General features: G+C 50.1%; 52 protein-coding genes. 3 read left to right on the top strand and 49 right to left on the bottom strand.

The window, feature by feature from the left end; translation table 11 throughout:
- The 5 genes from M3G15_RS12520 to ftsE form a co-directional block, all read right to left on the bottom strand.
- On the bottom strand, positions 1–1,234 hold a 1,234-nt coding region (locus M3G15_RS12520), incomplete at its 3' end, for a PDZ domain-containing protein (RefSeq protein ID WP_260071107.1).
- A 140-nt stretch (positions 1,235–1,374) separates the two neighbouring features.
- A complete protein-coding gene (locus M3G15_RS12515) occupies positions 1,375–2,826 on the bottom strand; it encodes a S41 family peptidase (protein WP_009225390.1) in 1,452 nt (483 codons plus the stop codon).
- A gap of 345 nt (positions 2,827–3,171) precedes the next feature.
- Positions 3,172–4,389, bottom strand: a complete 1,218-nt coding sequence (locus M3G15_RS12510) for a murein hydrolase activator EnvC family protein (RefSeq protein WP_260071106.1) — start codon at positions 4,387–4,389, stop codon at positions 3,172–3,174.
- Positions 4,390–4,485: 96 nt separating this feature from the next.
- Complete coding sequence (gene ftsX / locus M3G15_RS12505; RefSeq protein ID WP_260071105.1) at positions 4,486–5,400, bottom strand: permease-like cell division protein FtsX; 915 nt, start codon at positions 5,398–5,400, stop codon at positions 4,486–4,488.
- Positions 5,390–6,076 carry a cell division ATP-binding protein FtsE gene (gene ftsE / locus M3G15_RS12500; protein ID WP_260071104.1) on the bottom strand — a complete coding sequence of 229 codons (687 nt, stop codon included), beginning with the start codon at positions 6,074–6,076 and terminating at the stop codon, positions 5,390–5,392. Before ftsE ends, ftsX begins: the two co-directional genes overlap by 11 nt.
- A gap of 231 nt (positions 6,077–6,307) precedes the next feature.
- On the opposite strand from ftsE, the gene M3G15_RS12495 reads away from it, so the two are divergent.
- Positions 6,308–7,915 (top strand): VanW family protein, encoded by a 1,608-nt coding sequence (locus M3G15_RS12495; protein WP_260071103.1) that lies wholly within the window; start codon positions 6,308–6,310, stop codon positions 7,913–7,915.
- A gap of 260 nt (positions 7,916–8,175) precedes the next feature.
- Here the strand turns inward: M3G15_RS12495 and M3G15_RS12490 are convergent, their stop codons facing one another.
- Positions 8,176–8,841, bottom strand: a complete 666-nt coding sequence (locus tag M3G15_RS12490; RefSeq protein ID WP_260071101.1) for an endonuclease domain-containing protein — start codon at positions 8,839–8,841, stop codon at positions 8,176–8,178.
- 370 nt (positions 8,842–9,211) lie between these two features.
- Between M3G15_RS12490 and M3G15_RS12485 the strand changes: the two genes are divergently transcribed.
- On the top strand, positions 9,212–10,513 hold the full coding sequence (locus M3G15_RS12485) for a CynX/NimT family MFS transporter (RefSeq protein ID WP_397376620.1): 1,302 nt from the start codon (positions 9,212–9,214) through the stop codon (positions 10,511–10,513).
- 90 nt (positions 10,514–10,603) lie between these two features.
- Here the strand turns inward: M3G15_RS12485 and M3G15_RS12480 are convergent, their stop codons facing one another.
- The 13 genes from M3G15_RS12480 to argC form a co-directional block, all read right to left on the bottom strand.
- On the bottom strand, positions 10,604–11,872 hold the full coding sequence (locus M3G15_RS12480) for an MFS transporter (RefSeq protein WP_260071100.1): 1,269 nt from the start codon (positions 11,870–11,872) through the stop codon (positions 10,604–10,606).
- 99 nt (positions 11,873–11,971) lie between these two features.
- Positions 11,972–13,522, bottom strand: a complete 1,551-nt coding sequence (locus M3G15_RS12475; protein ID WP_260071099.1) for an MDR family MFS transporter — start codon at positions 13,520–13,522, stop codon at positions 11,972–11,974.
- A gap of 2 nt (positions 13,523–13,524) precedes the next feature.
- The gene (locus M3G15_RS12470; RefSeq protein ID WP_260071098.1) at positions 13,525–14,271 is read right to left on the bottom strand and encodes a hypothetical protein; all 747 of its coding nucleotides are present in this window, start codon (positions 14,269–14,271) and stop codon (positions 13,525–13,527) included.
- Between the two features lie 29 nt (positions 14,272–14,300).
- On the bottom strand, positions 14,301–15,023 hold the full coding sequence (locus M3G15_RS12465; protein WP_260071097.1) for a bactofilin: 723 nt from the start codon (positions 15,021–15,023) through the stop codon (positions 14,301–14,303).
- A complete protein-coding gene (locus M3G15_RS12460) occupies positions 15,023–15,667 on the bottom strand; it encodes a YhbD family protein (protein ID WP_260071096.1) in 645 nt (214 codons plus the stop codon). The genes M3G15_RS12465 and M3G15_RS12460 overlap by 1 nt, the downstream gene beginning before the upstream one ends.
- A gap of 240 nt (positions 15,668–15,907) precedes the next feature.
- Complete coding sequence (locus M3G15_RS12455; protein ID WP_260071095.1) at positions 15,908–17,905, bottom strand: methyl-accepting chemotaxis protein; 1,998 nt, start codon at positions 17,903–17,905, stop codon at positions 15,908–15,910.
- A gap of 328 nt (positions 17,906–18,233) precedes the next feature.
- Complete coding sequence (gene argH, locus M3G15_RS12450) at positions 18,234–19,649, bottom strand: argininosuccinate lyase (RefSeq protein WP_260071094.1); 1,416 nt, start codon at positions 19,647–19,649, stop codon at positions 18,234–18,236.
- 258 nt (positions 19,650–19,907) lie between these two features.
- Positions 19,908–21,146: an argininosuccinate synthase gene (locus M3G15_RS12445; RefSeq protein WP_009225376.1), complete on the bottom strand. Its 1,239-nt coding sequence runs from the start codon at positions 21,144–21,146 to the stop codon at positions 19,908–19,910.
- Positions 21,147–21,170: 24 nt separating this feature from the next.
- A complete protein-coding gene (gene argF / locus M3G15_RS12440) occupies positions 21,171–22,133 on the bottom strand; it encodes an ornithine carbamoyltransferase (RefSeq protein ID WP_260071093.1) in 963 nt (320 codons plus the stop codon).
- Positions 22,134–22,136: 3 nt separating this feature from the next.
- Positions 22,137–23,399, bottom strand: a complete 1,263-nt coding sequence (locus M3G15_RS12435; protein ID WP_260071092.1) for an acetylornithine transaminase — start codon at positions 23,397–23,399, stop codon at positions 22,137–22,139.
- A gap of 57 nt (positions 23,400–23,456) precedes the next feature.
- The gene (gene argB / locus M3G15_RS12430; RefSeq protein WP_260071091.1) at positions 23,457–24,242 is read right to left on the bottom strand and encodes an acetylglutamate kinase; all 786 of its coding nucleotides are present in this window, start codon (positions 24,240–24,242) and stop codon (positions 23,457–23,459) included.
- A gap of 64 nt (positions 24,243–24,306) precedes the next feature.
- Positions 24,307–25,542, bottom strand: a complete 1,236-nt coding sequence (gene argJ, locus M3G15_RS12425; protein WP_260071090.1) for a bifunctional glutamate N-acetyltransferase/amino-acid acetyltransferase ArgJ — start codon at positions 25,540–25,542, stop codon at positions 24,307–24,309.
- Positions 25,543–25,582: 40 nt separating this feature from the next.
- Entirely contained in the window at positions 25,583–26,635 is a 1,053-nt protein-coding gene (gene argC / locus M3G15_RS12420) for an N-acetyl-gamma-glutamyl-phosphate reductase (RefSeq protein ID WP_397376619.1), read from the bottom strand.
- Positions 26,636–26,870: 235 nt separating this feature from the next.
- On the opposite strand from argC, the gene M3G15_RS12415 reads away from it, so the two are divergent.
- Positions 26,871–27,572, top strand: a complete 702-nt coding sequence (locus M3G15_RS12415; RefSeq protein ID WP_260071089.1) for a PIG-L deacetylase family protein — start codon at positions 26,871–26,873, stop codon at positions 27,570–27,572.
- A 68-nt stretch (positions 27,573–27,640) separates the two neighbouring features.
- Here the strand turns inward: M3G15_RS12415 and M3G15_RS12410 are convergent, their stop codons facing one another.
- The 30 genes from M3G15_RS12410 to M3G15_RS12265 all read right to left on the bottom strand — a co-directional run.
- Entirely contained in the window at positions 27,641–29,977 is a 2,337-nt protein-coding gene (locus M3G15_RS12410) for a fibronectin type III domain-containing protein (protein WP_260071088.1), read from the bottom strand.
- A gap of 224 nt (positions 29,978–30,201) precedes the next feature.
- Positions 30,202–31,086, bottom strand: coding sequence for a YitT family protein (locus M3G15_RS12405; protein WP_260071087.1), 885 nt, complete (start codon positions 31,084–31,086; stop codon positions 30,202–30,204).
- Between the two features lie 136 nt (positions 31,087–31,222).
- A protein-coding gene (gene prfB / locus M3G15_RS12400) for a peptide chain release factor 2 (protein WP_157273444.1) occupies positions 31,223–32,333 on the bottom strand; the annotation gives its coding sequence in 2 pieces (ribosomal slippage) (positions 31,223–32,260 and positions 32,262–32,333; 1,110 coding nt in all).
- 412 nt (positions 32,334–32,745) lie between these two features.
- Entirely contained in the window at positions 32,746–35,253 is a 2,508-nt protein-coding gene (gene secA / locus M3G15_RS12395; protein WP_260071086.1) for a preprotein translocase subunit SecA, read from the bottom strand.
- A gap of 224 nt (positions 35,254–35,477) precedes the next feature.
- Positions 35,478–36,029 carry a ribosome hibernation-promoting factor, HPF/YfiA family gene (gene hpf / locus M3G15_RS12390; RefSeq protein ID WP_016314123.1) on the bottom strand — a complete coding sequence of 184 codons (552 nt, stop codon included), beginning with the start codon at positions 36,027–36,029 and terminating at the stop codon, positions 35,478–35,480.
- A gap of 131 nt (positions 36,030–36,160) precedes the next feature.
- Positions 36,161–36,667 carry a VanZ family protein gene (locus tag M3G15_RS12385; RefSeq protein ID WP_016314124.1) on the bottom strand — a complete coding sequence of 169 codons (507 nt, stop codon included), beginning with the start codon at positions 36,665–36,667 and terminating at the stop codon, positions 36,161–36,163.
- A 155-nt stretch (positions 36,668–36,822) separates the two neighbouring features.
- A complete protein-coding gene (locus tag M3G15_RS12380) occupies positions 36,823–37,020 on the bottom strand; it encodes a cold-shock protein (RefSeq protein WP_009225364.1) in 198 nt (65 codons plus the stop codon).
- A 253-nt stretch (positions 37,021–37,273) separates the two neighbouring features.
- Entirely contained in the window at positions 37,274–38,416 is a 1,143-nt protein-coding gene (locus M3G15_RS12375) for a DegT/DnrJ/EryC1/StrS family aminotransferase (RefSeq protein ID WP_085170115.1), read from the bottom strand.
- The gene (locus M3G15_RS12370) at positions 38,409–39,050 is read right to left on the bottom strand and encodes an acetyltransferase (protein WP_085170116.1); all 642 of its coding nucleotides are present in this window, start codon (positions 39,048–39,050) and stop codon (positions 38,409–38,411) included. Before M3G15_RS12370 ends, M3G15_RS12375 begins: the two co-directional genes overlap by 8 nt.
- 16 nt (positions 39,051–39,066) lie before the next feature.
- The gene (gene neuC / locus M3G15_RS12365) at positions 39,067–40,206 is read right to left on the bottom strand and encodes a UDP-N-acetylglucosamine 2-epimerase (protein ID WP_260071085.1); all 1,140 of its coding nucleotides are present in this window, start codon (positions 40,204–40,206) and stop codon (positions 39,067–39,069) included.
- Positions 40,203–41,234 (bottom strand): N-acetylneuraminate synthase, encoded by a 1,032-nt coding sequence (gene neuB / locus M3G15_RS12360; RefSeq protein ID WP_085170118.1) that lies wholly within the window; start codon positions 41,232–41,234, stop codon positions 40,203–40,205. Before neuB ends, neuC begins: the two co-directional genes overlap by 4 nt.
- Positions 41,235–41,248: 14 nt before the next feature.
- Positions 41,249–41,968, bottom strand: a complete 720-nt coding sequence (locus M3G15_RS12355) for an acylneuraminate cytidylyltransferase family protein (RefSeq protein WP_260071084.1) — start codon at positions 41,966–41,968, stop codon at positions 41,249–41,251.
- Positions 41,968–42,987, bottom strand: a complete 1,020-nt coding sequence (locus M3G15_RS12350; protein WP_260071083.1) for a UDP-N-acetylglucosamine 4,6-dehydratase family protein — start codon at positions 42,985–42,987, stop codon at positions 41,968–41,970. Before M3G15_RS12350 ends, M3G15_RS12355 begins: the two co-directional genes overlap by 1 nt.
- A gap of 18 nt (positions 42,988–43,005) precedes the next feature.
- Positions 43,006–44,874, bottom strand: coding sequence for a motility associated factor glycosyltransferase family protein (locus M3G15_RS12345; protein WP_260071082.1), 1,869 nt, complete (start codon positions 44,872–44,874; stop codon positions 43,006–43,008).
- Positions 44,871–45,452 carry a hypothetical protein gene (locus M3G15_RS12340; protein ID WP_260071081.1) on the bottom strand — a complete coding sequence of 194 codons (582 nt, stop codon included), beginning with the start codon at positions 45,450–45,452 and terminating at the stop codon, positions 44,871–44,873. Before M3G15_RS12340 ends, M3G15_RS12345 begins: the two co-directional genes overlap by 4 nt.
- A gap of 147 nt (positions 45,453–45,599) precedes the next feature.
- Positions 45,600–46,415, bottom strand: coding sequence for a flagellin N-terminal helical domain-containing protein (locus tag M3G15_RS12335; RefSeq protein ID WP_311202279.1), 816 nt, complete (start codon positions 46,413–46,415; stop codon positions 45,600–45,602).
- Between the two features lie 118 nt (positions 46,416–46,533).
- Positions 46,534–46,953 (bottom strand): hypothetical protein, encoded by a 420-nt coding sequence (locus M3G15_RS12330; protein ID WP_260071080.1) that lies wholly within the window; start codon positions 46,951–46,953, stop codon positions 46,534–46,536.
- Positions 46,943–47,335, bottom strand: coding sequence for a flagellar export chaperone FliS (fliS, locus tag M3G15_RS12325; RefSeq protein ID WP_260071079.1), 393 nt, complete (start codon positions 47,333–47,335; stop codon positions 46,943–46,945). The genes M3G15_RS12330 and fliS overlap by 11 nt, the downstream gene beginning before the upstream one ends.
- Positions 47,336–47,350: 15 nt before the next feature.
- Positions 47,351–48,817, bottom strand: a complete 1,467-nt coding sequence (fliD, locus tag M3G15_RS12320; protein WP_260071078.1) for a flagellar filament capping protein FliD — start codon at positions 48,815–48,817, stop codon at positions 47,351–47,353.
- Between the two features lie 24 nt (positions 48,818–48,841).
- Complete coding sequence (locus tag M3G15_RS12315; RefSeq protein ID WP_260071077.1) at positions 48,842–49,207, bottom strand: flagellar protein FlaG; 366 nt, start codon at positions 49,205–49,207, stop codon at positions 48,842–48,844.
- An 18-nt stretch (positions 49,208–49,225) separates the two neighbouring features.
- Complete coding sequence (gene csrA / locus M3G15_RS12310) at positions 49,226–49,465, bottom strand: carbon storage regulator CsrA (protein ID WP_260071076.1); 240 nt, start codon at positions 49,463–49,465, stop codon at positions 49,226–49,228.
- Entirely contained in the window at positions 49,466–49,891 is a 426-nt protein-coding gene (gene fliW / locus M3G15_RS12305) for a flagellar assembly protein FliW (RefSeq protein ID WP_260071075.1), read from the bottom strand.
- Positions 49,888–50,286, bottom strand: coding sequence for a DUF6470 family protein (locus M3G15_RS12300; RefSeq protein ID WP_260071073.1), 399 nt, complete (start codon positions 50,284–50,286; stop codon positions 49,888–49,890). The genes fliW and M3G15_RS12300 overlap by 4 nt, the downstream gene beginning before the upstream one ends.
- A 30-nt stretch (positions 50,287–50,316) precedes the next feature.
- Positions 50,317–51,204 (bottom strand): flagellar hook-associated protein FlgL, encoded by an 888-nt coding sequence (gene flgL / locus M3G15_RS12295; protein ID WP_260071072.1) that lies wholly within the window; start codon positions 51,202–51,204, stop codon positions 50,317–50,319.
- Positions 51,205–51,245: 41 nt separating this feature from the next.
- Positions 51,246–52,817 (bottom strand): flagellar hook-associated protein FlgK, encoded by a 1,572-nt coding sequence (flgK, locus tag M3G15_RS12290; RefSeq protein ID WP_260071071.1) that lies wholly within the window; start codon positions 52,815–52,817, stop codon positions 51,246–51,248.
- Positions 52,818–52,855: 38 nt separating this feature from the next.
- Complete coding sequence (locus M3G15_RS12285) at positions 52,856–53,356, bottom strand: flagellar protein FlgN (RefSeq protein ID WP_260071070.1); 501 nt, start codon at positions 53,354–53,356, stop codon at positions 52,856–52,858.
- A gap of 9 nt (positions 53,357–53,365) precedes the next feature.
- Positions 53,366–53,653: a flagellar biosynthesis anti-sigma factor FlgM gene (gene flgM, locus M3G15_RS12280; protein WP_260071069.1), complete on the bottom strand. Its 288-nt coding sequence runs from the start codon at positions 53,651–53,653 to the stop codon at positions 53,366–53,368.
- A gap of 130 nt (positions 53,654–53,783) precedes the next feature.
- On the bottom strand, positions 53,784–54,203 hold the full coding sequence (locus M3G15_RS12275) for a TIGR03826 family flagellar region protein (RefSeq protein ID WP_260071108.1): 420 nt from the start codon (positions 54,201–54,203) through the stop codon (positions 53,784–53,786).
- A 129-nt stretch (positions 54,204–54,332) separates the two neighbouring features.
- Positions 54,333–55,565 (bottom strand): ComF family protein, encoded by a 1,233-nt coding sequence (locus M3G15_RS12270; RefSeq protein WP_260071068.1) that lies wholly within the window; start codon positions 55,563–55,565, stop codon positions 54,333–54,335.
- 1 nt (position 55,566) lies between these two features.
- A partial coding sequence (locus M3G15_RS12265; RefSeq protein WP_260071067.1) for a helicase-related protein occupies positions 55,567–56,797 on the bottom strand: 1,231 nt, incomplete at its 5' end.

Raw genomic sequence — 56,797 nt, 5'->3', positions numbered from 1 at the left:
GCAGCAGCTGCAGCAGCGAGAGCGGCTGCAGCCTTACTGCCGCCGGCGCCAGCTCGTCCGGCGCGAGAATCGCGCCGAGCTGGTGGTGATCGCCGGCGTAGATGGCGCGCTGGAGGAATTTGCTCTCGCCCGCGAGATTCTGCACCTCCAGCTTGCAAAAAGCCGGGTTGATCCGCAGCGCCGCATGCAGATCTTCCTTCGTGGGCACCGGCATGCCGTTGACCTTCACGATCGACTCGCCGGCCCGGATGCCCAGCTCTTCCGCCGGACTGCCCGGCAGCACCGCGAGCACCTTGAGTCCCCCTTGCGGATGGACAAACATCGGGCTGCGCTGCTGCTCCTCATAGCGGCTCAGCCAAATCAACGCTTCGTGCAGCCCAAACGCCGCGATTGCGGCCACCAGCATCAGCGGGCTCCACCACGCCGCAAGCAGCGCCAGCACGGTAATGACTGCACCATACCCCAGCAGTCGACCAGACGAAACGCGCGCCTTATCCTTAGGCAGCATCCCCAACGTCATCTCCGAAAATCCGAGCACGATCGGCAGCCCCATCAGGCTAAAGCCGTCTTGCCATGCTTCCCCGCCAAACAATGGCGTCCACGGCAGGACCCCGCCCAACGTCTGCGCCGGGACGAGCAGGAACAGCGGCACCGGCCACAAGCTTTGCATTTGATACCCGCCGATCAGCTTGCCCCGTTTGCCTTCAAAAAACAACGGCCCCGCAAACGAAGCGCCCTGCCACCGGACCAACAGTCCCTCGGCCAAATGCAGCAGGCCGACCAGACAAAGCAATGCCGGAATATCCAGCTCCCGAATGACGCGAACGACGTCGCTCAGAACCGCAACCCCTGCCGTATCCGGGATCAGATTGAATACAAACTGGAGTACCCCCAGCAAGCCCACGGCGTAAGCGAGACACAAATAGCGGATGCGGAACAGCATCAGCACCAGCGTAACCACCCAAAGGCAGAGAATTCCCTCCATCGTCAGATTCATTCCGAGGAAGACGAAGACGACGGAAACCGCCAGCCCCGCCAGCAGCCCGCCAAGAGCGGTTCGCCAAGTCTGCAAGCCCCATCTGTGCAGGCGAACATGAAACAGACGGCGTTCCAGCACAACCTGTCTGCGATAGAGCAGCAGGATGACGATGATCGAGATATAGTAGAACGGCTGCAGCAATAGCTGCGCCCCTGCTTCCGCCAGACTCCACAATCCTTCCAGAATGAGATCCAAGAGGTATTCACGCTCCTTTTTTGGTGTATAAGTTCAAGCTTGTCATCTTGCCCTAGGAGTAATGATCGGTTTACCTATGTACTCCAACGAAATTCAGCAAAAAAGAGGGCCGCACATCAGCCCTCTAAGGGATTCGACATTCACTTCGCAATTTCCTTCCGCATGATCTCCAGCGCACGATTTAACTGCATGTCGTTTTTCGGATCGCGGATTTGTTGGATGATGCTGGCTTCCAAAGCCTCGGCGGTTTTCGCGTCCAGCACACCGTTTGCCGTAAGCTTCTGGTCTGTTTGGAACTTTTTCAGCGCCTTCTCGGTGTTTTTATCGAAATAACCGTCCTTCCGGCCCGGATTGTATCCGAGTCCGTCCAGCATCGTTTGGGCGCTTTTGATATCCTCACCGAGCATATCGTATTTGTACGTTTTTTCCTTATTGATCGGAGCTACCGTAAAATAGTCCGGCTGGGACACCTCAACATCCGGCTTGATCCCCTTCTTATGAATCCATTCGCCGTTTGGCGTCAGCCACTTGGCGATGGTGATCTTCAGCATGCTGCCGTCGCCCATTTCCTGACTATAGCTGGATTGCACCGTTCCTTTGCCGTAAGTCGTTTCACCGACCAGCTTCGCTCCTGCGGATTCCTGCAGGGCTCCGGCCAAAATCTCCGAGGCGCTTGCACTGCCCTTGTTGGTCAACACAGCGATCGGGTAGGATTTGCCGCTTCCCTTGGAAACCGACTGCTGCCGACGCTTATATTTATCCTCGATTTGGACGATGGCTTTCCCCTTCGGCACAAACTGCTCCGACATCGCCTCAACGACGTCCAGCACCCCGCCCGGGTTGTTACGCACATCGATGATCAAGCCCTTCATGCCCTGTTTCTCAAGGTTTTCCAGCTCTTTCTTGAAATGATCCGCCGTATTCAACGAAAACTCGGTCACCGTAATGACCCCGATTTTGCCATCCTTCATCTCGGCATAGACCGTTTCCAGCGCAATGTCATCACGGACGATCTCGAATTCCAGCGTATCCGCAACTCCCGCCCGTTTAACCTTCACCTTAGCCGTTGTGCCTTTCGGGCCGCGAATTTTGGCCACCGCCTCATTCAAGCTTAAGCCCTCAAACGACTCCCCGTTCACCGACAACAGGATATCCTTCGGTTGAATGCCAGCTTTTTCTGCAGGAGAGCCCTTGATCGGGGAAACAACGACGACATTGCCGTTCTCCATGGACACCTCTGCCCCAATTCCGGTAAAAGACCCCTCAATCTGCTCCGAGAATTGCTGCGCCGTATCCGGGGCCATGTATGAGGAGAATGGATCCTCCAGCGCATTCATCATCCCGTCAATCGCACCATCAATTAACTTGTTCGTATCCACGTCCTCGACGTAGTTTTTTTGGACAAGCTGCAACGCCGTCTCGATTTTTTTGATGTCTTGCTTCGAGCCGGTGCTGGCCGTGTCGGCAAAACTTCCGCTGCGCAGCGGTCCCGTTCCAGCAAAGCTCCATTCCCCCGTCAGCGTTAACGTCAACAAGCTGCTGACCAGCATGGCTGCGACAACGAGCAGGGCTACCGTACGACCTTTAAACATCCTTGATCACCGCCTCCGAAAAATGAACATGTCCGGGCGGCGTGCCCGGCACGTCCGAATTTGAACGTCACATAGTATATGTTCCACCCATGAGAAATATTTACAATTTAAGTTGGATTTAAAATTGGCTTCTTATCACGAAGCACTTTCTAAGGAGCATAATCGACGTCGAATCTTGAATTCAGCCGAGTCTTCCGTTGCTCACGTAGGATTTGCCTACGCTCCGCTACTCAGCCTCTAGCTTCATCCAACCTTCTCGGTGCTAATAACCCAATCTAACGGTGAAAACGGACCCTGCCCCAGAGAGGCGGTATCCGTTTTCGCTCGAACACTATAGTTATTTTATTACAAATAAGGCATCGGGTCTACTGGGTTGCCGTTGATCCGGACTTCGAAATGGCAGTGAGGGCCGGTGGAGTTGCCCGTGCTTCCAACTTCGGCAATTTTCTCGCCTTTCTTGACGTGTTGGCCTTTCTCTACCTTAATCCCGCCATTGCGGATATGGCCGTAAAGCGTCCATACGTTGTCACCGTGGTCGATGATTACTGTGTTGCCGTAACCGCTCCACCATTCTGCAACGATGACGACGCCATCCTCCGCCGCATGGATATCCGTCCCTTGGGCAACGGCGAAATCCACACCGGTATGCATTTTCTTCACGCCGGTAATCGGATGGATTCGTGAACCGTATCCAGAGGAGATTCGGGCGCCATCCACCGGCAATCCAAACGAACCGCCGTTGCCCTTAAATCCGCCGGATCCGGAAGAACTCTTCTTATATTTGTATACCTGAGCAGCCTTCAGCTTGTTCTTCTCTTGCTCAAGCGCCGACCGTTTCTTCGCCAACTCAACCAGGAGCGCTTCTTGCTCCTCGCTGATATCTTCGGATTCCTCGATGTCAGCGTTGTATTTCGCGATCAGCTGCTGCTTCTCGATCTCCTTAGCTTCCAGATCGCTCTTACGTGACTCGGCATCCGCATAAAGCTGCTTCACTTTTGCATAATCCTGCTCCAGCTGCTTCTGCTGCTGCACGATCAGTTCCTTGTCCCGTTTATGCTCATCCAGCAGGATATGGTCCTGATTGGCAATCGCCTGCAGGGAGTCCGCCCGCTCAAGAAAATCGGTAAAGCTGGTGGAGGACAGCAGCACGTCCAAATAGGAAACGACGCCATCCGTATACATCAACCGAACGCGGGTGTCGAGCAAGTGGGACCGCTCTTCAATTCTCGCTTGGGTCTCGTCCAATTTTTCCGCAGTTTCGCGCAAATCCTCTTCCGTTTTCTCAATTTCGAGTGAAATTTGCGTTAACTCGTTGCTCACGACCTCAATCTGACTCATTAATTGTTTCAGATAATTGGTATTTTTATTGACGTAATGCTGTGCTTCCTGCTTCTGATTCTCGGCTTTCTCCTGCTGCGCTTTGGCCTGCTTAGCCTGCTCCTGAAGCTGCTTCAGCTCTTTGTCGATCTGGCTGATGGTTTTGGTCTTGGCGAAGCCTTCAGTAGGTTGGAAAATCAAAGCGGCTAATGCGACAACGGTGAGTGTGGTTATCCATTTCTTCAACTTCGTTTCCCCATCCTTCTTAAAAGGTAATTAAAAATTCCGACTTTTGTAGATATAACAATGTATCGGCTCGTTTCCTTCGCTTCCTTAATTCCGTTACACCTTCAAAAACTTCCGAATCGACATCGTACTTCCCCAAATGCCAATCAAAAGTCCTAAGCCGACAAGCAATCCGCCTAGTTCCAGACCGATTTCTTGGAGCGGTACCAGCTGAATGGCCAGCGTCACGTCGGATTTGACCGATGTCACCAGCTCGTTGTAACTAAAGAACAGCACGCCTACGGTGATCAGGGAACCGATCAGACCTATTAAGGCGCCTTCTACGAAGAAAGGCCAACGAATAAAGGTATTCGTCGCGCCAACCAGCTTCATGATGCCAATCTCGCGGCGGCGGGCTAAGATCGTCACCCGGATCGTATTGGAGATGAGGAACATCGCCATCAGGGCAAGGCCAGCCACAAAAGCAAAGCCGATATTGCGGATCGCCCGGGTGATTTTGAACAATTTTTCCACCGTACCTTGTCCGTAATTGACTTTATAGATCGGCTTCTCCTCGTATTTATCGTTCAGGGCATTGATTTTGCTGGCTACGTAAGGCACCGTAGTGGGTTCAATCACCTGAACCTCAAACGTGTCAGGAATCGGGTTCGTCGTCTCATCGTACCCTTCCAGCAGGTCCTTGCCTTCCTCGCCGAGCTTCTCCCGGAAATCCTTTAGGCCTTCGGCTTTGGGGATCAGCTTTACTTTGCTGACTTCTTCCATCGAGCCGATCTCGTTATAGATCTGGTCGCGCAGGGCTTCAGACACATCTGAGTTTAGGTAAGCCTTGATCTGTACCTGGCTGTCCGCCTCATCGGCAAACGCATTGACGTTCAGCACAAGCAAGGTGAACACGCCTAAGATCAGCAACGATACGATGATCGAGGTGATGGACGCCACCGACATCCAACCGTTGCGGAACACGCTCTTTGCGCCTTCCCGCAAATGCCGCAAGAAGGTGCTAATAGTCATAACCATATTCCCCTCTCAGCTGGTCTCGCACGATATTGCCGTGTTCAATCGCGATGACGCGTTTGCGCATCGTATTTACAATCTCTTTATTGTGGGTAGCCATAACGATGGTGGTGCCGCGGAAGTTGATTTCGTCCAGCAGCTGCATAATCCCCCAGGAGGTCTCAGGATCGAGGTTCCCCGTGGGCTCGTCCGCAATAATGACGGACGGATTATTGACGATCGCCCGGGCAATCGCCACCCGCTGTTGCTCTCCGCCGGATAGTTGGGAAGGATCGCGACCCGCTTTATTTTTCAGCCCGACCAGGTCGAGCACTTCCATCACGCGTTTCTTGATGATCTTCTTCGGGGCTTCGATCACCTCCAAAGCAAAAGCCACGTTCTCGTAAGCCGTCAGCTTCGGAAGCAGCCGAAAGTCTTGGAAAATCACCCCGATATTTCGGCGCACATAGGGAATTTTGCGAGGTTTTAGCTTGCCAATGTTAAAGCCGTTAACGGAAATCTGCCCCTTAGTGGGCACTTCTTCCCGGTAAATCAGTTTCATGAAAGTCGATTTCCCTGCGCCGGAGGGACCAACCAGATACACGAATTCATTACGGTCGATCTTGACCGAAACGCCTTTAAGGGCGTGGGTACCATTCGGATACGTCTTCCAGACATCCTGCATTTCTATCACTTGATCACGTCCTAAATCTATGATTCCGTTTCTATAGGTGGCCCTATCTTACATTCGACATGTTCCAGCCAAATCCTTTAAAAGTTGAGGAAATTCCTTGAAGTCCGATATTTATTGTAACAAAGATGTTACCACTTGAGTACCCGAAAGTTTCCAGCCGTTTGATCATACATATGGTTGTACAAGGTTCTTTTCTATGAATCTCAAGGGCTTCCCCTAAAGGAGACGGCTATGAAAAAGAAACATTTGGCAGCTATATTACTCTGCGTTGGGCTTCTCGGCGCCGCAAGTTGGGGAGCGCTCGCACTCTATGTCTCGCAGGACACCTTGCCTTCGGGCACGGTCGTGGCCGGATTGGATCTGGGCCGGCGCCAGCGCGATGAAGCTCTGCGGCTCCTTGACCAGGAGATCGCCGCATTAAACCGGAAGCAAGCTGTGTTTACGGTCGACGGCAGCACGAAAACCCTCACCTGGGCGGAAGCCGGGGTTACGTTTGATGCAGAAGCTTTTCGCGAAGAGGTGCAACGGCTGGAAGAGGGCTCCTTATGGGAACGAGGAGTGGCGAGAAGAAGTTTTCATCGGCAGTGGACGCTCACCATCACCTTCGATCCGCAGAAGCTGCAGACGGTGTTTTCCCCTGAATGGGAAAAGAATCGATTCGGCTCCCCGGTGAACGCTGTGCGGACGATTACTCCTCAAGACCAAATTCGCTATTTGCCGGGAACGGCCGTGCAGCGCATCGACTGGGACCGTTTGTTGGAGATGGTGCCGAAGCAGCTTGGAGAAGAAGTACGCCGTTTGGAGAAAAATTCATGGCATGAACCAACCCCAAACGCGTTGTCGAAGCAGCTTCCCACCTTTCAATTTACCGTGCCGCTCAAGACAGTAGAGCCTGAAATCACGGTGGAACGGCTGAAAAAAGAAGGCATCCGCCGAAAAATCGTCCAGTTCTCCACGAGCCTGATGACTAGCGGGGCCGGGCGGGTGCATAACGTGGACGCGGCGGCTCGCAGCATCGACGGGATGGTACTGGCTCCGGACGAAATTTTCGACTATGGTGAAGTCATTGAATATGCGGAGAAGACGTACGGCTTCCGGGAGGCGCCAGTCATTTTTGGAGGGCGGCTGACCCCTGGGGTAGGAGGCGGCATTTGCCAGGTCTCGAGTACGCTCTACAATGCGGCGGTTCGTGCCGGGCTAACGATCGTGGAGCGGCGCAATCACTCCCTGCCGGTCAGATACTTGCCCAAAGGCCAGGACGCCACGTTCGCCAAAGGCTACATCAATTTCCGTTTCAAAAACACCTCCGGCCACCATCTCCTCATCCGCGCCGAGGTGAAAAACGGCCAACTGACCGTTAAGCTTTTTGGCGATATGCCGGAGAACGTGAGTTACTCGCTTGAATCCCGTACAACTGAGGTCATTTCCCCGCCAAACAAATATGTGATAAACCGATCCTTGCCTGCCGGAAGTCAACAAGTGCTCGTGCGTGGGAAGCAGGGATATGTCGTCGAGACGTACCGTATCAAGAAAGTGGACGGCCAGACGGTCGAGCGCACGTTGCTCTCCAAAGACACGTATCCGGCGCAACCAAACGTAATCGCGGTGCGTGAGGTCAAGGCTGGTTCGACCGGGAGCAGCAAAGGCGGGGGTTCGGGTAGTGGCGGCAGCAACCGCGGGAGCAACGGGAGTCGTAACAGCGGTAGTAACAGCGGTGGTGCAGGGGCTGGGGGCCAAGGTGGCACGGGTGGATCGGGCAATTCCAGCGGCAACACCTCTTCGGAACGCCTACCCAAACAGATCTTGGAGGACGGCGTAACTGGGCCGAATTTTCGATGAGAATCGCGGGGAGGAGCCAATCTCCCTCTCCCTTCCTCCTCGATCCCAGCGATAGCGGTAAAAATAGGCGCTATTTCGTCAATTTCATGCCACTTCACAGAAATAAGGGAAAATTGTGGCGTTATTTTACGATAGGAAGCCCAAACTCACGCTGATTGCGACGTTTCCTCAATTATAAGGACATTTTTTACCGTTATTTCCCCGGAAATTGTCTGGGAGAGTCAAATAAGACCATAAAAGGGCGCTATTCTCCTCGCAAATTACAAAAGAAGCCGCTCGGCGTCGAGCGAAAGTCGATAGGAACGAACGCGTACGCTGCCGCTGGCAGGTTGGATCCACTGTTTCTCAGACAGTTGTCTTAGCCATTTGCGAGCTGTTTTGCTTTCCACTCCCATCATGTGACAGATGTCCCCCGGTGTTAAAGGTCTCCCCGCGCGAAGGAACTGACGAATCAGCTCCCTCTCATGGTAGTTGGCCTGCAACAAAGAATCCGCCTCCCCCAGCCACCTTCCCATAAACTGCTGCAATGTTTGCTGACAGTAACGCGGGTTCTCGCTGACGTCATCGTATGTAAATCGCAGCACCTTCCAACCATCCAGAATCAAGTCGTTTTGCCGCCGACATTGGTCGGAGAAGCGATCCCGGCTGATCCCGCGCAGATGCGGGCCATATCCGTCGATTTCAATGGCAAGCTTAATTCCGGAACGTAGGTAAGCAAAGTCAAGATAGCGGTATCCGTCTTTAAAATCGGTCACCTCATATTCAGGATGAAGCTGCCGAAAATGCCCGAAAGCGGGCCACCACACTTTTTCGACAAATGCCTTTTCCGCATACCCATGCCCCTCCCTCAATCTTCGTTCTCTCTCCCCTTGCCGGCGTCCCAAATGATCGCTGATCCACTGCGCATACGTCTCCTGAAATCCCATCCAACCAACCTCCTCCAATGGAAAAATAAAACGCCTTCCGTCGACGGACGAGACAACTACATCGTCCAACAACAAAAGGCGTGTGCTTCACGGCTCTATATTTGTTTTGTGATTTACTCATTATTATACCACATGCTCGCCATATTCTTCCATATACTTCTCCAACTGGAACAGGTGACCAATCACCCAAAATTTGCCGCACGATGTAAACTTGAAGTATACTGGACTGCATCTGAGACCTGCCGCAACGTTCACAATAAATTTACTGCATAAAATATTTCGCGGCGTCTCCAAACTAGGGTATCAAGCTTCGAACTAATCTATCCTTGTTGCCGAAATCGCTATGTAAGAAGGAGGCTTCCTTAATATTATGAATAAAACGATCGCATCTGCCTCTACCCCAGCCTTAAATCAGACGCGCAGCGCTTCTGTTTGGCTGCTGGTAACCGCCGTGCTCCTGACCGCCGCCGCCTTGCGGTCGCCCATCACCGGTGTAGGCGCCCTCATTGGCGAAATCGAGGCGGCCACGGGCTTGTCGCACGCGATGTCGGGCATGCTGACGACACTGCCGCTGATCGCCTTCGCGGTGTTTGCGCTGGCTGCACCCGGCTTGTCCGCAAAGCTTGGGATCGAGCGGACGCTGTTCTACAGCATGGTCCTGATGACCGGCGGCATCCTCGTCCGCTCTCTGCCGTCCGTTGCTGCGCTGTTTGCCGGCACCGCGTTGATCGGCATCGCGATCGCGGTCTGTAACGTGCTGCTGCCTGGGTTGATCAAACGCGACTTCCCGAAGCAAGTCGGTTTGATGACCAGCCTGTTCACCACGTGCTTGACTTTCTGGGCGGCGATTTCCTCCGGGATCAGTGTACCGCTGTCCCAAGGTCCACTGGGGTGGCGTGGCGCATTAACCATTTGGGTGGTGTTGACGGCGATTGCCAGCTTGGTCTGGCTGCCGCTGTTGCCAAAACGCACCGAAGCTGGCCAGAACCTGAACAAAGCAACCGTTGCGGGCCGCTCCGCCACCCCGGAGGGTGAAGTAACCAACACTACGGCACGCCCGCAGTCCGATCTGAGCCAAGCTTCCGGCCCGCGCCTTCGTATTTGGCGTTCACGGGTTGCCTGGCTGGTGACGATGTTTATGGGCTTCCAGTCGATCCTGTTTTACGTCAGCATTTCGTGGCTGCCGGACATTCTGCAGGAGCGCGGGATGAGCGCCGAACAAGCCGGCTGGATGTTATCAATGATGCAGTTGATCAGTATGGCCGGCTCGTTCCTGATGCCGCTGTACGCCGCGCGGTCGGACAGCCAGAAGTGGATGACTGCCGCCACTGCCGCGTTATGCGTAATTGGCTTCGGCGGCATCTGGGCCGGATCGGTCGCGCTGGCCCCACTCTTCATCCTCTTGCTTGGGATTGGTGCCGGCTCCACCTTTGGCCTAGCCATCGTTTTCTTCTCGCTGCGCTCACGCACGACGGAGCAAGCCAACGCCCTGTCGGGCATGGCGCAATCCATCGGTTACATATTGGCCGCGTTTGGGCCAACGCTATTTGGCTATCTCCACGATCTCAGCGGCAACTGGGACACCCCGCTTGCCGTGATCACGGGCGTGTCGATGTTAACCGCCCTCTTTGGCTACGCCGCCGGGCGCAAGGGATATGTCGACGCACGATAAAAACAGCCCCAAGCCCCGCAACGCAAAAAAGCTGTCCCCGAGGACCTCTCATAGGCCCCATGGGGACAGCTTTTTGCTTTACTGCCAACCTCAGCTCGTTGGCTGTCCTTCCAGCTGCGGCTGCGGCTGCGCCGCCGGCTTGTGCTTGAAGATCGGCACCAGGATCATCGCGCCTAGCAGCATGATGATGCCGGATACGGCGTAAATGCTGACGAGCGGAAAGAACTTTTTCAACACGCCGGACACCGACATCATGATGACCATCATGCCCATGAACATCGGGCTGAGTACACCATTGACGCGACCGACATAGGATTGCTCCGTCCATTGCAGGATCATCGTGTTGATCCCGATCTGGATGCAAGGGAACGTCAAGCCGTTCAGGAACTGCAACGCCAACGTCAACGGAACGCTGGTCGACAGCCCCATCCCCACGATACAGACGGCGCTGACCGCCATCCCGAAGGCTAGGAGCATTTGGGGCGGGATCTTTTTAGCTAAGCCCATAATCACACCGCCGCCAATCAGCATCGCAACCCCGTTCACCGCCAGCAAAAATTGCAGGAATTCCTTAGGCTGACCCAAACGTTCAGTGACGACAAACAATCCCAGAGTTTGGATAATCCCGACCGAGAAGCCGGCGATGGCAAACGTGGCGCCCAGCACCTTCAGCACAGGACTCCGCCATACATAGCGGAAGCCATCCGCCAGTTCCTTGCGGATATTCGAGGTTTTCTCTTGTTTTTGCTCTAGCTCTACGTCCGCCGGAAGCCGGAATAGCACCAAAGCAGAGATCAGGAAAGCCACGCCCATCACGCCAATCGAGATGTAAATCCCAAATTGGTGATAGGAGTAAATCCCCAGCGAAGGCCCAATCACCATGAAAATAGCGACCAACGACTGGAACAACGCCATCCCTTGTTGCACTTTATCCGGATGGACATGCTGCTTGAACAGCTTCATGACCGACGGTTGCGAGAACTGCGACAGAATCGCCGAGATAAAGGTCGCAAAATAGACCGTTTCCCACGAACCGTACAGCAACGTCAGCAGCACGGCGAAGACCGAGACGGCGGACAGGAAGTCGCACCAGATCATCGTCCGCTTCGGCTTCCATCGATCCGCAAACGCCCCACCGATGAAGGAGAACACGAAGATCGGGGCAAACTCCACGACGGAAATGAGCGAGATCGCAAGCGGATCGTTATTGGTCTGGTATGTGACGAACATCAGAATCGCAAAATTGCGGACCCAGATTCCAATCTGCAAGAACAGGTTAGAGATCAGGATTGTCTGGTAGAACCGATTCCGGAACAAGCTCCCGGAAGCAGGCAAAGCCTGTGACTCGTTACTTTTCACGTAAACACCTCATTATTGCTCAGGATAAACTATAGATTATCCATATTTCCTGGAGGGATGTCAAATGTTTCTTTGATTACCTTCTTTTTCGAAAAAAACTTACTCCGAGACCGCCGGCTTCGCTTCGTTACGACCGGCCGCTTCGGCCCCATACGCTCTCATTTTGGCGTTGCCCATAAAACATACCGTGATCAAAGCCAGCACAGCCGGCACCAGCGTCCACCAAAACATCGTCGTGATCGACTTCGATAGATCCGCGACGATCTGCTCCAGAACCGGTGCCGGAATGGCTTTACGCGCTTCGGAAGCCAGCAGGGTCCGCGGATCGTCCATGGATGGCAGCCCTTCGGCTCCGCCGCCCATAGCGGATAACGATTCGCTTAATCGGTTCGCAAACAGATTGCGCTGCACGATCCCAAATATGGTAATCCCCACCGTCATCCCCAGCGAGCGAATGAACGACATCGTCGAGCTGGCGGCTCCCCGCTGCGAAGGCCCAAAGTCCTGAATGGCCGACATCCCCAGTACAGAGAAGGAGAACCCGACGCCAAAACCTGCGGTGGCCATATAAATCGACAGCAACGTCTTGGTCGTGTCCGGCGTAATTGTCGCCAGCAATGCAATCCCCACGATAAAAATAACAGCCGATAAGATCATCACGTTACGGAAGCTGGTGCGCTGCACGAGAAAGCCCCCGACTTGGGAAGCAACTACAGAGCTCAGCGTCATCGGCAGCAGGATCAAGCCGGAATTGGTAGCTGTACCGCCCGTGACCCCTTGTACGAACAAGGGAATGTACACCGAAGCTGCGATAAAGGCCGCGCCGTAGAACAACCCGGCGAGATTGCTGCTGGCAAACAGCCGCTTCCGGAACATTGCGAAGGAAACGATCGGCTCCTCTGCTTTACGTTCCACCAGCAGGAAAATCGTGAACAAGACGGCAAATGCCGCGAACAGTCCAAGAATCTGCCCAGAGTCCCAGGCGTACAGTTGCCCGCCCAGTTCCAACGCAAACATCAGGGCAACCACCGCACCAATCAAGGTCACTGCACCCCACCAATCGATGCGTTGCTTGGAGTGAACGGCCGATTCCCGGTAAAAAGCCAAGATCAGGATCAAAGCGACGATCCCAAGCGGGATATTGATGTAGAAATTCCAGCGCCAGTTCAGATGGTCGGTAATAAACGCCCCAAGCAGCGGACCGGCCAGGCTGGAGATCCCAAATACTGCGCCAAACAAACCGCCCATGGCGCCGCGTTTCTCCACCGGGAACACATCAAACACGATGGCAAAAGCGATTGGCATCAGCGCTCCGCCCCCGATCCCCTGGATCGCTCGGTAGATGCTAAGCTGCACGATGGTGTCAGCCGTACCGCAGAGCACAGACCCTAGCAGGAACATGGCGATGCCAAAAACAAAAAACCGTTTACGTCCATACATATCGGACAGCTTGCCGAAAATCGGCATCGCTGCCATTTCCGCGACCATGTACGCGGAGGTCACCCATACGTATTTATCCAGGCCGCCCAGCTCAGACACGATGGTGGCCATCGCCGTGGACACGATCGTATTGTCCATGGCGGACATTAAGATGCCGAGCAGCAAACCGGCAACAACGAAGCCGAGACGGCCGCTTTTTTGCGCGTTCATCCTTATTCATTCCTCCAAACATTCAAGTGCTCCCCCACCTCTGCGTGCGGGTCTTGATGATAATGTGTTGTATATTCCACGAGCCGGATCCGGCAGCCGGGACCAATGAAGACATCCCCGCCGCGCACGACATCGGCTACGGTATTTTCCATGCGAATGACATCCCCTTCAATCATCTTCGCCTGCAGCGCTGGTGTCCCCCAGGGCTTAAACAACGACACCCACTTCCACGTGGGGTGCGGGGCGATGCGGATTTGCCCGCCGACGATTTCACCGGCCTCACTACGGCCGAACATCGCAAGCTCCACTCGCTCGGCGTTGATCGTACCTTGGGTTTGCACGGACCCTCTCAGGCGTAACCGCTCGGCTTGGCAGTCGCCGTTCAACTCGCAGCTTCCGAACAGCCCGATCTCCTCCCCTGCGATGCCGCCATCGATGCGGATTTCCCCATTCAGCTTGGCTTTGCCGGCTTGAAGGCTGCCCCGGACGTTAAGGGTGCCGGTGAGGTTCAGCTCTTCTCCGCGCATCGGTCCGGTGACTGCAATCGTACCTGTCGCCTTGACGGTCTCGGTACGCAAGCCTCCGTCAACCTCCAGCGTCCCCGTGCAACTTAAGCTGCGACAATCTACATCTCCGTTGATTTCGCCTTCGCCGACAATTTTGACTTTATTAAAAAACCCGCCGTTTGACGTCCCGTTGCCGACGATTTTCAAATCGGCGCTGCGGTCTTGCATGACTTGTTCAGCCATCCCCAATCCCTCCTTCGTGATCCTTCGTTTTATTTCTGTTCCGCGTGCCCGACCGAAGCCTGCGGCGAAACCTCATAGTGTTCCTTATACTCCACGCGGCCAATCTCGCAGTCCGGTCCAATCACTACCGAGTTGCCGCGTACCACTTCGGCTTTCGTCCCCTCTACCCGTATGTCATCGCCCTCGATCACATCGGCCGTTAACCGGGAAGCCCACAGCGGGGAGATATAGTCCAGCAGTCGTTTGCCTTTGCGTTGGCGGACTACGATCTGTTCCCCGCCGATTTCCTTGGCATGGCAAGGGCCTTCCAAGTCAAGCTTCAGCGTACCCGCATTCAGCATCCCGCCAACCTGAATTTGGCCGTATACCTCCGCGGTTTCAAATTCGGCATTGCCTTCCAGCTTTAATGCACCGTCCACCTTGGCCGTTTCTCCGATCACAGAGCCCCTGGCTTGGAGCATCCCCCGGACATGCAGCGAGTTGCATCGTACATCGTTGCCGACTTTAAACATCCCATCCAACTCGAATTTGCCGCCCTCCAGCAACCCATCCGAGGAACCGGTGCCGTTGAGGCTGAATTCGTCCGCATGGATCGTTCCTTTGATTTTCAGCGTTCCATTGGCAGTAAGCGCCTCGCACGTAATGTCTCCGTTCAGCCTAGCAATGCCCTCGGCTTGGATTTCACGGTACGCGCCGCCGGATGCCTGACCTACGCCGTTAATTTTCAAATCCTTAACACTTCGTTCTGCCATTATCCTTCACTCCCGCTCACTAAAAGTTTTAATTCCTCTGTACAGCGCGCCAGCGATAACCGAACGATCGTCCGGACACTGCGGTCTACATAGATGTCTCCATCCCCCGGCACCAGGATAAAAGCGGCTACCCCCATTTTACGGATGAGATGCACGCCGCATTCCTGCCCGGCCAAGCCCGGTAAATGATCCTCGAGCGCCTGAACTAATAAACGCCCTTCCTCCAGGGAAATATCCCCGCTTTGCAGCAGCTTGTCGAGCACGTAGACGATCAACATCTGATCGAAGCCAAAGTTCGGCTGCGCCTCTTTCTTCTCTGTGGTCTCCATATATAAGTTCAATGATGTTGATGTAACAATGTTTCGTTCCAAAAGTTCGCCTGCGCTTAAACGGATATCCTTCGGACTCCCCGAGAAGACGTCCGCCAGAGCATCCAGCGATAAATCATCCTTCATGCCCAGAATGCGGTCAATGCGCTGCAGGATTTTTTCCCTTGGAAAATACGTTTCCTGCCCGGTAAAAGACGATTTGCGGATAAACCACTGCTCCGGGATCAGGTTCTTGCGCTTCCAGCGATACAACTGTCCATATGAAATGCCCGTCAGATCCAGCAATTCCTTCTTGGAAATCAAATCCTCATTCATTGTCATGCTCCTTTCATTGCACAAACAGCGTAACATAACATTGTTACGTTGTAAAGCAGGCGTGAATGGAGATCGATCCAAGTCGTTGCTGCTATTCATCTTAATCGACCCTTTGGTCTTCTCCATCCGTCTCGGGGCGGATTTATGCGCCCGGCCCGGGGTGGAAATCCGGCAAAAAATGCCCCTTCGCCACGAACTGTGACTAGGGGCATGAACTGCATTGATTCGATGTTTATCCCTTTAGAGCTTAAACCGGTCGATCTGAGCATGCATATCCGCTGCCATTCGAGCCAAGCCTTCCGATGCGGAAGAGATCTCCTCCATCGACGCCAGCTGTTCCTGGGTTGCGGCCGTCACCTCTTGCAAGCCCTCCATGCTGCTGGCCGAGGTCGCCGCGATTTGTTCGACCGCGTGAGCGATTTGATCAGCACTCGCTGACATTTGTTGCGTAATGGCCGACACTTCGTGAATTTGCTCCGAAATCCGCTGCGTCGACCGCTCGATCGCTTGGAAAGCCGTTTGCGCTTCCTCTGTCACGGCTCTTCCTCGCTCGACATTCGTATTCACCTTATGATTCATCACTTCATAGGCTTTGCTCGTAAGTTCGGTCATCTGCCCGATGGTCCGTTGAATCAATTCCGCCGTCGCTCCGGACTGCTCCGCCAATTTACGCACTTCGCCCGCTACCACGGCGAAGCCGCGTCCTTCCTCGCCGGCACGCGCCGCTTCGATCGCTGCATTTAGCGCCAGCAGATTGGTTTGGTTGGCAATCTCCGTAATCGCGCTGCTCATTCCGGCAACCTGTCCGCTGAGCTCATTCATCTGATGCAGGATCTCCGCCGATTCCAGCGTCGACCGGCGAATCTCTTCCATTTGCAATCCGACGAGGTTCACCTTCCCGCTGCCCTCCCGGACATCCTCTACCGTTTGCAACGACGACTCAACGATGAGACCGGACGCGTCCGCGATTTTCCGGATGCCTTGGGACATTTCATCCATCGTCTTGGCGCTGTCTAATGAAGCGGCCGCTTGTTTCTCCGCATGATCCGAAGCGACCGAGGCTAGCTGGGCGACATGCTCCACTGCCTTGGCATTCTGCTCCGTTCCTGCAGTAAATTCTTCGCTTGAAGCTGCTAGTTGGCTGGCCGTTTCGGACATCTCCCGCACCATTCCCCGCAGGGAAGCCAACATGCTGTTATAGTTCGCGGTCAGTTCACCGATCTCGTCCTTACGCTTCGTGGCTACATCCTCGTTCAAGTAACCTTCACTCACCCGTTTGGCCGAACGGTTAAGCCGCTCGATCGGGCGCGTGATGCTCAAGATCACGATGATGAGCAGGATGCCCGCAACGATCATTGAGACAGCCAGGACAATGAGGGAAGTCCACATGACTGGCTTTGAGGCGTCGCGGAATTCCTGCACATCCAGAACCCCAACGATTTTAAACCCGGTCAGTGGGTTGGTCGTAAAAAACGCGCTTTCTTCCTTCCCGGTTTCTGGATCGGTATACGTCAAATAGCCCGATTCCGCCTCATGGATTTTCGCCAGATGTTCACCTGAAGCCTCTTCACCAACCGTTTTGGTCGGATGTGAGACGAACTTGTTCGAACGGTCCAAGATATAAATATACCCGCGTTCCCCCAAGTGAATGCTGCTGACGTCCGCATTCAGTTTTGCCAGGTCCAGGGCGACCGTGATCGCTCCTTGATGGTCTTTTAACGCGCGGCTGATATAAAGATTAAAATTGCCGGTCGTCGCCGATACAAATGGATCGATGATTACGGTTTCCTCCGGGTTTTCCATGGAGGTGATATACCAATCCCGTTTGCGCGGGTCATAGTCCTGTTTGCCAGGATCGGGGGCTTTCATCCACGCTCCGTTCTGATTGCCAACCACCAGATTCTCTAGCTCTGGATGTTTTTCTACGTACAGATCAATAAGTTGTCGCAGCTCCGGAGATTTGGCATCCACCTGGGCGGAATCGATTTGCTGCACCAGCTGCTCCACGTTACGAACCTCTGCCTCCACGATATGGTTAATCGTATCATTCAACAGATTTACGCTCGATCGGGTGTTGTCATCCATTTGTTCATGTAACTGTTCGCTGGCGCGGGTATAGCTGGAGTAAGAGGTCGCCAGATTAGGGACCGCCAGCAATACGGCAAAAATGATGAGCATCCGGTTGCGTAGTGTACGGACCTCCAACAATTGTCGAATCTGCATCCATCTTTTTTTCATCGTCGTTCTTCTCCTTTTATTTTGTAATGGGCATCCTGTGCTTCTTGTTGTCTGCCAAGGGTTGATCAACTACAAAACCGCGCCAATGTTGCTTCAGTCTGAGTCAATGCACCAAAATAAAAGGCTTGGCAAGATAAGTTATTACTATATTTCGACAAAAAACGACGAATTCTTTAGGGTTTTCTGAAATTTTCATGTAATTTCCATAAAATTCAAAATGTACAGAAGACGCCCTCTCGAGGGCGTCGAAGCAAGGTAAATAAAAAAACAGCCGTTCGTCTATCGACGAAGGCTGTCTCCGAGCTCTGCCTGCGAATTGGCTAATCGCTTATTTACTTTTTTCCAGATACTCTTGCGTCCATTGGCGGCCCGCTTCCAGCTTGCTCTCTGCACGTTCAATGGCGGCCGTCACTTGAGCGGTCGCTGTCCCGCCATACACGTTGCGGGCATTCACGACAGTCTCCGGCTGCAGCACGTCATAAATGGTTTCGTCAAACAATGGCGAAAACTGCTTGAACTCGTCTAACGTCAGATCCAGCAGGTATTTGCCATTTTGGATGCAGTATAGGACGGTTTTGCCGATAACTTCGTGCGCCTGACGGAACGGCAGACCCTTGCTTGCCAGGAAGTCGGCAATGTCGGTGGCGTTGGAGAAGTCCTGGTTGACCGCTTCGCGCATCCGCTCCTTGTTCACCTTCATCGTGGCGATCATCGGCGCGAACAGCTGCAGCGCTCCTTGCAGCGTGGCGACGGTGTCGAACATGCCTTCCTTGTCCTCCTGCATGTCCTTGTTGTACGCCAGCGGCAGTGACTTCAGTACGGTTAACAGGCCCATCAGGTTGCCGTAGACCCGGCCGGTTTTGCCGCGGACCAGCTCCGGGACGTCCGGGTTTTTCTTCTGCGGCATAATGCTGCTGCCGGTGCAAAACGCATCGTCCAGTTCGATAAAGCGGAATTCGGTGCTGCTCCACAGGACCAGCTCCTCGCTGAGACGTGAGAGGTGCATCATCAGAATGGAGGCGTTGGCGAGAAACTCGACGATAAAGTCACGGTCGCTCACGGCATCCAGACTGTTTTCATACACCCCGTCAAAATGCAGCTGCTCGGCTACAAAATGGCGGTCGATCGGGAACGTCGTGCCGGCCAGTGCCCCCGCGCCCAGCGGCAGCACATTGATCCGCTTGTAGCTGTCCTGCAGGCGCTCGATATCGCGTTGGAACATCGACACGTACGCCAGCAAATGATGGGCGAACAGGATCGGCTGCGCCCGCTGCAGATGGGTGTAGCCCGGCACAATCGTGTCGAGGTTCGCTTTGGCTTGTCCCAGCAGCGCCTCCTGCAGTTCCTGCAACAGGCCCACGAATTCGACCACCCGCTTGCGCAGGTAAAGGTGCATGTCCGTCGCTACCTGGTCGTTGCGGCTGCGCCCGGTGTGCAGCTTCCCGCCAACCGGCCCCACCTCGTCGATCAGTTGCTTCTCAATGTTCATATGGATGTCTTCGTCCGACACGGAATATTCCATCTCGCCGCGGCGAATCTTCAGCAGGACCTGATGCAGGCCTTCCTTGATCTTCTCAACATCCTCTTCCGGCAAGATCCCGCATTTGCCCAGCATGGTCACATGGGCGAGACTCCCTTGCACATCCTCCTCCGCCAATGCCTTGTCAAACCCGATGGAGGCGGTATACTCCTCAACTAAACGGTTGGTCTGCTTCGTAAAACGGCCACCCCACAGCTTGCTCACCTGACCCACTCCTTAACTCGAAACTTGATTGTTATTCCAATCAATCAGAACAGAAACAGAAGGAAATGTATTCGAAATTTCGACTACATTTCCTCGCGAACCATCGAAATTGCAGATTCTATTCGAAAAATCATACACATTCCCGCCTCATCCCCGCAAAATGCTCAATTATATACGAAATTTCATACACATTGGGGTCTAATCGCTGAAAATCGGCGAATTGTATTCGATTTTTCGAATAGATTTTGGGCACACCCTTTACTTGCCGCTGTTTTGCGCCACACCCGCGCCGACTTTCAGCCGCAGCGCGTTCAGATGGATAAAGCCAGTTGCGTCGCCTTGGTCGTACGCTTGCGTAGGATCGGCCTCCATCGTGGCGATGTCTGGGTTGTACAAGCTGACCGGACTTTTCACGCCGGCAGCGATGATGTTACCTTTGTACAGCTTCACGCGCACCGTCCCCGTCACATTCTTCTGGCTCTCGGTCACCAGCGCTTGCAGCGCCAACCGTTCCGGCGCAAACCAGAAGCCGTTGTAAACGAGCGTGCTGTAACGGGTGATCAGGCTGTCGCGCAGGTTCATGACCTCGCGGTCCATCGTCAGCGACTCCATTTTGCGATGAGCCGTGAACAGGATGGTTCCGCCCGGCGTCTCGTATACCCCGCGGCTCTTCATGCCGACAAAGCGGTTCTCGACCATGTCGACGCGGCCGATGCCATGTTTGCCGCCCAGCTCATTCAGCTTCTCCATCACCCCGAGCGGACTTAACCGTTCGCCGTTCAGCGCCACGCAGTTGCCTTGCTCGAACTCCAGCTCCAGATACTCCGGTTGATCCGGGGCATCTTCCGGCGAAACGCTAAGCAGGTACATGTCTTTGTTTTCCGGCGCAGATGCATCGAACCACGGATCCTCCAACACGCCGCTTTCATAGCTGATGTGCAGCAGGTTGCGGTCCATCGAATACGGCTTGGCCGCCGAGGCCGTTACCGGAATGCCGTTTGCTTCCGCATACGCGATCATTTCGGCGCGCCCCGGGAAGCGATCGCGGAACTCGCTCAGCCGCCAAGGGGCGATCACGCGAATTTCCGGCGCCAAAGCCGCTGCTGCCAGCTCAAAGCGCACTTGGTCGTTGCCTTTGCCCGTGGCGCCGTGGGCGATCGCCGTTGCGCCTTCTGCGCGGGCGATTTCCACCATGCGCTTGGCGATCAGCGGACGGGCGATGCTGGTACCCAGCAGGTATTGCCCTTCATACAAAGCGCCCGCCTGGAACATCGGATAGATGAAATCCTTGGCGAACTCATCGCGCAGATCGTCGATGTATACTTTGGACGCGCCCGTGGCCAAAGCCTTCGCTTCCAGCCCGTCGAGCTCTTCCTTCTGACCGATATCAGCCGTAAACGCGATAATTTCCGCATCGTACGTTTCTTTTAACCACTTTAGAATGACCGACGTATCCAGGCCCCCGGAGTATGCCAGTACGATTTTTTCCTTTGCCATGATTCCTAGTCCTCCCGAAAAAAATTATCCCATCAATGCGGCCATCAGCGCCTTTTGCGCATGCAACCGATTCTCGGCCTGATCAAAAATAATCGAATGCGGCCCGTCGATCACGCCTTCGCTTACTTCCTCGCCCCGATGGGCCGGCAGGCAATGCATAAAGACGTAATCCGGCTTCGCATACCGCGCCAGCTGCTCGTCGACCTGGTAATTGCGGAAGGCCGCTTCGCGGATCTTCTGCTCTTCCTCGAAGCCCATGCTCGCCCACACGTCGGTGTAAATGGCGTCCGCCTCTTGCACCGCCGCCTTCGGATCGCGCACCACCTCGATGACTGCGCCCGTCGCTTTGGCGATTTCCTGCGCATCCGCAACGATCTGCGGATCCGGTTCATACCCTTCCGGGCTGGCCACGGACACGTGGACACCTAGCTTCGCCCCGCCGATCATCAGCGAGTGCGCCATGTTGTTGCCGTCGCCCACGTAAGCCAGCTTCAGGCCCTGCAGCTTGCCCTTATGCTCATACAGCGTCTGATAGTCAGCCAGCACCTGGCACGGATGGGCCAAGTCGCTAAGTCCATTAATGACCGGTACGGTAGCATAGCGGGCCAGATCAGCCACCTTATCATGACCGAAGGTCCGAATCATGATCCCGTCCAGGTAGCGCGACATGACCCCCGCCGTATCGGCGATCGTTTCGCCGCGTCCAAGTTGGATGTCGTTTTTGCTGAGAAACAGCGCATGACCTCCCAACTGATACGTCCCCACTTCAAAAGACACCCGTGTCCGCGTTGACGATTTTTCAAAAATCAGCCCGACGGTTTTTCCCAGCAGCGGTTGGTACACCTCGCCGTTCTTCTGCTTGCGCTTGAGCTCAATCGCCAAATCGATCAAATAGTGGATCTCGTCGGTTGAATAATCCGTCAGCTCGATAAAATCGCGGCCGCTTAAATTCATGCTGCTGCGTTTCGATGGTTCCAGCAAAGTCATTGATTAGTTCCCCTCCTTGGAAGTATAAGCGGCGATGACGTCTGCCAAAATCGCTACGGCCTGGTCAATCTCTTCCTTCGACACCTTCAGGTTCGGCAGCAGCCGAATCACCTCAGGGCCGGCGGTGACGAACAGCAGTCCATGTTGCTGCCCGAGCAATACGATGTCGCCCACCGGTCCGGCGCATTGGATTCCGATCAGCAAGCCTTTGCCGCGCACTTCTTGGACGAACGGCTCGTCCTTAAACGTCTCCTTCAGGAGCTCCGTCAAGTACTCGCCCATCTCTGCGACATGCTCCGGAATGCGCTCCTCCTGCATCGTCTCCAGCGTGGCAATGATTGCCGACGTGACGATCGGATTGCCGCCAAATGTAGACGCATGGCTGCCCGGAGGAAACGCTTCGCGTAAATACTCTTTGGCCAGCATGGCCCCAGCCGGCAAGCCGCTGGCAATCCCTTTGGCCGATGTAAAAATATCCGGCTCGATGCCGTAATGCTGATGCGCAAACCATTTGCCCGTACGGCCCATGCCGGTTTGGACCTCGTCGATGATGAGCAGCAGCCCCTCTGCCTTGCACAGCTCAGACAGCTCTTGCACGAACGCCGGCTCCACCGGGTACACACCGCCTTCGGCTTGCACCATTTCCAGCATCACTGCCGCCGTTTGCGGGCCGATCGCTGCTTTCAGTGCTGGCAGGTCATGCAGAGGTACGGACTTGAAGCCTTCAGGAAGCGGTAGAAAACCGTCCTTGACCTTCTGCTGGCCGGTCGCGGTCAGCGTAGCCAACGTCCGCCCATGGAAGGATTGGTTGAACGTAATCATCTCGAAGCGGTTCGTTCCTTTCACCTTTTGATGGTAGCGCCGCGCCAGCTTGATCGCCGCTTCATTCGCCTCGGCCCCGCTGTTGCAGAAGAAAACGACGTCCGCGCAGCTAATCTCCGTCAGCTTCCGCGCTGCAACTTCCTGCTGTGGAATATGGAACAGGTTGCTCACATGCCAAAGCTCATCCAGCTGAGCTTTCACTTTGGCCGCCACCTTCTCCGGGGCATGCCCCAGGTTGGCGACCGCAAGACCGCTCATGAAATCAAGGTAGCGGTTGCCCTTATCGTCCCACAGCCAGCTGCCCTTCCCTTTCACCAAATGGATCGGGTACCGAGCATAACTTGGGAACAACGCGCTGGGGCTGCTCCCTTCCGCCGCAGCTGCAGCGGCATTCGCTCCGGTGGCCGGAGCCGTAGTAGCTTCTTTCAGATCACTTTGCGCCATCGTTTTTTCCACTCCCATCTTCTTAATTACTAATATAACCTTCCGTCAGCCGCTGCGCTACGCCATCCGCACGATTCGGGTGCCGATGCTTCCCCCGGCCAGCACTTTGCCAAGCACACCCGGCTCGTTGCCGCCTACAATCACCGCTTCCTTCACGCTGCCGCTGATGCAAGCTACAGCAGCTCGCACCTTCGGAATCATCCCGCCGTAAATTTCCCCGGTTGAGATCATATCCTCAATTTGCTGTACCGTAATGGAATCGAGCACTTTTCTTTCGGTACCCGTCATTTTCAAAATCCCAGGCACATCGGTAACAACAATCATGCGCGAAACCCCAAGTGCCGATGCAACCGCTCCTGCAGCCGTGTCCGCGTTGATGTTATAACGTTGCGCTCCGTCTGCACCAATACCTACGGGAGCAATGACTGGAATGTAACCGAGGTCCAGTACGCCGCGGATCAAATCCGCATTCACATCCGTCACTTCCCCGACGAATCCAACTTCCTTGCTGTTCGCCACCGGCTTCGCCTGCAGCAAGCTGCCATCCGCGCCGGACAAGCCTATCGCTTTCCCGCCGTTCTGAGCGATGCGGCGTACGATCAATTTGTTAATGCTGCCAGCCAGCACCATTTCTACGACGTCCAGGACTTCATTCGTCGTGTAACGCAGCCCGTCCACGAACCTGCTCTCAATTCCGAGCTTGCCAAGGTTTTCCGAAATGGCTGGCCCGCCGCCGTGTACGATCACCGGGTTGGCCCCTTCTTTTTGCAACTTCACCAAGTCAGCAAAAAAAGAATTCGGCAGCTCCGCGAGCGTGCTGCCGCCACATTTCATCACAAACATTAATCTGCCTGCTCCTTTCCGGAGTTCATCTCATCTGATAAATGATTTAGGATATGAATTCAAATTAAGTGCGATAAGCCGCGTTAATCCGGACGTAGTCATAGGTCAAATCGCAGCCCCAAGCGGTGGCTTCGCCTTGACCGTTATGCAGGTCCACGGAGATATTGACCGTGTCGCCCTTCAGGTAAGCAAGCGCCGCATCCTCATCGAAAGGAACCGGACGCGAGCCCTCCAACACAACGATGTCGCCCAGCTTGATGTCCACCGTCTCCGGATTGACCGGCTCTCCTGCACGGCCGACCGCAGCGATGATGCGGCCCCAGTTGGCGTCGGCGCCAAACACCGCCGACTTCACGAGGCTCGAGCCAACGATCGTCTTCGCGATCGCGCGAGCCGAATTATCGCTTACGGCGCCGCGCACCGTCACCTCGACGAGACGTGTTGCGCCTTCCCCATCGCGGGCGATCGCCTTGGCCAACGTCTCACACACGTGGCGGAACGCCGCAGCGAACGCGTCCCAATCGGCATGCCCGGGTGACAGCTCCCGGTTGCCAGCCAGCCCGCTCGCCATCGCCAGCAGCATATCGTTCGTGCTCGTATCGCCATCAACGGTGATCATGTTAAACGTCACGTCGGTCGTTTGCCCGAGCAGGCTTTGCAGCGCCTGTGGCTCAATCGCGGCGTCCGTCGTGACGAACGCCAGCATCGTGGCCATGTTCGGGTGAATCATGCCCGAACCCTTGGCAGCCCCCGCGATCGTTACCTCGCGGCCGTCCACGTCCAGCTTCACGCACACCTCTTTCTTCACGAGGTCCGTGGTCAAAATCGCCTGGCAGAACTGCTCGGCCCCCTCGCCGTTCGCTGCCAGTGCCGCCGGCAATCCTTCGATGCCGGCGCGGACGCGGTCCATCGGCAACAATTCGCCGATGACGCCGGTGGAGGCTACGGCGACTTCGTGTTCGCCGAGCCCAAACGCCTCCGCCGCCGCAGCGCGCATCGCGTACGCGTCGGCTTCGCCTTGCGCGCCGGTGCACGCGTTGGCGTTGCCGCTGTTGACGACGACGGCCCGCAGCCGCTGCCCGCTGGACGCGACGCTCTCACGCGTCACTTTCAGCGGCGCCGCCTGGAAGACGTTCGTCGTATAAACAGCGGCGGCTACCGCCGGCACCTCGCAGAGGATTGCGCCGAGATCGTTGCGGGTCGTCTTCTTCAGACCGCAATGCAGCCCGCCGGCCTGAAAGCCTTTTGGCGTGGTGATGCTCCCCTCCGGCGCTGCACGAAATAAACTAACCACTCCCATGACGTACTCCTTTCACAAGCCTAAATAAGTTGATATCTCCCTATGGGTAAACCGGTGTGAACTTCAAGCCGGTCGTTTCCTCCCAGCCCATCATCAGGTTCAAATTCTGAATCGCTTGCCCCGCCGCGCCTTTGACCAAATTATCAATGACGGACACGATCGTCAGCCGACCTGTACGTGCATCCGCCGCAAAGCCGATGTCGCAAAAGTTCGAGCCGAACACTTCCTTGGTCGCCGGCCACTTGCCTTTGTCCCGGATGCGGACGAACGGACGTCCTTCGTAATATTGACGGTACAGCTGGATCAAATCTTCCTCTGTATAGGCGCCCTTCAACGTGGCGTACATCGTGCACATAATCCCCCGCGTCATCGGCGTCAGGTGCGTCGTGAACGTCACCGTGACCGGTTCACCGGTGATTTTCCCTAAGGTTTGCTCGATCTCTGGGATGTGCTGGTGCTTGTTGACCTTATATACTTTCATATTTTCATTGATTTCCGCGTAATGGTTTGTCAGGTTCATGCCCCGGCCCGCGCCGGATACACCCGACTTGGCATCGATGATGATGCTGCCCGGATCAATCCAGCCTGCACTCAGCGCCGGGATCAGACCAAGCAGCGTAGCGGTTGGATAGCAGCCCGGGTTGGAGACGAACTCCTTGCCTTTCACCTCATCGCCGTAAATCTCCGCCAAGCCATACACCGCCTGCTCAAGCAACGCTGCTGCCGGAGCCTCATGTTTATACCAAGCCTCGTATTCACGGCCGTCTTTGAGCCGAAAATCACCGGACAAATCAATAACCTTCAGTCCAACCTCCAGCAGCTGCGGCACCAGCTTCGTGCTGACCCCGGATGGCGTTGCGGTAAATACCACATCGACCTTCGTCGCAAGCTCCTCCGGATTCAAGCCGTCCAGCGGCTGAACGATGATCTCGGATAAATGCGGGAACCCGTTCGTTATAGGCTCTCCTGCGCTAGAAACGGAAATCACCGAAGCAATCTCGACATGCGGATGTCCCCATAAAAAACGAATCAGCTCCACGCCCCCATATCCCGTGGAACCGACGATGGCTACTTTTATTTTCTCCCCGTTCACAATGCTAACCTCGCTTCCTCTCCCGTTGGATCAACCCTATGAAATCAACAATATGCATCATTCCGTTGTAAATATGTATTATTATACGGCTGAACTTATATAAATACAACAACTCTCACAAAAAATTTCCCCTCGCATGTCAGGCCCCTCTTTTGGCCGCCAAACTTTTATGTAGGGGCTGAATCAGGTATATTTAAAAGGTGCTCATGAACCGTATAGAAGGAGGAGAAGCACCATGTCGAACGAAAAAACAATCGCATTCGTATACGCTCATCCCGATGATGAAACATTTGGATGTTCTTATTTAATCCGACAAATCGCGGATGAAGGAGGCAAGGCGGTGCTGCTTACGGCTACCCGGGGAGACGCGGGCAAAACCGGCCGCTTAGGGGAGATGACCCGCGAACAGTTAGCGGCCCGCAGGGATCAGGAGCTGGCCAAAGCCGCTGAGATCCTCGGCATCTCCGTCGTTGAGCAACTGGGGCTGCCGGACGGTAAGCTGAAGGAGGCGAATCCTGTAATGCTGCGGGAGAAGATCGCCGACTTCTTGCGGCGCCATCAGGCACAGGTGGTCGTCACGTTCCCGGAAGACGGCCTGTCCGGACACCCGGATCATATCGTCATCCATCACGCCGTAAACGATGTCGTCTTTGGGGGCCAAGCGCCAACCGTGCAGAAGTTGTATTACAACCAACTGGGATCGTACACTTCCGATCATTCCAGCGTGCTGCGCGTAGCAGCCGGCAACCGTTGGGAAGCCAAACGCCAAGCCCTCGCCGCCCATGAATCGCAAATTTGGAGCGTGGAGCGGGTATTTGGCGTATTGGGGCCGCAAGTACCGCCCCGTCACCAATTCGAATCGTTTGAGCTGGTTTGGGAGCGCGGCGAACGGTTCCCGCAAAAAAGTGAGCAGTCTATCTATGATGGCTTGGTTTGAGGAACTTGTTGATCCATGGAAAAAAGCACGGGCTGAAGTGTTGACTTCAACCCGTGCTTTTAACGTTATTAATATTCTTCCGGATACGGAACAGGGTATCCCCCATCCTCCTCCGGCCCACTCGTACCGACATCGTATCCATTCACTTCAAAAGTAATAATTTTATCGAAGAATACGTAGTCTTTGCGACTTTTGAACGGCCCCTTGTTATTATCATGTTTATCAAAGGCATACATCACTGTTCCTACTCCGTCCGCCCGTCCTTCATACCAATTAATGAAATCGTATACTTCTGCCATAGATAAGTCGTATTCTTTCTCAATCCCATTGTTTAGCGTAATCCGAAGCAGCGCTCTCTCTCCGGTCTGACCAGGAGGAGTAACTACATCGGCTTTTGGTGTGGCAGATGCCTCGTTAGAATTGGCGCTTTCACCTGCCGATCCAACCGCAGAGACGACATAATAATAAGTCGTACCGTTTACAACATTGGTGTCCGTGTAAGTTGTTGTGTTCCCCGGCACTGTGGCAATCGCCGTATACGGCCCGCCAGGTACCAGGGAGCGTTTCACGATGTAACTCGTCACATTACTGCTCGAGCTTGTCCAATTCAAAACAACTTTTTTATTCCCCGCGGATGCTGTCAAATTCATCGGTGCATCTGCAGGTTCTCCGCCTTTGCCAAAGACGTTCCATTCGTAGACATCACTAACACTTGTACCCACATTTTTTAGTACAACTGTCATAACGTTTTGGACAGGGGTAGGAAGGATTTCAACCTGATCTTTATTCACGATGTTGTATTGTTGTAACAAGTTATTGCTTGCATCATAGAACTCAACAGCCAGGTTAGTGCCACTGGCGATCACGGAATTGATTTCCACCGGTGAAGAAAATGTGTACCATGCTACGCCACCAGTAACCAAGACAAATTTTGTACGTGTATTGTTGTCTGTCAATTCACGTGCGGTACGCGTTGGGTTTCCTACCGTGTTACCAGCTTGGATTAATAGCCCATCCAACAATCCACCCGTATATTTGGTTGCATTTGGTGTAATGCTTTTTTCCGCTGAATTTCCGCTTTCCCCAGCCTCATTCACTGCGCTGACTACATAATAGTAGGTCGTTCCATTCGTTACGGCTCGATCTACATATGCTGTGCCTTTCACGTTCGCCAGTAAGCTGTAAGGACCGCCTGCTGATGTCGAACGTTTTACGTTATATGAGGCAGCTCCTGTGTTATCCCATTCCAACTTTACAAACTGATCACCGCCCTGGATCCAGTTAATGGTTGTATCTAGTGGTGGTGCTGAAGGGTTTGAAAATACATTCCATTCGTATACACTGATACTGCTAATTGACCCGTTTTTTAATACAACCGTTGTCACATCTTGTACTGGGGTCGGGAGCGTTTGAATTCCGTCATTTTTGATAAGATCATATTTCTGCAGCAAGTTATTATTGGCATCGTAGAACTCAACAGCCAAAACGTTACTGCTATTCACAATCACAGAGTTGATTTCTACCGGTGAAGTAAATGTATACCAAGCCACTCCCCCAGTAGTTAAAACGAATCTCGTCCCCGTATTGTTATCCGTTATTTCACGTACGGTGCTCGTTGGGGTTCCTACTGTTTTACCTGCTTGGATTAATAATCCATCCAATAATCCGCCCGTATATTGGGTTGCATCCGGTTTAGCACTTTTTTCAGACGAATCGATGCTTTCCCCCGCCTCATTGACCGCACTAACTACATAATAATAGGTCGTTCCATTGGTGACGGCTTGATCTACATACGTTGTTCCTTTAACGTTCGCCAGTAAGGTGTAAGGGCCGCCAGCGGATGTTGAACGTTTTACATTATAAGAGGCAGCTCCTGTATGATCCCAATCCAATTTTACAATTTGATCCCCGGCCTGGATCCAATTGATGGTCGTCGCTGTTGGTGGCACGGAAGGGACCGTAAATACATTCCACTCGTACACATTGATATTGCTTGATGCACCTTTTAAAACAACAGTCGTAACATTCTGTACTGGAGTTGGAAGGGTTTGAATCCCATCATTGCTTATAACATTATATCTTTGCAGCAGGCTATTTTGATTATCATAAAATTCAATGATTCCTGCCCCACTACTCTTCAGCACGACAGAAGAAATTTCTACTGGGGAAGAAAAGGAATGCCATGCTACATTTGATGTACTAAGTATTCCTCTTGTCGACACATCGCCATCTGTCATTTCTGCAACCGTAGTCGTCGATTGCCCAACCGAAGCTCCAATCTCTATCAAAATCCCGTCCAATAATCCACCCGTAAATTGAGATGCCGCGTGGGTGGACGCGGGATATGTAATTGAGCCAGTTATAATACCAATCACAAGTGCAATGATGCCAATAAATCGTTTCAAAAGAATTCCTCCTATGAGAAATAATAACTATCAGGCCTGATGCTTAAAGGCTACCACTCACAGTACCGCTTGTCCAAACATAAATTCCTAGAATAGGATGAAAAATCTATATTTTCCTTAACGGTATTGTTTATGTAAAATTTCATTTTAAAAATAAAAAAATCCATAAGGACGGTCAGGTAGATCAAGCTACTTGTCCCACTTATGGATTACGCGGCATCTCTCTATGCTCTCTTAAACCCTTCCCCCAACACCTCATGCGCATTCGTGATAATCACAAAGGCATTGGGATCCAGCGTCTGTACCAACGTCTTGAGCCGCGTGACTTCGCTCTGCCCTACAACGACCATCAGCACGGTCCGCGCATCGCCGGTGTACCCGCCGTGACCGTCCAGCTTAGTCAGCCCCCGGTCCAGGTGAGTGAGCACAGCCTGCGAGATCTCCTCCGTCCGGTCGGCAATAATGTAAGCGACCTTCGTGTAATTGAAGCCCAGCTCGATGGCATCGATGATTTTACCGGTGATGTACAGTCCGATCAGGGCATAGAGCGCTTTTTCCGGGGTCAGCAAAAATAACGCCAACACAATCACAATCCCGTCCATCATCACAACGCAAACGGAGAGGCTGAGGCCGCTGTATTTTTGAATAATTTGCGCCAAGGTGGACAGCCCGCCGGTGGATCCCCGGCCTCGGAACACAATACCGAGTCCTATCCCCACCCCGATGCCTCCATATAACGAAGCCAGCAACGGATCTGTCGTTGGTACGGGAATGTCCCGTGTCAAAAAGACGAAGAACGGCAGCACCACCGTGCCCAGCAGAGAACGGATGGAGTAGTCCCGCCCGAGCAGCACGTAGCCTGCGATGAACAGCGGGATGTTCAGGGCCCATTGGGTGTAGGCTGGTTCGATTCCAAATTGCGACTGAACGATGATCGATAACCCCGAGACACCGCCCGAGGCGATATGACTGGGGACCAAAAACAAATTAAACGCCAAGGCAGTGATCAGCGAGCCTACGATAATCATCAACGTATCCAGCGTATGGCGTATCGGACCGGTGACCGGAATATAGTCTTGAAATCGGCGTTTGCGAACTTTCGGCGGCATTGCTGCCCCTCCTTACTTGCATTTCATGAAATATGTAAAAATAGAAAAACCCACCCGTACCAAACGTGGCCAGGGTGGGTCGTATTTAGTAGCGGCTCGGGCGGGAAGGCACATCAAGGCGCTCCCGTCCCGCTGATTAGCTCTCCGTCTTAATCTGGCTGCGCAGATAACCGTCGATAAAAGCGTCCAGATCCCCGTCCATCACCGCGCCGACATTCCCCGTCTCCACGTTCGTCCGGTGATCCTTCACCATGCTGTACGGGTGGAACACGTACGAGCGGATTTGGCTGCCCCAGGCGATATCCGATTGCTCGCCGCGGATCTCATCCAACTCGCGTTGTTGCTCCTCGATCTTGCGTTCGTACAGCTTGGAGCGGAGCATCGTCATCGCCCGTTCTCGGTTCTTGATCTGTGAGCGTTCGTTCTGGCAGGTCACCACGATCCCGGTCGGGATGTGGGTAATCCGCACGGCCGAGTCGGTCGTGTTGATGTGCTGACCGCCGGCACCGCTGGCGCGGTACGTATCGATTTTCAGATCCTCATTACGGATTTCGATCTCCACGTCATCGCTGATCTCCGGCACGACGTCACAGGAGACGAACGACGTATGCCGGCGTCCGGAAGCGTCAAACGGCGAGATCCGCACCAGCCGGTGAACGCCCTTCTCCGCCTTCAGGTAGCCGTAGGCGTTGTAGCCTTTGATCAACAGCGTAACGCTCTTGATCCCGGCTTCGTCGCCCGGCAGGTAGTCCAGCGTCTCGACCTTAAAGCCGCGTTTCTCCGCCCAGCGAGTATACATCCGCAGCAGCATTTGGCCCCAGTCCTGGGACTCGGTGCCGCCTGCGCCAGGATGCAACTCGAGAATCGCGTTCATTTTGTCGTACGGCTGGTTCAGCAGCAGCTGGAGCTCGAACTCCTCCAGCTTCTTCACGAGCTTCTCTACGGAGTCTGCAACCTCCGCAGCCAGCGATTCATCGCCTTCTTCCTCGGCGAGCTCCGCCATCATTTCCAGCTCATCGTATTCGTTCTGCAGCGCCGTATATTGGTCCACCGAGGATTTTACCGCATTCATCTCCGCGATAATCCCTTGAGCTTTCTCGTTGTCGTCCCAGAAATCCGGTGCCGCCATTTTCTCCTCATAGTTGGCGATCATCTCTTGCTTCAGATCTAAGTCAAAGAGACCCCCTAAGGTTAGTTAATTTCTTTGCGATTTCGCGCATGTCTTGTTTCACGTTCGCATCGATCATACGGTAGATCACCTTTCTTTGTAAAAGTTTATTTGTAGCTGCCACTTTGGTTTAAAGGTAACGCCCTTTTGTACCCTTATTCAACTCCCGGGCACCGAATTTCAAAAAATAAGGCCAAAATCTACCTTTATTTCATTCCTAAACCTGGAAAAACCCTGTTTTGAGCCATAGTCTGCAAAAATAAGGCCAAAAAACTCCCTTATTTACCAGACATCCGCCCAAAAAAGCAAAATAAGGCCCTTTTTTACCCCTATTTCGCCTGTGGCTGAACCAACGTCGAGGTGGCTACCTCGGATGAGCCAACATCGGCGCGGCCGCTGCGGCCGAGAACAGGTTTTCCCTCCAAACGGGGCAAAAGCGGGCAGCCTAAGGAAATCCTCAGGCTCCCCGCCGCACCCAGCTTATGCCGACATTATGCGTTTTGGCCGTGGCAGTGTTTGTACTTCTTGCCGCTACCGCATGGGCACAAGTCGTTGCGGCCGATCGTTTCGCCGCGTTTGACTGGGCGTTTCTCTGCCGGCTCGCCGCTCGTGGTGATTTTATTCTCATCCACGACCGCTTGGCGTTCCTGGTTCGTTTCGATCTGCGCCTTCATGATGTACGTCGCGACTTCCTCCTGAATGCTGGCGATCATCGCGTTGAACATCTCATAGCCTTCAAATTGATATTCGCGCAGCGGATCGGTACCGCCGTATGCACGAAGATGAATGCCTTGACGCAGCTGATCCATCGCGTCGATATGGTCCATCCATTTGCTGTCGACCGCACGGAGAGCGATAACCTTCTCGAACTCCCGTACCATTTCCGTACCAATCGCTTCTTCGCGAGCGTTGTATTTCGTCAGGACGCGTTCAAAAATATACTCGACCATCTCATTCGGCTCTTTGCCCCACAGATCGTCTTTCGTAATGGCGCCTTCGTCCAGCAGCTTGCTGTTGACGTAATCGGCAATCTCTTGCAGTTCCCAGTTCTCCGGCAGCTCGTCAGCGGTATGGGCTTCAACCACCCGTTCGATGACCGGCTTGATCATATCGAGAATGATCTGCTTAATGTTCTCCGATTCCAGCAGCTCGCGGCGCTGTTTATAGATAATTTCACGCTGTTGGTTCATAACGTCGTCATATTGCAGGACGACTTTGCGCACGTCGAAGTTGTTGCCTTCTACGCGTTTTTGCGCCGACTCAATCGCGCGGGTGATCATCTTGCTCTCGATTGGTTGGTCTTCCTCGAAGCCCAAGCGCTCCATCATGTTCAGCACGTTGTCCGCGCCAAACCGCTTCATCAGTTCATCGCCCAGCGACAGGTAGAATTGCGTGGAGCCGGGGTCGCCTTGACGACCGGCACGACCGCGCAACTGGTTATCGATCCGGCGCGATTCGTGGCGTTCGGTACCTATGATATGCAGGCCACCTAATTCGGCCACGCCTTCGCCAAGCAAAATGTCGGTACCGCGACCCGCCATGTTGGTAGCGATCGTCACGGAACCCGGTTCCCCTGCGTGGGAAATAATTTCCGCTTCCTCCGCATGGTATTTCGCGTTCAGCACCTTGTGCGGGATGCCTTTGCGCTTCAGCATCTCGGATACGCGTTCGGAGTTCTCGATCGAGACCGTACCAACGAGCACCGGTTGTTTTTTCTTATGACGCTCCACGATTTCTTCGACAACGGCTTTAAACTTGCCGTCAACGCTCTTATAAACAACGTCCGGCAAGTCAATCCGACGGTTCGGCCGGTTGGTCGGCACCTGGAGCACTTCAAGGCCGTAAATTTTCTTGAATTCTTCTTCCTCGGTCTTCGCCGTACCGGTCATCCCGGCCAGCTTGCGGTACATCCGGAAGTAGTTCTGGAACGTAATCGTCGCCAGCGTCATGCTTTCGTTCTGTACCTCGATGCCTTCTTTGGCTTCGATTGCCTGGTGCAGCCCGTCGCTGTAGCGGCGGCCCTGCATGATCCGACCGGTAAATTCATCGACGATCAGCACCTCGTCATCGGTCACGACGTAATCGACGTCGCGGCGCATGATGACGTTCGCTTTGAGCGCCTGCACCACGTGGTGGTTCAGCGTAACATGTTTATGATCGTACAAGTTATCAATGCCAAAAACGCGTTCCGCTTTAGCAACCCCTTTTTCGGTCAGCGAAACAGCCTTTACTTTAATATCTACCGTATAATCTTCCTCCGGCGTCAGCGTCTTCACGAAACGATCGGCTGCATAATACAGCTCGGTGGATTTCTGAGCTTGGCCGGAAATAATCAGCGGCGTCCGCGCTTCATCGATCAAGATGGAGTCCACTTCGTCAATAATGCAATAATACAGCGGCCGCTGAACCATCTGTTCTTTGTAGAGCACCATGTTGTCGCGCAGGTAGTCAAATCCAAACTCGTTGTTCGTGCCGTACGTGATGTCGCAAGCGTAAGCTTCTTGTTTCTGCTCATGCTCCATGCCGTTGAGGTTCACCCCAACCGTCATGCCGAGGAAGTTGTAAATCTGCCCCATCTGCTGGCTATCGCGTTGTGCCAAATAGTCGTTGACGGTAACGACATGCACACCTTTCCCCAGGAGCGCATTCAAATAAACCGGCAGGGTTCCGACCAGCGTCTTCCCTTCACCGGTTTTCATCTCCGCAATCTTGCCTTCGTGAAGCGCCATACCGCCGATCAGCTGCACATCAAAATGACGCATCCCGAGCGTGCGTTTCGAAGCTTCCCGTACTGTGGCAAAAGCCTCCGGCAACAAATCATCCAGCGTCTCGCCTTTCTCGATCCGTTCCCGGAATTCAGCGGTTTTCCCTTTCAATTGCTCGTCCGAAAGCGCCTCAAATTGCGGTTCTAATGAATTAATATAATCTACCGTCTTCATCAGACGTTTGACATCACGTTCATTCGTGTCGCCAAATATCTTTTTTACTAATCCCAGCATGATTTACCCCTTTCACGCATAAACAGATGATTTGCCTAAATTGTAACAGTTTGTAAGGCACGCCGCAACACGCCCCGTCACGTCTGCATTGCGGTAAAGCGCCTTTGTATACGAATAAAGAGCCCTATCCGCGGGCGGATAAGGCTCGTTTCCTTTGCGTAAGTATCACAGGAATTACCACCTAGTTTGAAGCAAGTTGCCATGATTGCACGGAGTGCAAGGGGTTAATCCTGTTCAATCAAACCGTATTTGCCGTCATTGCGCTTGTAGACGACGTTCACTTCTTTAGTGTCGATGTTCGAGAAAACGAAGAAGTTGTGTCCTACCATATTCATTTGCAAAATCGCTTCCTCTACGTCCATCGGCTTCAAGGTAAAGCGTTTCGTACGAACCACTTCCAGCTCTTCCTCGCCTTCATCCAGCGCAACGGAGCCTGCGGTCGTGCCCTCTACAAAGAGGCTGTTCTTCACGCCTTTCTGGCGCAGTTTACGGTTGATTTTCGTTTTGTGCTTGCGGATTTGACGTTCAAGCTTGTCCACAACCGCATCAATGGATGCGTACATGTCATCGCTGCGATCTTCCGCACGGAGCACAACGCCGGTCAAAGGAATCGTTACCTCGACCGCGTGCAAGCCTCGTACCACACTTAACGTGACAGTACCGTCTGAGGTAGGGGGTGCATCAAAGTACTTGTCTAGCCGGCTGAGCTTCTTGTCTACGTAGTCACGCAAGGCCTCAGTCACTTCAATCTGCTGTCCTCGAATACTAAAATTCATAGGGCACTCCTCCTTTGCTTTGCACCTTTATTATACCATGACGTTAAGGCAAAGTAAAAAGTGTTAAAGGTCTGTAAACCACCGCGATATCCGTAAAAAAAGACGGGCAGATCGGCAAATCCCCCGCGCTTTCAAGCCCGGCGATCCTTCCGGTTTCCCCACCAGGATTTCAACAAAATCGTGAACGCCGCCCCACACGCGGCCCCGATCGTATCCAGCAGCACGTCCTGCACCATCGCCGTCCGCCCCGGCGTAAAGCTCTGATGCAGCTCATCCGTACAGGCATAGAGGAATGCGATCAAAATCGCAAAGAGCAGACATCGCCGATTGGATCGTCCCCGACCGCCTAAAGCGTAAACCAGGAACGCTGCCAGTAAAGCATAACTGCCGAAATGCGCCGCTTTGCGAATAAAAAACTCGATGAAGCTCGCCCCGCCCACACTGTCCACACTGATTTCATAGTCACCATAGCTGAACCGGATCCCGCCGAATCGATTCTCAATCCACTGGTCCGAGGTGCTCTTCTCAATTTCCGGCACCAGCGACTGCTCCTCATAAGACTGCGAAGAAAACCCAAAAAGAATCGCCATCATCGCGATCGCCGGCAGCCAGCGCAGCCAAGGTCGAAGGTTGTGCAAAGGAGGTCACCTCATTCGATTACGAACTCATTCACTTTAGAAAATTATAGCATAATAAAAATAAGAAAACCCCGGGTTCCCCCGGGGAGTTGCTAGCGAATCTTTAATTGTTAACCATCGTACCGTTCATATGTAGGTCGGCTGTGCCGGGATGATTACAGTTTGATTACGTTAGCGGCTTGTGGACCACGTGCGCCTTCAACGATTTCGAACTCGACGGATTGGCCTTCTTCCAGCGTTTTGAAGCCTTCAGCTTGGATCGCGGAGAAGTGTACGAATACGTCGCCGCCTTCTTCAGTTTCGATGAAACCGTAGCCTTTTTCTGCGTTGAACCATTTTACTTTACCTTGCATGCACTAACATTCCCTTCATTATCAAATAAGAGTGTGATCCTTGTAACCAAGCCCCACATGTCTGACTATACCACCCAAGCTTATCCAGTGTCAATTACCAAAGAAAAGGTTTTACTGTAAGGAATTTGTAGATTTTTGTCGGAGTGCGATTCCTCGACCATAATGAATCTCCTACAATGATCATCAAACACCTTATTCTTATTTGGTCTTCAATCGTCCTAAATTTAGCTCCAGAAAACCACCGTTTCTCAACTCACATTTTTTTAAAAGCATTTTGTATTATCTCAATCACAGACAACTGATCCTCAATCGACATATTCGTATCTGACGGTAAACAGATTCCATACTTAAACAATTCCCCACTTACATCCATACTGTCTGCAGTAAAAAAATCGACCTCTCGAAATAATGGTTGCAAATGAAGTGGTTTCCACACGGGCCGAGACTCAATGTTATATTGATTTAAGATATCGATTAAATCTCCAATTTTTGCAACTTCAGGGCTAACCGTCACAGCTGTTAACCATCTCGTCGCTTTACCATAATTCGCTTCCGGCATAAACTCAACTCCCGGATAATCTGAGAGGTGTTCTTTATACAGACCGTAAATTTCCCTTTTCTTTAATATCCTATCGCCTAGAACTTGCAATTGTCCTCTTCCGATTCCCGCTAAGACATTACTCATACGGTAATTAAAGCCAACTTCGCTATGCTGATAATGAATTGCTTGATCTCTTGCTTGAGTCGCAAAAAATCTCGCCTTACTTAGTGCCTCCATATCATCTGAGACAAGCATACCTCCACCTGAGGTAGTAATAATTTTGTTTCCATTAAATGAAAATATTCCAAACTTCCCGATAGTCCCGCTCATAACATCTTTGTAGGTTGCTCCTAGTGATTCAGCTGCATCCTCTACAATAGGAACTTCGTAAAAATCACAAAGAGCTTTTATCTTGTCATAATCTGCACTTTGACCATAGAGGTTAACAACAACGACTGCTTTCGGCAATTTACCCTTATCTGCATATTCTCTAAGAGCTTTCTCTAAGGCAATTGGACACATATTCCAGGTATTAGCATCACTATCAATAAATACAGGAGTTGCCTTTTGATACAAAATCGGGTTCGCACTCGCCACAAAGGTCAAAGAAGAACAGAAGACGGTGTCTCCTGCGCCAACTCCAAGGAGAATAAGGGCTAAATGAATGGCAGCTGTTCCCGAACTCAAAGCCACAGCACCTTTGCTTCCCACATATTTTGCGACTTCTTCTTCAAAGCGATTCACATTCTCTCCAAGCGGAGCAATCCAATTCGTACGGAAAGCTTCTTCAATATATTTCTGTTCATGACCGCTCATATGCGGAGACGCTAGATAGATTTTCTTGTACTCAGACATCTGTCTCATCCCTTTTATTTTTGATAACGGCGGGTACTCCAACTGCAGTGATACGGTCTGGTAAATGATGAATAACCGCTGCTCCAGCTCCAATAACAGTTTCATTACCGATCTTGATACCAGGAATAATATTTGCTCCGATGCCTACATGAGATCCTTTTCCAACACTAACTCCCCCAGCAAGTCGAGCTCCAGGGGATATATGAGCAAAGTCATCGATATGACAATCGTGATCCACGCTGGAAGAAGTATTAACAATGACATGTCTTCCGATTTTAGTGTCTGTATTAATGACAGCATTCGCCATAATTACGGTTCCCTCACCTATGGTACAATTCGGACTGACAATCGCGCTCGGATGGATGGCTAGTCCAAATTTCATGCCTTTCCTATCCAAATTTTCGGCAATTCTCTTCCTGCTCTCATTGTGGCCAACCGCTACGATAAACAAGGCTTTTTTATAAAGGCTATCTTCCTTATCTAAGGTTTTGAGATTCCCCAAAAATTTCAACCCATTCCACTCATCAAGATCTAGCTGGTCATCCATCACCCCTGCAATAGTCTCTCTATTAGCCCTCAAAATATCGAGAACCACCTTGGCATGACCGCCTGCTCCATAGATAATATATTCCATCAAGCCAATCCTCGCTTTAATAGGTTATTGTCTTCTGGATCAATTGTTCTGTCTTAGAGAGCTGCTTAATGCTTCGAACGATGTTCTGACTCGTATTCTTTCTCCCATATACATTCGTTAACGTTTTCAGCGATGCCTGGAAATCCTTCCCCATCACATGCTCAATGGCATGGAGCAGTTCATCCTTGTCTTCCGAAATATCAATGACGTTCCTGGAACGCTCTCGTCCCTTCTGCCTAGAGCCAATGTTAATGACCGGCACCTTATAAGAAGCTGCTTCAATGATGCCCGACGAGGAGTTCCCAACCAACATCACCGCATGCTTCAGCATCGTCAGATAATCCAATTGCTCGAAGTTGGTCACCGCGTGGAATTTAGGGTTCTGCAAATAGTGTTGATAGATCCTCGTAATTTTATCGTTACCTGCATCTGAATTCGGCATGATACATACCAGATGCAGCTCCGATTCCAGCAATACCTCCAGCATTTGGCCTAAAAATGCCAAATCCTGCTCTTCAGTTGTCACCGGATGGTAGACAAAAAGCAGGTAATCTTCCGTAAAATACAGATGATATTTATCTTTGGTCTCCCGAAGTAAAGGCAACTGCTCATTCTCAATGGTCTCTACCCTCGGAGCGCCTACCACCTCAATTCTCCACGGGTCTTCTCCCATTCGAATCAGACGTTCCCTGCTTCCTTCCGTCGCAACTAGATGAATATGGGCTAATTTGCTAATAGCGTGTCGCACGGATTCATCAATGGTTCCTGAGACCTCCCCGCCATGCAAATGAATCAGCGGGATGTTCAAATGGGTCGACACAATGGCCGCTGCCAGCATTTCTCCGCGATCCCCTAATACAAGTACACAGTCAGGCTGAAGAAATTCAAAAACTTGGGTCATCCCCAGGATTCCCATCCCGATCGAACGCGCCATATTGCCATGGGTTGCTCCTTGGAATAAGCACTCAATCTGAGCTGATATCTGAAACCCATCCTTCTTAATACTTTCAACCGTGTTTCCGTACTGGGGAGAAAGATGCATGCCTGTGACGATCAGATGCAGCTCAAGCTCATTATCAGCTTGAATAGCCTTAAGAATTGGATAATATATCCCATAGTCAGCGCGAGTTCCTGTGATTACGGCAACTTTCTTCATGCTAAATCACCCCATGACAACATTTCATCACCAGCCATATCTCTAGTCAGCTTTTTACCCAGTACCGTGTTATAGTACTTTGGTTCGATCCCAGTTCCAGGGCGTTTAATAACGAGATCATCTCCCGACAGAATCGTTCCTGCCTTGACCGATCTAGCGATAACAAGACTTTTTCTGGCTACGACTCTGGTATTTTCCTCAGATGGCATGCACCTTTTTACCCCGTCACCCAGCGCTCGCTCAACGTTCCTGATGGCTTGGACCATTTCTGCAAATGGCTGAGGCTCCAAAGACGCCTTATGATCCGGACCGGGAAGGCTTCGATCCAGAGTAAAGTGCTTCTCAATTACCTTCGCTCCCAAAGCAACTGCAGCAATGGTTACCTCATGACCTTCTGTATGATCTGAGTATCCCGTAATCTTGCCAAACTGCTCTCTCATCGTCTTGATCGCCAACAGATTAACCTCATCAATTGGAGCAGGATAATCCGAAGTGCAATGGAGTAATACAACCTGGCTCTTCTCGAATACACTTAAGGATTCCCGCACCTCTTCCAAACTGGACATTCCCGTTGACAATAATACCGGCCTACCATAGGAATCAATCTGTCTTAAGAAGGGGAGATTGTTTAAATCACCGGATCCGATTTTAAAAGCATCAATCTCAATCGAATTAAGAAAAGCTGCGGATTCCTCATCAAATGGTGTGGATAAAAAATCAATCTGTTTCGCGAAACAATACTTTTGTAGCTCGGTAAAATCGTCGAAGCTAAGTTCCAATTTCTTAAGCATTTCCAGCTGACTTTCCGAGGATCTCGAGTTTTGCAATTGATAGGATGCTTTCGAGGCACTCTTCGTCACAAGCTTACTGCTTTTAAAGGTCTGAAATTTGACCGCGTTTGCGCCAGCCTTGACAGCCTCATCTACGCATTTCATCGCAAGCTCTAAAGAACCGTTATGATTCACACCCACCTCTGCAATAATATAAACTGGATTTTGCTCGCCTAAGAAAAGCTGTCTGACTCCCATTGATTAAACCTCGCTTATTCTGTAATCTCCTTGCTTTGCAGGGATAAATAAAACTCCGCAAGCTTCAGGTCCGCTTCATTATCGATATCCACAGATCGTTCTTTCGGCATCACGTAACCGTAGTTATTCTTACCAATTAATGTGTCCTCACACATCAGCACATCTCGCTTCACGATGTATATCGCCCCATTCAGGGCATAAACAGGTTCAAGGTCTTGTCTTCTCTTGTGATGATCAGCCTCATTGTACAGATATGAACTGAGCTTGCCTTGATCCATTGTTCGCAACAAGTAGGGGTGTGTATCCACCTCTATAACACTTTGCAGAGAGTCAGCATTATTTTGAATGAACAATTCCATAGCTAGATCAATATCTAATGTGACACGTAAGGGGGAAGTTGGTTGCAAAAGAATAATATATGAAAAATGACGATTCAGCTCTTCTTCATAAAACCTAACGGCATGCTTCACTGCATCTATACTTCTGGCCGTATCAGACGCAAGTTCTCTGGGGCGTAGAAAGGGAACCGAAGCACCCGCGTTTTTTGCAACCTCTGCAATACTAGGACTATCCGTACTTACTACTACCTCTTCAACATATTTTGATTCCAAGGCAGCATGAATACTATATTCAATTAACGTCTTGTGACCCAAGAAAATAATATTCTTGTTTGGAAGTCCTTTTGAGCCACCACGAGCCAGAATCACAGCTAAGCAATTCTCGTAGTTCTCCATCACACATCACACTCAAAACCTAATCTATTTTTTTCAAGCAACAACTTGACATCTTCAAGATACAATCTAGGAGCAGTATGGGATGAATACTCCTGGTAAGGTGCTTTCACAAAGCCGGGGTATGAAGCTTCGTTTTGTGACTGGAAGAATGACGGTATAATATACATTTTGTCATTTTCCAATGCCCGTTCTGATTCATCCAATGTCATCAGCTCTTCATACATCTTTTCACCCGGGCGAATCCCAGTTTCAATGATCTCATTCTTATAGGTCTTGTGCAGATTTTTTTCATATGAATCAATCAACGCAACGGCTAAATCCCTAATTTTGAGAATTGGCATTTTTAACACGAAAACCTCTCCACCCTGGGCATACTTTGCCGCATCAATCACTAATTGTGCCGCTTGAGGTATAGACATCATGAACCGGGTCATTTCATTATGAGTCACTGTAACCGGCATCCCTCTTGCAATTTGTTCTTTGAACAGAGGAATGACAGAACCACGTGAACCCATTACATTTCCAAACCGAACGCATGAAAAAACAGTTCGCTTCGCTCCTTTGTACAGACTCGCGGAGGAGATAAGTCTTTCCGACAAGAGCTTTGTTGCCCCCATCGTATTCGTTGGATTAACAACCTTGTCTGTACTGATCGATACCACTTTCTCCACATTATGGTCAATAGCCGTCTCAATAATATTCTGAACACCAATAACGTTCGTCTTCACAGCTTCCATAGGGTTATATTCACAAGCAGGTACATGTTTCAAAGCTGCCGCATGGAATATATAATCAACACCTTCCATTGCATAGCTAAGTCTTTGTTTGTCTCTGACATCACCTATTAAATACCTTATGTTAGTGTACTCTTTAAACTCCTGTTGCAGTGCAAACTGCTTACTTTCATCCCGACTGTATATTCTGACAGCTTTGGGATGATAGGATAGAACGTTTCTAACAATTTCACTTCCAATAGAACCAGTTCCCCCAGTAACTAAAACGACCTTATTTTCAAACATATGCTGTTCCCCTAAATTTCAATTTATATCAATCGACTCTAAACGCTGTATAGATGTATTAATAATATTTTGCAAATCCGGGGTAAAATCTTTCATCTTATTCACTAGATTCCCAAGGTGAGTTATTATCAATTCACCCTTTGTAAACATATTCTGGGTTTCGACTATTTCCGGCACAAAACGCATATAGACGTTAATATAATGACCTAATGAATAACTATATAACTTATCAAATAGTTCCTCACTAGTTATACTTGTCCAAGAACCATTTATTTTAACGATTTCATTAGTCACACTATTTTGATTTCTTGTTGAGATTGCCTTTTGCAGTTTATTAAATCGCTTGGATATATTTTCGAGATTTGTATATATAGTATCAATTTTTTTAAGAACTTCTTTTAATCTAGTAATAACCAAGTTCTTTTTATTAATTATTTGAGACCTTTCAACTTGTGGGATGTAATGCGAAATAGTTAAATCCCTTGATTTCAATTTTAGCAATTCTGGCATTAGATCTTCCATTGCCATCCAAGTTGTACCTTCAATCACTGCCCCACGTTTGGAAGTGTTTATTACATTAACTCCTCGCAGCTTCATGATTTGTACCAGGATTACAATATCTTGGCGCAATATCTCCATACTATCTTTTGTTCTATTTTGCCCGCCATCAACGTTCTTCACCCACTTATTGGATTCGGATACATTTCGAGTCTGTTCATCCTTAGTATAATGAATAACACCTGGAGCATAATACTCGTCTTCAGTAAACGATAAATCCTGCCCCATTAATATAACTTGTTGTATACCCATATACCAGGCAATTTGGATAGCGGTCCCAGTAACTGTGGATGTAGAAAGAAATTTAGGGGCATCGAATTCCTCCCCCATAATATAATTAATTACATTCTCTCCTTGAAATCCCGCATAATATTTTTCAGATTTATGATTTTCTACGATCTCATAATATATGGCGGGACAATACACTAAAGGAAAAAGGGTTGTGTCTACATTTTTAAATACTTTATAGTTCTTTTCACTACCATCAATGCTCACCACAAAATGTGGGTTTATTCCGGCACTTTGAAGTGCTTGGATACTGGAACCTGCTGCTATAATTAAGCATTTATCTTTTAATTCATTTAATAAATGTATATCCTTTTTCAAAGAAGGGCCTGATCCTACTACAATTGCTCTAGCTCCGGAGTCCTTCCATATATTTTCCAAATTTGAAATTGAGGCATTTTGGATAATTGACGGTAAATTGTACAACGCATTTGCGATCCAGGTTTTTTCATAATGCTTAAAAGTTTGAATATTGGAGGCTGATTTTAATAGCATCTCTTTTAAAGGAATTTCGTATTCTTCTATTAACTCTGGATACATTTTTTTATAGATTGGAGGAACTACAATTTTTAACTCTCCTGAAATAAAACGCGAGATTTCTGCAGAGATTTGTAATGGCAAAAATTCATTATTCCCTACGGCTACTAATCGAATCCGAGAATTTGATAATGTATTCGTCACATCTCTTCTCTTGACCCATTCTATGAATACTTCTGAACTAGGTTCTAAGATAAAGATATCTTTCTCTTGATTCTCAGATAAAAGTTCTTCTAGAAAGTATCCTAATCCAATTCCAATAATAAAAATGTGCTTTGCATGGGCTAATTCTTCCTTTATGCTTTGTACCCACCTACGGGCCTCTTCTCGCGCGTTATAACGACTATGCAAACAAAAAATACGGTTATTTTTTTCTAGCTCCAAGTTAGGTTCATTATTACGAGTCAACATCGAGCGACTGGTCTGTTTCACTTCATTTTCGAATACAGATAATAAGGAAGGATACTCCTTGGCAATATATTCCCTATTAGTTTCATACAAGCTCATTGCATGTAATTCTCCTGTCTATCGCTTAGTTGTTCTATTCGTTGTAAAACCGGGATTAACTCATAACTGATTAGATCTCCTACTCCGACGTAATCCTCAACTTGTAATTTTTGGTCTAACTCTTTAATTATCGCCTCCAAGTTATTGAGAAGCATTATGACATTATCATCTATATTTAACACTTTTAAAAATTCCAACGAGCCTACAATCCAATTCAATCCCTCGATAAATACAGAAAATTGATTCCATTGTTCAGCAGAGATATCCCCATACCAAAAAGCCGAAATTTCTTCTGACTTTGGAATAAACTCTGTTAGATAAGCTTTCAACATGCTTAAAGTCTCAACTATACTATCCTGATGGCTCTTTGTAACAATTCGAATTTGGTTAATACTCCGATAGTTCTCTATTATAAATTGTTCATAACCCGTATACATAGGTTGTCCATCAATTTCCACTAAATAAATCAAACGATTACTTTTGTAAATATGTGAAGTAGATTGAATCCACCATTCATTTATGGAATCCAAAGTTGCATGAATATGATGTACTTGCCCGTTATCTAAAATAACTTCCATATTAGTCACAACCTTATTCTTTGTTTATAATATATATCGGCTCCGATAGTAACAGAGTGAATAGAATCCATAAACTGCTAATTTTGAGCGATGATAATACAAAAAAGCCTAGCGCACAAAGCGCCAGGCCTTTTCAAGTGAAATTAATTATCCGAGCAATTTCAGAACTGCTTGAGGAGCAGAGTTTGCTTGTGCCAACATAGCAGTACCAGCTTGAACCAGAATCTGATTCTTAGTGAAAGCCGTCATTTCAGTTGCCATATCAGCATCTTTAATACGGGAATTAGCAGCCGACAAGTTTTCGGAAGTTACTCCCAAGCTGTTAATCGTATGTTCCAGACGGTTTTGGTAAGCACCCAAGTTAGCACGATTCGTAGAAACTTTGGAAATAGCAGATTTGATAAGAGACAATGCACTTGCAGCTTTTGTAGCTGTGCTAACAGAAATGTTACTGATGCCAAGTTGACTAGCCATATTGTTCGTCAAACTAACTGTTAAAGACTCACCAGAGCTTACACCGATTTGGAATTTAACAGTGGCCCCCGTATTCAACAGATTTACACCGTTGAAATTAGAGTTCGAAGTAATTCTGTTAATTTCTTTAACCAATTGCGTTACTTCTTTTTGAAGATTCAAACGATCTTCACTTTGATAAGTACCATTCGCTGCTTGGTTTGCCAACGTGTTCATACGTTGCAGCATGGAATGAACTTCAGTCAAGTCACCTTCAGCTGTTTGCAAGAGAGAGATACCGTCTTGCGCGTTACGTTGAGCTTGGTTCAAACCGTTAATTTGGTAAATCATTTTTTCGGAAATTGCCAAGCCAGCAGCGTCATCAGCAGCACGGTTGATGCGGTAGCCGGAAGACAGCTTTTCCATCGTCTTGCTCATTTGCGTGTTGTTAAAGTTGAGGTTACGGTTAGCGTTAATTGCGCCAACGTTTGTGTTAATGTACATTCCCATTACTAATCATCCTCCATGATTTGTTTTATATTGGCTACATCCTTGTGGCCTAAATTATATATCGGTCAGTATCCAGCTCTACTTTAGCTTTTTTTGATTGTTTTATGAGAAAAACAGACTATTTTTTTTCATCCAAATACAATGGGACCTGATCATTTCGTTGTAACCCATAATAGGCATTTAGAACCTTGCGTTGGTTGTGAACACTACTCAAGTTTGCACCTGTGTTCTTAAAATTCATTCTTAGTACAGCTTTAATTTTTTCAATATTAGCCTCAATTTCACGAAGAACCTTTATCCGCCACTCCTCATCTGTTAAATCATTCGAAAGTTCAGCATCACGTATAATCTCGTCCAACTTATTAATTTCACGCGTGCATCGATTCCAATCTTGCTGCAGTTTTAAAAAAGAGGATAGATTGTTGGCCAGGTCCTCTTCCAACTCATCAAGATAAGCTAATTGTTTTCTTGAATTATCCAAAAGTTTAAAATAGAGCCCCTTCAGTTGCTCAGATAATTCATCATAATTAAGAACCAAGCGTTCCTCGCTTTCCGATTTCTTCCCAGGCGGATCTCAGCTCTTGAAGCATCCCGATCACTTCATCTACTGGAGCGGTCAGCTTCTTGATGTTTGCCTCTATCAAACGATCTATCATATAGAAGTATAATTTTTTTAGATTTAGAGCCAACTCTCCTCCTTCTTTAATATTTAGAGAAGAAATCAATTCATAAATAATATCTTGTGTTTTTTTTAAGTTGCTGTTTGTTTCTTCAATATCCCTTTTATCGATCGCTTCTTTGGCTTTACCTGCAAATTGAATTGCTCCATTGTACAACATTAAAGTCAATCGATGAGGTGAAGCCGTTTCGTATTTATTCTTTTGATAAGCTTGATAGCCTGCAAGATTAGGTGATACCAATGACATCATCTCCAATTATTTTGATGACGAGGAAAGCGACTTAGTCAATGCTGTAAGTTGGGTAGAAATCCAATCCGATTGGCTATTAAGCGAAGACATCACTACTTCCAGATTCACAAATTTCTTCTTTAAAGCAGCCTCTTTAATATCCAAACGGTCACTCATGCTTTGAATTTGATCAGTTAAAAAGGAAATCTCCGAGTCGTAACCCTTAATTTTTGAGGTTATGACCCCTTCTACACTGTCGGTCCATTCCTTCATGACGTTTTTAAATATCGTACCGATGCCATTTATAACCGTTTGTTCACCTTTTTCATTTATAAACTCTACTCCAGAGTTTCTAAACATTTTTTCAACTTCCTCAGGATTCTCCTGCAGCTTTTGCTTAAACAAAGTTTTATCAAAAGTAATAGTTCCTGTCATCAAAGCTGCACTGGTAATGCCTTTATCAATCTCCAATCCAATATCGGAAGGAAGACGGAATCCTTTCGTATCCCCTACAACCGCATTCATAATATCCGCTAATTGGGTCCGTAAGGAACGCATTGTTGAATCGCCTTGCAAGGTTAACGAGAGAGTTCCATCAGAATTTTCGGTTGATTTCTGAGTATTCTCTTTAATCGTATTAATAATATCGTTGTAAGCTTTTACGAATGCCTCTACCTTACTTGTAATCGCATCAATATCTTGTGCAATAGTAACTGTCGAAGAACCCGTGTTGCTTAAAGATAACGTAACACCAGGTATCGCATCCTTGATCGTGTTCGTCGAGCTGGCAATATCTATTCCATTAACACTAATTTCGGCGTCCACTGCCGGTTGTTTCTCATTAAAACCCCAATTAGAAGAATTTGTTTCAAATTGAATTTTATTAGCTTTTCCCGGTTCCTTTGAAGTAAGTACGAGTGATTTTTCGCCGTCTTTAGTTTGAATCACCGAAGCCTGAACTTTACCATCTGTTAAACTGTTGATGTGGGAAGCAATAATATTTAAGGCTTCACCTACTGTTTTCCCCTCAAGTTGGAGCTTTGTGAGGTCTATAGAATCCGCCGTCACAGGATCCCCATTTTCATCAGTGGTTGTATACTCACCTATTTTTAAAGTATTCGAAAAATTTGCATACTTAAATTCCGCAGAAGCATCAAATGAGCTAGAAGCCACCACATGTTTTTGAGCCAGTGATTTAACAACCACCGAATACTCAGCCGCAATAGCCGAACTATCAGCAGTTGCCGATAGCTTCGTTGTATCCGACGAACTTGCCTTAACTGCTTTAAAACTGTCCAAATCGGAAAGCGCTGTTGCTGCATCTTTTAAAGTAGAAAGCTTGGTATTCAGTGATTTAAATACGTTTTGATATGCTGTTGTAACTTGCTTTTTGGTTTCCAGTCGCTTTAACGGGAGCTTTTCCTGGGCCATAATCGCATCTATGTACGAAGCCGAATCAAAACCTGAGGCTAAGCCTGTAAAGCTAATAGTCATCATCATTCACCCTTTCATCGCACATTATAATCTCTCATCTATAAACAAACCGATCATTTCTTTCATTTTTTTCGATAATTCAATTAAAAATTCAGGTGGTAAGCTAGATAAAACTTCCTTCGTTTTGGAATCAATCACTTCCACATAAAGCTGATTAACCTCTTCGTTATACTTGAAGTGAAGCTCCTTGCCAGAAGCCGCTATAGACTCATTAAGCTTCTTAATTTGTTCTTGCATTTTTTCAAGTTCTTGTTTGGATTTATCTTGTTGTTGATCCACTTGACGATTCTCTATTAACCTAATTCCTTTTATAGATGAGCCCAATTTATAGGCGGCTGTGGTTGAAGTAATTTTCTCAAACCCTAATGATTCTAAACGATTCACATTCATCTTCTCACCACCCTGATATTAAATTTTGAATTCCTTAAGTAAATGAATAAGCTGATCTTGAGGTAACCCTTGAAGCTGTTCGTTTGCGGCCAAATTTTCTGCAGCAACCCCTTCGTACAGTTCTTTACGTAAGATTTGAACTTCTTTGGGGGCAAGGAACCCCAGCTTAATCTGGTCTCCCTCAATACCAAGCACCTGTATTTGAATATCATTGCCAATCATGACGACTTCCCCAATCTTCCTTCTGAGTACCAGCACTTAAGGGCCCTCCTTCTGTAAAAGCGGGTGTCGAATTGGCAATTCTTGATCTTTGATGATATATTGGCATCCTTTTAAAGAATCGGGGGCCAACAAAATCGGCGCTAATAAATTGACAAACAATTGCTCAGGCGTGACGTTAACTACAACCATAACCGCGACATCCTCAGCCGACTCTAGCCCGAGCATTTCGACTACCTCATCGTTAAGTTGAAAACTGTAGTCCGAAACAGCCTGATGAGCTGGCAACAGTATAAAATTAACCTCTTCCTCAAGCGCATGTAAAACGAAGAAAGGAGTACCATCCATGGGAAACAATGCATATTCCTTAATGTCCGGCAGCCCAGCAATTCCCGGTTCAAACCTATAGATTTGCTGTTCCTTAACATCTAACATTCCATAAATCGAACTCTCTACTTGTCTCATTTCGGGAGTGCCCCTCTCGGATCAACCGTAATTTCAGGCGGATATATGCGAAAATCTATCAATACGCCTTGGTGCGGGATCGCTTCTACAGTAATCTCTTTCTGCCCGTTACGCATATATCGATCGTGAGCGATTTTCCCAAACACATTTTTCTCACCCGCTGCGATATTCATCATTCGGTCGCCCTCTTGTGCTTTGATGGCCACATCTTCAATTGCTTTTGCCATTGCACCTCGCCCTAATTCTTTCGCAACCGTGATAGGGCGCTTTAATTCCATGTCATAGAACACGCTTGTCCAATCGGTCTCCATTTCGGCGGATCTCATCCGAATCGTTATTTCAGCAGGCCGGTAAGTCCCCCAGTCGGCTGGAAAGACGGGTTGAATACTTGGCATAAGGCCCTCCTCTACCAACGGCATTCCCTTTTATCTCAAGAAATCAACAAGCGAAGTCTGCATAATTCTCGCTCCTGTTGAAAGAGCCGCTTGAAGTACAGTTTCTTTGGACTTCAATTCTGTAATCGCAGCAGCAACATCCACATCGGCAACATTCGCTCGTTGTTCCTTCAAACTAACTTGGTCATCCAAGATCCGCTCCTCCATCAAGGCAAATCGATTCATACGGGCACCAACTTCCGCCCAACTGATCGAAAGACGGTCTGCCGAATCATCAATCTTGTCCAGCGCCGCGGTGATCCCAGTAACATTATTAGTATCCAGAGCATTGGCGAGATCATCCAATACTTGAAACACGTTATCGGTATTTGCAGCGCCAAAGACAACTTCTCCTGTAATACTAACTGGCACTTTTACAGAGGGGCTTACATTCAGATAGAACAAACCTGGATCCGTCGTCTCTCCAGCAGCTCCCGCCACCGTATATGGAGCTTGATCTGTTTTCTGCCCATTAAATAGGTAACGACCATTATAGGTGCTATTACCGATCGTCACCATTTGTTCCTTTAACTGCTTAATTTCTGCCGAAATTGTCTGGCGCTGTTGCGCGTCATATGTACCATTGACTGCCTGCAAGGTTAATGTACGTGCTCTCTTAAGAACATCACTAGCTTGCTGAAACAAAGAATCCATCGTTTTCAGGATTTCCGTCCCGGTCTGTACGTTCAGCAGGAACTCCTCGCTCCGCGCCAAATCCGTATCATACCGCATCTGATAACCAACGCCGATCGGGTCATCGCTGGGTTTGCTGATTTTTTGGCCGGTGGCTAACTGTTGTTGGCCGGTCGTTAGCGATGCATTGATATTTCGTAAATTCTTTAGCAGTTGCAAGTTCTGCATCATGCCTGTTACTCGCATTGGTCAAACCTCCTCATTCTCACCTTAGACCGTTATCGGGACTATAGTCCGACGCGTCCCATCGAATTGATGACGCGATCCAACATCTCGTCCACCACCGTCATATTCCGGGCCGCTGCATTATAAGCTTGCTGGAAGCGAATCATATCGGCCAATTCTTCGTCCATGGAAACCCCACTTACGGATTGACGCAAAATTTGTAAATTATCGGTCATCGTTTGTTCGTTCTCATAATTGCGCTCGGTATTGCTGGCCCGGATCCCCAAATCGGCCGTCAAAGCCCGGAAGTAGTCGTCCGTCGTCCCTTCGGTAAGCGAGGTGAGCGCGTCAGGGAACTTGAAGACCGCATCTCTTAAGCCCGCAATCGCATTCGCAATGTCGCTGTTCCCCCGAATCGTCGTATTTACGCCGTTGATCACCTCGTATTGCGAGGAAGCCGCTATTTTATTCGTATCTGCTAGAATGTCGGGATTGACTTTAATATCATCAATGGAGAACGTTCCACTGTCGGATACAAAGAAAGGAATTCCAGTAGAGCTTGGCTTCGTTAAGGAGTAGCCCAGTTGATGTAATCCATTAAACCCTTTGACCATGACATCCATGGAAGAAGTAATCTTGGAGCCGGCCGGGATCACCGTACCTGCGGCTACGGTGCCCATCCCATCAACTGTAACATCATTTAACGCTACAATATCTGAGGACGTAACGTATCCGTTGCTTAAGGTAACTTTGATATCCCCAGTCACCAGGGTGCTGACTAAACCATTTAATTGGTTGCGGATCAAGTCCGTCTCCTGCAGGGATTTGACATATCCGTTTAATTGTCCCGCCGTAGCTGTATTCGCATTAGCTGCAGTCAGCGGCGTAACGGCATCGCCTGTCAATACGTTAACCCCCGCCGAGGTGATGTTCACCATCCCATTCTCGTCTTCGGTGTATTGAACATCCACAATCGTCGACAATTGATCCAACAGCAAATCCCGCTGGTCACGATAATCGTTGGCATGATCGCCAAAGCTCTCATTGTCGCGGATCAGCACGTTCAGCCGAGCAATATTATCGAGAATATTGTTAGCTTCCAGTACTTTCTTATCAATATTCGTGTTGATGTCATTTCTCAAGTTGTTCAGGGATTCACTAATATGCTTTAACGTATCAACTAAGTTACTGGCCGCTCCAGCTACAGCAACGCGGGCACTCAGCAAGGAAGGATCCCGGTTCAAGGTCTCCCACGAATTCCAGAAATCGTCCATAACAGCGCTAAGCCCGTTACCTGAAGGTTCATTAATGATATTCTGAATCGCGGTCATGCTGGAATTAAGAACTTCCCATGATCCGAGCATCTGATTTTCCCGCCGGTATTGAATGTCCAAGAAACTGTCTCTCACCCGCGTAATGCTCGTATATTCAACCCCGGTTCCTAATTGACCTGGCTGAGCACTTTTCGTCATGCCCATGGCCCAAATCGGATTCGTTTCCGTCAAATTCACCCGTTGGCGAGTGTAACCTTCGGTGTTCGCGTTAGCAATGTTATGCCCCAACGTCTGCATGGACACCGTATTTACAAAAAGTGCCCGTTTACTCGTTTCTATCCCATGAAAAGTAGAGGTCATCTTTTATTCCCCTTTACCCTTGCGAATGATTATGCCTTCTATGCCTTCGTATCAAACATGCTTCTTGCCGATGTTTTCTTATCTTGAACCAACGGAGGGGAGTACGTCGCGCCTTCGTCTTCGCCGCCAATCATCAAATTCAAGGAGAAATCAATAAAAGAGAGCGACTGTTGTAATAATTGCTGATTCAGATCGTTTACCCGTTTCAGTTCCATCAGGCGCTCTCCAAGCTTCCGTCTAGCCTCATCCAGCATTCGCTTCTCTTCCGGATCAAACACGAGCCGAAGCAGCTCCGATACCGTTAACTCCAGCTGCGATCGGATCCCTTTGCTTTGCAGGAAAGTCTGTGCGGATGTAAACAGTTGTTTTTCCTGTTCTTCGACGGCCTTCACCAATTTCGATTCTCGGGACATGACGCGAACCAGTTCTTCATAACTTCGCCCTAGTATGGATTGCTTCTTCAATTCCATGACTTCAAGCAATTCGGCGTGAAGATCATCCATCTGCTTCAGAATTTCGATGAGTGGCTGAACTGACATACCAACCTCCTATTTCTCGTTCAGAAAAGACTTGAAGTAAGGGACAAGCTTGTCGGCGAGCTTGCGTGCTTCCACGTGATAAGTCCCTGCGGAAACTTGCGCTTTTAACTCTTCAATCCGCTCGGCCCGTTCAGGATCAATTCCAATCTTCTGTGCTTTCAACAGCTCCTTGGCTTCTGCCGAAATCGAAACTTCATCCTTGCGGCGAGCTTTATAATCTGTATCTTTACGTTGCGAATCAATCTGGCGTTGATAATTATTGATGGCTCCAACCCGTCCGGTTTCATTGATTTTCATAGGGCTTCACCTTCCTTCCAAATAGAAAAAGCCGATAATCTTTACTAAGTTTATCGGCGGCATTGAAAATATTTTTAATAGCGAAGCTTTGGATGTTTAAGAATATTATGCCAAAAAATCAGGGTTTTAGTCATTGGGGACTACGGAATTTGTCGATGGCGCTGTAAGCCCCACTTCCGCTTCTTTCGCCCGATTCGTTTCTTTTGGAAGTGTCCTCCTTCAGGGCGGAATTTAAATCTCGACTCAACCGTGTACGGCATGAATCGCACATATTCCCGTCACGGATTAAGACTCCGCACACCTCACAAGGATACATCATATTCGGGTTGTTGGCGATCGAGATACGTCCCTCTTTGATGAACTTGGTAATTTGCCGAATGGATACGCCCGTCGCTTCATGAACCTCCTGGATCGTCGCAGACTTCTCCTCACGCAAATATTTCAGGCACTTCTCATACTCCGCTTCTATATCTTTAATGCAAGAAGGACAAATATCTCTGAAATTTTTAGCAAACAGTTTCCCGCAGCGTGGACAATTTCCAAGCTCCATCCCCATGCGCTTACAGTCCTTTCTTGGTAACATCATTTATAACTTCATTTGATGTTAGATTACCTTATGACTAGGTCATTCGTCTATAACTTTATCAACAATTTTGCAGAATTTTGTAAAAATTTAGGGCTAAGATCGCGCCCAGGTCAAGCAATAAATTTCGATACGTTTCCCGATTTGCTCCCCCAATTCGTGCAACACACGAGAGCAGGCCTCTAACGTGCTCCCCGTCGTATAGACATCATCTACGAGAAGAATACGGATCGGCTCAGGGGAAGGTTCTGTTAAAGTTCGGGAAAATGGATCTCGTCCTGCCGCTTGAGCGTGCGGGATTTTCTTCTCTGTAACTTGCGGAATCGTTTGTACCTTTGGCGGATAGGAATCCTCCCATGAAACTGCACCAAACCACGATGACGCCCAGGAGGAAGAGTTTCGCTTCAATTTCACTTCGTTTACTGCAGCCAACAATTTGTCGGCAGCGTGAGCGGTTAGCTGAAAAACATCACGTAAATCATGTAGACGTTCCCAGCGGGTCTTAAAGCTTTGTTTCTCAGTGTGACGGGTGCGTTCCAGCAAGTTCAAGTACGGAATACGGCCGGCAGACGCAGCGCCATACGCCAAGCGTACCGCTTGATTGAAGCCTCGCTCCTGCATGCGGTTATGGCTGACCGGCACCGCCGTCACGGCATGGAATCGAAACGGGATCGCATTGCGATTACCGCTTGAAGCCGCTTCGTTGATTTCCTTCACCATACGCCGATACGCCATTCCTGTCATCCTGGCAAGGACCGTCCCATATATTTCATTGCCCCGATACTTGTATTGGGCAAGCCACTCCCGCATGAATGGGCTGTACATCACCGCGCTTCGGTTCATAACAAAGCTGCGCGGTGCTTGTCCTGTCCGAGTGCAGTCCGGGCAGCCTATCGACCGGCCGCAGATTTGGCAGCGAGTGGTTTTGATCCAAGGGATCGAAAGATAGCAGGACAAGCAGATTTCCGGGTAACCTCGGACGCGTTCGGAAATGGTTTTGCCGCAGGTTAAGCAGGGAATCGCAGGCGGTGCAAGCAATTGATGCAGCGGAGAAAGCAAGCTCGTCCAGGAAAAGGTACGTCCCTCATGCAGCCAGCTCATCCCGGAGGATAAGGCGTTCGAGGTAAAGTCATCCGCAGAATGGACGCCATGTGCCGTTTCGGGAACCTTCCTCATTGGAGCATTACCGTACGCCTGTTCAAGGCAAGCTTTGCCACCTAGCCGCTCATAGGGATTTTGCATAGGACTTGGGGATGTTTTCACGCGACTCCAATTTCGGCTCCGTATCCGGAACCCGCCGCTTGCAACACTCTGGGATGACTTCATCATATTATTGAACCTCCTTTACCTTTATAAAGCCGTTTTTGTAAGCAGCCGCGTTCATCATTCGGATTTGCCGAATCGCATCACGTTGTGACTTGGTCCACGCCGGTGCGGCAAACACAACCTTTCCTTTCGGATCGTCCTTGGAGCGGCCAGCTCTCCCTGCCATTTGGACCAAAGAGGCTTCATCAAACAAATCGCTGTCCGCATCCACTATGTATACATCGCTTTTGGGTACGGTAACGCCACGCTCTAGTATCGTAGTCGTCACCAGCATGCGAATTCGTCCTTCCCGAAAAGCGAGCACTTTCTCATTCCGGTCTGGATCTATAGAAGAAGTCCCTTCAATAGGGAGTCCCGGAAAATAAGTGCGTAAAAGCTCGGTAAAAGCCGCAATTTGACGAATTCGGGTTACGAAGAGAAAAATTTGTGCCCCACGTTGAACGGAATGGCGCAGTAAGTGAAGTAAAGCAGGGGGAAAAACGCGGCGGCGGAGACAAGCCTCCACGCTCGCCATAGTAATTCTCTCAGGAACCGGTAACGGATAGCCGTGATATCTTGCCGGCACTTTAGCATGCGGCAGCCGGCCCGCCCGAATCTCTCTTCGCATTCGCGCAGGCGGTGTCGCGGACAACAAAATAAAACGGCCCCCCGGTTTGCAAGCAGCCTCCGCTGCATAGTTCAACATCGGATCATTGTGATAGGGAAAAGCATCCAGCTCGTCAATCACGACCAAATCAAACGCCTGGTAAAACCGCAGCAGCTGATGGGTTGTAGCCAATATCAACCGAGCTTCCTCCCATCGCTGCGGGCTTCCGCCATATAAGACCGCCATCGGCTCTTCCGGAAAAGCTTTCGCCACCCGCGGGGCCAACTCCAGCACGACATCACGGCGCGGCGTCGCCACCAGCACCCGGCCGCCGCTATCCAATGCATAGCGCAGCAGCGGGAAGATCATCTCGGTTTTGCCGGCGCCGGTTACGGCCCAGAGGAGGAAGCGCGGCGGTCGTGGCTCGGTTTCTATCTGGCGCGAGAGGGAGCGCCGCAAGACCAGGGAGAGAGCCGGCCTTCCGTGAGCCGTTGCTGCCCCTGGCCGCTGCGCAGCAGCTTCCTGCGTTTGCGCCAGGAAGCGCAGCGCCTGCCCCGCCGCGCTGCGCTGGGCGGGGCTCAGCCCCCACCGGTCCAGCAGGGACCCGGTGGGGCCCGCGGCCGTGCCGCCTTCGGCATGCGGCGGCACG

It is taken from the genome of Paenibacillus sp. p3-SID1389, from assembly GCF_025151705.1.
Classification (GTDB): Bacteria; Bacillota; Bacilli; order Paenibacillales; family Paenibacillaceae; genus Fontibacillus; species Fontibacillus phoenicis.
Note: the sequence above shows the minus strand (reverse complement) of the source record. Positions and strands in the feature narration are given on the sequence as shown.

Coding starts and splice junctions, on each gene's coding strand:
- M3G15_RS12515 (WP_009225390.1), bottom strand. CDS start 2,826: ATGTTTAAAGGTCGTACGGTAGCCCTGCTCGTTGTCGCAGCCATGCTG.
- ftsX (WP_260071105.1), bottom strand. CDS start 5,400: ATGACTATTAGCACCTTCTTGCGGCATTTGCGGGAAGGCGCAAAGAGC.
- M3G15_RS12495 (WP_260071103.1), top strand. CDS start 6,308: ATGAAAAAGAAACATTTGGCAGCTATATTACTCTGCGTTGGGCTTCTC.
- M3G15_RS12490 (WP_260071101.1), bottom strand. CDS start 8,841: ATGGGATTTCAGGAGACGTATGCGCAGTGGATCAGCGATCATTTGGGA.
- M3G15_RS12485 (WP_397376620.1), top strand. CDS start 9,212: ATGAATAAAACGATCGCATCTGCCTCTACCCCAGCCTTAAATCAGACG.
- M3G15_RS12475 (WP_260071099.1), bottom strand. CDS start 13,522: ATGAACGCGCAAAAAAGCGGCCGTCTCGGCTTCGTTGTTGCCGGTTTG.
- M3G15_RS12470 (WP_260071098.1), bottom strand. CDS start 14,271: ATGGCTGAACAAGTCATGCAAGACCGCAGCGCCGATTTGAAAATCGTC.
- M3G15_RS12465 (WP_260071097.1), bottom strand. CDS start 15,023: ATGGCAGAACGAAGTGTTAAGGATTTGAAAATTAACGGCGTAGGTCAG.
- M3G15_RS12460 (WP_260071096.1), bottom strand. CDS start 15,667: ATGAATGAGGATTTGATTTCCAAGAAGGAATTGCTGGATCTGACGGGC.
- M3G15_RS12455 (WP_260071095.1), bottom strand. CDS start 17,905: ATGAAAAAAAGATGGATGCAGATTCGACAATTGTTGGAGGTCCGTACA.
- M3G15_RS12445 (WP_009225376.1), bottom strand. CDS start 21,146: ATGGCAAAGGAAAAAATCGTACTGGCATACTCCGGGGGCCTGGATACG.
- argF (WP_260071093.1), bottom strand. CDS start 22,133: ATGACTTTGCTGGAACCATCGAAACGCAGCAGCATGAATTTAAGCGGC.
- M3G15_RS12435 (WP_260071092.1), bottom strand. CDS start 23,399: ATGGCGCAAAGTGATCTGAAAGAAGCTACTACGGCTCCGGCCACCGGA.
- argB (WP_260071091.1), bottom strand. CDS start 24,242: ATGTTTGTGATGAAATGTGGCGGCAGCACGCTCGCGGAGCTGCCGAAT.
- argJ (WP_260071090.1), bottom strand. CDS start 25,542: ATGGGAGTGGTTAGTTTATTTCGTGCAGCGCCGGAGGGGAGCATCACC.
- M3G15_RS12415 (WP_260071089.1), top strand. CDS start 26,871: ATGTCGAACGAAAAAACAATCGCATTCGTATACGCTCATCCCGATGAT.
- M3G15_RS12405 (WP_260071087.1), bottom strand. CDS start 31,086: ATGCCGCCGAAAGTTCGCAAACGCCGATTTCAAGACTATATTCCGGTC.
- secA (WP_260071086.1), bottom strand. CDS start 35,253: ATGCTGGGATTAGTAAAAAAGATATTTGGCGACACGAATGAACGTGAT.
- hpf (WP_016314123.1), bottom strand. CDS start 36,029: ATGAATTTTAGTATTCGAGGACAGCAGATTGAAGTGACTGAGGCCTTG.
- M3G15_RS12380 (WP_009225364.1), bottom strand. CDS start 37,020: ATGCAAGGTAAAGTAAAATGGTTCAACGCAGAAAAAGGCTACGGTTTC.
- M3G15_RS12375 (WP_085170115.1), bottom strand. CDS start 38,416: ATGTCTGAGTACAAGAAAATCTATCTAGCGTCTCCGCATATGAGCGGT.
- M3G15_RS12370 (WP_085170116.1), bottom strand. CDS start 39,050: ATGGAATATATTATCTATGGAGCAGGCGGTCATGCCAAGGTGGTTCTC.
- neuC (WP_260071085.1), bottom strand. CDS start 40,206: ATGAAGAAAGTTGCCGTAATCACAGGAACTCGCGCTGACTATGGGATA.
- neuB (WP_085170118.1), bottom strand. CDS start 41,234: ATGGGAGTCAGACAGCTTTTCTTAGGCGAGCAAAATCCAGTTTATATT.
- M3G15_RS12355 (WP_260071084.1), bottom strand. CDS start 41,968: ATGGAGAACTACGAGAATTGCTTAGCTGTGATTCTGGCTCGTGGTGGC.
- M3G15_RS12350 (WP_260071083.1), bottom strand. CDS start 42,987: ATGTTTGAAAATAAGGTCGTTTTAGTTACTGGGGGAACTGGTTCTATT.
- M3G15_RS12345 (WP_260071082.1), bottom strand. CDS start 44,874: ATGAGCTTGTATGAAACTAATAGGGAATATATTGCCAAGGAGTATCCT.
- M3G15_RS12340 (WP_260071081.1), bottom strand. CDS start 45,452: ATGGAAGTTATTTTAGATAACGGGCAAGTACATCATATTCATGCAACT.
- M3G15_RS12335 (WP_311202279.1), bottom strand. CDS start 46,415: ATGGGAATGTACATTAACACAAACGTTGGCGCAATTAACGCTAACCGT.
- fliD (WP_260071078.1), bottom strand. CDS start 48,817: ATGACTATTAGCTTTACAGGCTTAGCCTCAGGTTTTGATTCGGCTTCG.
- M3G15_RS12315 (WP_260071077.1), bottom strand. CDS start 49,207: ATGAATGTGAATCGTTTAGAATCATTAGGGTTTGAGAAAATTACTTCA.
- fliW (WP_260071075.1), bottom strand. CDS start 49,891: ATGAGACAAGTAGAGAGTTCGATTTATGGAATGTTAGATGTTAAGGAA.
- M3G15_RS12300 (WP_260071073.1), bottom strand. CDS start 50,286: ATGCCAAGTATTCAACCCGTCTTTCCAGCCGACTGGGGGACTTACCGG.
- flgL (WP_260071072.1), bottom strand. CDS start 51,204: ATGCGAGTAACAGGCATGATGCAGAACTTGCAACTGCTAAAGAATTTA.
- flgK (WP_260071071.1), bottom strand. CDS start 52,817: ATGACCTCTACTTTTCATGGGATAGAAACGAGTAAACGGGCACTTTTT.
- M3G15_RS12285 (WP_260071070.1), bottom strand. CDS start 53,356: ATGTCAGTTCAGCCACTCATCGAAATTCTGAAGCAGATGGATGATCTT.
- flgM (WP_260071069.1), bottom strand. CDS start 53,653: ATGAAAATCAATGAAACCGGACGGGTTGGAGCCATCAATAATTATCAA.
- M3G15_RS12275 (WP_260071108.1), bottom strand. CDS start 54,203: ATGGAGCTTGGAAATTGTCCACGCTGCGGGAAACTGTTTGCTAAAAAT.
- M3G15_RS12270 (WP_260071068.1), bottom strand. CDS start 55,565: ATGATGAAGTCATCCCAGAGTGTTGCAAGCGGCGGGTTCCGGATACGG.